The organism is Vibrio sp. 2033 (assembly GCF_033339735.1).
In genome coordinates, this window is the sequence record NZ_JAWOVC010000009.1 from 1 (window position 1) to 57,671 (window position 57,671).

Sequence of the window (57,671 nt, forward strand, 5' to 3'; positions counted from 1 at the left end):
CGTTCAAATACGCCAGCATCCCGCCACTCCTGAAATCGGCGATGAGCAGAGCTTGACGAGCATATACCGGTGGCATTCAGCGCATTCCACTGGCAACCCGTCCTGAGTACGAAGAAGATGGCGTTCATTGCAGCGCGATTATCAACCCGCTTGCGGTGCGTACCCAGAGGATGGTGAGTTTTATGCTCCGGGATGAGAGGAGCCATTTTCTCCCAGAGTTCATCACTGATTTGCCACTTGTTGCCTGCCATACGTTGCCCTCAGAAATTATCGTTATTCATTATATTATACGATAATTCCTTTTGGGATAGGCTCTTAACTTATAATTAATTTCTAGTTTATTCCAAGGCTTTTAACTTTTTATATAAAAGTAATCCTGACTTGAAGAACTCCAATCGTTAACCCTCGATGAATAACACTGTGTCTTCAAATTTTTAGTGCGATATAAACAGGTCTAAACCTGATCACCGTTGATAGGTAGGCCGGTTAGATACGAATGTAAGTAACATCCGTTTCCAAAATGGGGAAATAGTGTACTCAATTACGCTTTCTCCATATCACGATAACGGTATACTAGGTAGATATACTTGGTATATACAGATCCACATCCTCACAACGCTTTAGAACCACTTTTCAACGTCTACAGAGAAAACGATGCCATTTTCACTACACTTCGAAACTGGAAAAGTCACCAGCCAACAACTTTACTCCGAGATATACCAAGGGATATTAGAAGGCAGATTACGATCAAATGAGAGATTACCGTCAACCCGCATGCTGTCGAAAAAGTTAGGCATAGCAAGAAACACTGTCATTTCGGTGTATGAGCGACTTCAGTTCGAGGGGTGGATAGTAAAAAAGGCAGGATCTGGCACGTACGTAAGTAATGCTCTAGAACAAACGGTGAATCAAGATAAGAGACCAATAAAACACTACCAACTAGGGGTGTTTGGCACTAACGCATCGAAGAAGCCAGAGATCATCGCACCAAAGAATCTAGACTATGACTTCACTTTAGGCGTTCCTGATCATCAGAGAATAGCAAAGCATATTTGGCGACACTCAAGACTGAGTAGGCTCAATGCATTAACTCCAGAGTTTGCACATGGCGGTGATTTACAAGGGTTAGCTTGTTTACGAGAGTCTATCTGCGAGTATGTGAGACACTCGAGAGGCGTAATCTGTGACCCTGAAGACATCATCATTACTCAAGGGTGCCAGCAGGCAATAATGACGACTCTCCTTACATTACTCTCTCCCGGGGATCTCGTGTCGACGGAAGATCCAGGATATCCTGTTTTTCGAAATCAAGCTCGATTACTTGGCGCGCAAATAGGCTCCGTGCCGATGGACAACCAAGGTGTTGTCGTTGAATCAATCGCTTCTAATGCCAAAATTATTTATACAACGCCTAGTCATCAGTTCCCTTTAGGCTTTAGCTACTCAGCTGACAGGAAGTTAGAACTGCTGAGATGGGCAGAAGTTAATAACGCAATCATTATCGAAGATGATTATGATTCGGAATATCACTATCTCAATACCAGTAAGAAAGCTCTCAAGTCACAAGACAAAAATGACTGCGTCGTTATGATAGGCAGTTTCTCTAAAATACTATTTCCCGGCATACGCATTGGCTATATGATTCCGCCAAAGTCTTTAATAGAGCCAATTTCAAATATGTTATGGCACTTGGGAAGAAGTACATCTGTAGTGTCTCAAATCCTACTTGACGAATTCATGCGTGACGGTCATTTCTCTCACCATTTACTCAATATGAATAAAATCTACAGCGAAAGATATAATAAGCTAACTCAATTAATTGACAACATAGATTGCTTACAACGTATTCCAAGCCAAGGTGGATTGCATATAGCAGCTGAAGTATCGGGATGCGCGACACAAATGATGAATAAATTTGCTTCATCAAATGTAGCGGTTTACCCATCATCGCATTTTTCTATCAACAATCATTCTAATGCCCTCTTATTTGGATTTGGCATTATTCCTACCCAAAAAATAGAAAAAGCATTTGATATTATTCAATCAATATTGGATTAAAACAGATATAAAATTATCGTTTTGCTCGGTATCAATTTATCGTCGCAGTTATCAGCATCAGGGCGACAGCCAGCGTGGAACGCTTTTCAACCCAATAAGGGTTCAATACGAACTGTGTCGCTCTGACACGCTTGGTTTGGCTTCAGCCCCAACACTATATTTCTTCGACTGTAAACGTACTAGGTTCAAAGTAAAGCGACGTATCACGCTGACATTTGCAGCACTACCAACAACCCTATTGCGTAAATCATCTTCTTTTAAGTTAAGTTCACATCGAGCATTCAATGAACCTTATTTTTCTAATATCGAACCGTAAGTTCTGTTTAACACTCTATCAAAACACTATCTTTCGCTAGATGTTAAAGAAGAAAAGACTTCAAGGTAATTAAGGATTTGTTATAGACTATTGACCTACATAATAAAGAGCACAATCACGACATTAATCTCCAGTGATTTACCATACCGCTTCATGAGCAATTGGGATATAAATTATCGAAAAATACCAAACCATAAGTTAATACGCTGCTAACGGCTCAAAAAAATAACGAAGTTGTAGCGCAATTATATCAACATCATTTTCATGTAAAAAATAACGAGCGCCTTGGACACCGATCTCCCAATTATCTGAGAGGTTGTAGCCAACTTCTGCACCAATATATCCATCAAAACCATCCACTTCCGTCGTTATCTTGCTGCCTTGATACGTACTTTCAATATCGGTATCCCAGAACAAGCCCCCCAAACTCAGTTTTGCGGACCATGAATTGTATTGCCAGAACTTATAACCGATGTCGAAGCCCATGCCCTTAACAAGGAGTGGGGCTATAGATGCGACATTGGCGTGATAGTCTTCTGGTGAAGTAGTAGCACTACGCAATGTAGCACTACCTTCACCCATATCAATATAACGAATAGTTCCAGACCATTGATCAGAAAAAGTATATCCCAACCCGACAGAGCGATAGAACCCGGTGTTGTCAGTAGAGATTACGTTATCACCTTTAACAGCATCACGCTCATCTGCATGGCTTGACCCCATTTGAACATCAACATACCAGCCCGCTTGACTACTAAAACTAAACACAGCAATTAGTGCTAGAGCACTGTTTCTTCCATAACGTTGCATGGCTCCTAACAAAATCAAAAGCATCAACACCATGCCACCCAATGATCCTGCTGAAGTATTTTCAACCTTTACATCTCTTACCAACTTAACGGTCACTATAACTTTCCCCGCGTCTTGCAGGCCTTGGCTATCCTGAATGATATATGTCAACACATCATTGCCTTCAAACCCTGAGGTAGGGGTATAGGTCACGCTCTGATCTGCATTCATGACCGCCTGCCCATACTGCGCTTGGACTGAAACCAACTTCAATGTGTCGTTATCCGGATCGGTATCGTTAGCAAGGACATAAACCGTGACAGGGGTACGATCATCGGTGGTAATATTATCGTCCACCGCATTCGGATTCTGACTGTTTACCACATTTACCGTCACCTTCGCCGATCCCGTTCCACCATTACCATCCGTTACGCTATAAGTGATCAAAGCTTCCCCGTAGTACTGTGGTTGAGTGACATAACTTAGTTTGTTATCAACCACACTAACACTACCAATATCTACAGAAGCGCGACTTACCTTCAGCCCATCACCATCAGCATCAGCATCATTGCTCAATACATCGATCGTCACCGTACCATTGAGACTAACAAACGCATTGTCGTCAATCGCTTGAGGGAGTGTATTATTGCTTACACGAGCGGCAACGACGCCAGGGTCAACGACACTGCCATTAGCCAATCCGTCATCATCGTTCGGACCACCGTCTTCAATGGTAAGTTGTACACACCAGTCACCTTCAGTCAGACCCTGTGACCATGAACTGTGCCCTGGTGGCGGACAATAACCAGCCTCGCCAGCACTAGAAGAAACCGTGTTTTGAGCATCCTCAATAAAGTCTATCCACCCCTGTTCAGCGTTATACTTTCGGTACACTGCATTTGCTGGAACAGGTAAACGCTGAGGCAAAACTAATTGATAGCTTTGGCCGGGCAGCGGCAAATTAGTTACTACAAAATCAAAGATTCCCCCTATGCTCTTCATGTTGATATCTTTAGGAAGCTCCTCATCCAGCAATAAAGCTCCTCCTGTTGCGTTAGTCAGAATGGTTATTCCTTTGCGTAAACAGACACCTGGCTGCCCCTCAATGAGGAAGCGATCTTTTTCTGACACAACCTGTTGAATTACGTTACAGTCAGAAATTGCATCAAGATAATCAGGGATACCATCACCATCACTATCATTATGACCTTCTTGATCATCCGGGATTAAGTCGCCATCACTGTCTTCACTCCCGAGCTCCGCCAATGTTTGTACCACTTCTAAATAGACATTCCGTGTCACTGATAATGGTGGAGTGCCATTGTCAGTAACTGTCAATTGCAAATTGTAAATCGCTGAACTCAGTAATTGCGGAGAGAAAGTCAATGTTTCGCTGTACATCTGCCCCGCAATCGCTTGGTTAAGTACATCGCTATCACTACTCCATCTGAAACTGTGTATATCGGACATATTGGCATCACTAACACTGCTCGTGATTGTGACCGGTTCAACACCATTTTCAATTTGGCTCCGCTGCTCCCCCGCCTGAGATACACTTACCGTGACCTTCGGAGCCACATTCTCTTCAAAGATTGTCAAGGTGTAACGACGCTTACTACCTAGATTAAGGGTGCTGTCCAGATCAATCACTAAGGTTTCAACGCCCTCATTTTGTCCATCATTAAGTAGTTCGAACGAAAGTTTGCCTTCGGTACCACTAGGTATCACCACTTCACCAGAGGTGAGCGTGTGGTCATCACTGTCCGTGCTTCCTGAAACCGTATAAGGTATGATTACTGGGTAGCTCGGCGAAGGACCGTTAAGGTGTATCGATACGCTATGATTGGTGCCTTCCGTGGTTTGCGCATCTTTGGAGATACTTATCAGTGGATACACTGTTACCGTTTGACTAGCTTCAGCGACGTTTCCATCAGAGTCTTGAGTGCGCCAATAGACCGTATTAGTTCCAGGTCGGAAAAAGGTCGTGCTGTCGACCAATGAAACAGGTAATAGCTTGCCTGTACTATCTCGTGCCACAGCAGAGCCTAATGCAACTTTAGTAAAGAGCGAAGTTGCGTTCACTTCGATATCTGAAGGTGCGGCTATTGTTGGTGCGTCCAATTTCGCACTTTTAATTGTCACGATTGCTTTCGCGGTGGCCTTTCCACCGTTACCATCTTTCACACTGTATTGCACTGCCACTGTACCAATTGAGGTCGTTACCAATTGGATTTGACTGCCCACAATCGTTGCCGTTCCAGATGTAGGTTTAACCCATTCCAGTTGTAATGTATCTAGATCAACATCGCTGTCGTTGCTGAGTACATCCAATAAGTAGCTACCATCGTTACTCTCGGTAAAGACATAGGTATCATTAACCGCCACTGGCTCATCATTAACGTTGATTACCGTGATGCTAAACGCTGCTAAAGATGTGCTTAGCTCACCGTCTGAGACACTAATAACAATATTATTGGTGCTGCCAACATGCTCATTTTCCGGCGTACCACTTAGCAACCCAGTTGCTCTATCAAAGGTTGCCCATGATGGTTTATTGCGGATTGAAAAGCTCAAGCTACTACTATCAACATCCGATGCCTGCAGCGCAAAGCGGTACGTACTGCCTTCGTTGACGGTAAGAGCAGGAGTGCCACTGATCACTGGCGCGTCATTGACATTGTTAACCACAATACTGAATCTATTGAGCATTGTGGTCGTGAGACCATCAGAAACCGAGATAACAATGCCCTGATATTTGCCAACATCACCATTATCTGGTGTACCACTAAGCGTGCCTGTTGATGCATCAAAGCTAGCCCAAGATGGCTTGTTCACGATACTGAAGGTGAAGGCTTGGCTGTCAACATCTGACACTTGTGGCGTGAACAGATAGGTGCTGTCTTCATTCACTTGTGTTGCTGGTGAACCAGAGATAACGGGTGCATCGTTAACGTTATTCACAGTAATCGAAAAAGCTGACAATGAGGAAGAAATAGAGCCATCGGATACGCTAATCACGATACCTGGATAAGTCCCCACATAACGGTTACTTGGCGTGCCAGAAAGCGCTCCTGTTGTCTTGTCAAATGTAGCCCAAGGTGGCTTGTTAGCTATCAAGTAGGTCAGAGTATCCGCTGGGTCATTGTCCAATGCCGCGGGCACAAACTGATACACACTATCTTCATCAACTTGCGCCGATGGGGTACCCGTAATCACTGGCGCGTCATTAACGTTATTCACCGTGATGGTCACTAACGCCACTCCAGAGGTAAGTTCTCCGTCACTTACGCTGTAAGTGAAACTGTCCTGACCAAAGAAGTTACTGTTACCCGTATAAACCGCGTGATTGCCTGTGACGGTAACATTACCGTTGACTGGCGATTTTACAATTTGATAGCTCAAAGATGAGCCTTCTGCATCGTTACCATTTAAAGTAATGGTCAGCGGTATTTCTTCCTCTCCCGTAGCACTGATATCGGTCGCGGTTGGTGTATCGTTGACTGCATTAACCGTCAAATCGACACGAACCTCTGTCGAGTCGAGATCACCGTCGTTGACCTTGAACAAGAAGAAGTCGGAGCCATTGAAGTCCGCTTCTGGTGTATAGCGCCAACTATTATTGGTCAACTGCTCTAGCACGCCATGACTGACTTGCTCAGTGATAAGATACTGCAGAGTGTCATCATCGTTATCAATATCTGAACCAACCAGCGTGATCACCAAACTATTGTCTTCATCAAGCGTTTGTGACTGTGCTTGCGCCATTGGTGCGTCGTTGACTGGTGTTACTGTCATGGTCACTGTTGCGGCGTTAGATACAGCACCTGCTAAGTCTGCCACCGTATAGGTGAAGCTATCTTCACCGAAGTAGTTCTCATTGGGGTTGTAAACAATCGCTCCTGACGCCGTCACGTTCACACTGCCATGTGCTGGCGTATCGACGACTGTGACACTAGTGAGTTCAAAACTGTCTCCAACATCGGCATCACTATCATTGCCTAATACATTGACCTCGAAGGAGCCTCCCTCTAGTAGTTGTGCACTGTTATCAACAGCAACGGGGGCATCATTCACTGGCGTAATATTGAGCGTGACGGTTGCAGGCACTGAGACTGCTTGACCACTATCGGTTAGCATGTAGGTAAAGCTATGTTGACCATTAACGTTCGCTGTTGGCACAATCTTTAAGGTCCCATCGACATTGACACTGACCGTGGCAAAACTGTATACCCCCTCTCCTTGACCAAGATCTTGCAGGGTAATACTACTCGGGGTGAATGACCCATCTTCAATATCACTGTCGTTACTTAAAATATCGAGTGTCGATGTGATATCTTCATCAAAAGTAAAACTGTCTTCCTCCGCTACTGGTGAGTCATTGACGGAACCGATATTGACGCTGACCGTGGCCGCAAGAGAAACGCCGCCTTCACTGTCTGCGATCGTGTAAGTAAAGCTATCGCTACCATTTTCATTCGGATTCGGCGTATATACAAAAGTGCCTACAGTTTGATCAATGGCTACTTGTCCTTTTTGAGGCAAACTAACTAACGATAAATCACCCGTTGGGATGCCATCTTCAACATCCTCCGCTTGACTACGCGCGCTGACTGCTGCGCTTGCGGTATCTTCGTCGGTGTTGATGGTCAGCGCTTTAGCGACTGGCGCATCATTTATAGCCATGATAGTGACGGTCACTGTCGCCTCTTGCGACTCCTGCAGCAGGGCATCTTTCACGGTATAGGTAAAGCTATCTGTGCCTGTCTCATTATTATTTGGCGTATAGGTAACAACGCCGTTGCTGATCGACACCTGACCTTTAATTGGTTGCGTTTTAATCGTTGTAGAAGAAGCGACCATGTCATCATTAACATCGGAATCGTTGGCTAACAGATTAAATTGTTTCGCCGTATCTTCCTCAGTCGAGAAGCTATCATCAACTACCGTTGGCGCGACATCGTAGCGTTTGGTCACAGTATCCGTCACTGCATCAGATGCGTTGCCTGCGGCATCGGTTACCACCACGCTTACTGTCAACGTCCCCTCTTGCAAAATAGTGACGTCAATGCCCGTTACTTGCATGGTCTCCGAAGAAATTGTTTGACTAGCGCCGTCAATGGTCGTGGTACCGTCGGTCACGCTATAAGTGAACATCGCGTTCACTTCAGCTGCTGCGAAGGTAAAGCTCATCGCCTGTTCGTTGGTTTTGTTAATGCTCTCCTGATCAATGCTGATGCTATGTCCAGTCGGGATCCCCGTATCCACTGAGATCAACAACTGAGTCGCTGCTGTATTGAGGTTGCCAGCTGCGTCGCTAAATTTCTCGGCTGCAACATCAATAGTTGCATCCTCAGTGCTTTCTTCTGCAGGTGTAAAGGTAGCCGTGTAACTGGCGCTACTGCCCGCAAAGTTAGAAAGAGTTCCTCCAGCCACGGTCACATCGGCTTCGGAAAAATCAGTTGCGGCTTCACTCAAGGTAAACGTGAGTGTTGCCGTTTCACCCGCTTTCAACGCAGCGCTGGAGCTAGTGATACTAACGGTTGGAAGCACAGTATCGACGCTGATGGAAAGTGGTGTAGCTGCACTATTGGTGTTACCAGAGGCATCGGTAAATGTGCCTGTGGCAACTTCAATAGTACCGCTCGTCGTACTCTCTTCCGTTGGTGTAAAGGTCGCAGTGTAGCTGCTACCACTGCCAGCAAAACCAGACAAAGTACCGCCACTAACCGTGATATCCGCCTCGGTAAAATCGCTCGACGCTTCACTTAAGGTAAAGGTAATGGTCGCCGTTTCGTCCGCTTTCAGCGCCAATTTATCACTGGAGATAGTCACACTCGGCACTAAACTATCAACGGTTATAGACAGTTGAGGCGCAGCAGTGTTGCTATTCCCGGCAGCATCGGTAAAGAAATCTGCCGCCACGTTAATCGTCGCTGTACTTGTACTGTCTCTATCCGGCGTAAAGGTGGCCGTGTAATTGTCACCGCTGCCCGCAAAGTTAGACAAACTGCCGCCAGTGACGGTGACATCTGACTCAGTAAAGTCACTTGAGGACTCACTTAAGGTGAACGTGATACTCGCCGTTTCGCCAGAGATCAAATCAAGGTCTGAGCTGCTCAAAGAAACAGTTGGCCTCACGTTATCTAACGTAATTGTTGTGCTATCTATACTGGAGGTGTTGCCCGCCGCATCGCTCTGGCTCGCCGCGACCGTCAGGGTGCCGTTGTTAAACGCACTTACATCAAACTCACTGCCAATAGTCGTCCAAGCCCCGGTATTGTCGGCCGTCACCGTACGACTGACTGAGTTGTTATTGTCCGTGATGGTCACGGTCACACTATTGCCAGCCTCCGCGCCGGAGCCAGCAATCAGCACATCATTGTCTTCTGCCGCATTGACGATACCGTCGATTGCAATCGGCGTGGAAATGGTAACAGCGGATGGCGCTGCGTTATCTAGGGTTACGCTCTGGGTGGCTACGGTGGAGATATTACCTGCTATATCAGCTTGGGTTGCAGACACAGTCAGGGTGCCATTGCTCAAGCCACTGATATCCAGCTCGCTGCCGCTCAACGTCCAGTTGCCTGAGTTGTCGGTCGTCACCGTACGACTGACAGAGCTGTTGTTATCCGTGATAGTCACGGTCACGCTGTTGCCTGCTTCCGCGCCGGAGCCAGCAATCAACACATCGTTATCTTCCACTGCATTAACAATACCATCGGTTTCAATCGGTGTAGTGATGGTCACAGCTGATGGTGCGGCGTTATCTAAGGTAATGCTCTGGGTGGTCACTCTGGAGGTATTACCCGCCGTATCCGATTGCGTCACAGCAACTATGAGTGTGCCGTTGTTCAGGCCACTGACATCAAGCTCACTGCCGCTCAACGTCCAGCTGCCTGAGTTGTCGGCCGTCACCGTACGGCTGACAGAGCTGTTATTGTCCGTGATAGTCACGGTCACGCTATTGCCTGCTTCCGCACTGAAGCCAGCGATCAGTACGTCGTTGTCTTCTGCCGCATTGACGACCCCATCAGTTTCAATCGGCGTATTGATGATTACAGCAGATGGGTCTGCATTGTCCAGAGTAATACTCTGGGTGGCTGCGGTAGAAGTATTACCTGCTATATCTGCTTGGGTTGCAGACACAGTCAGGGTGCCGTTGTTAAACGCACTTACATCAAGCTCACTGCCGCTCAACGTCCAATTGCCTGAGTTATCGGCCGTCACCGTACGACTGACAGAACTGTTATTGTCCGTGATAGTCACGGTCACGCTGTTGCCTACTTCCGCGCCGGAGCCAGCAATCAGTACGTCGTTGTCTTCTGCCGCATTGACAATACCATCGGTTTCAATCGGCGTGGTGATGGTCACTGCTGATGGGGCTGCATTGTCTAGGGTAACACTCTGGCTAGCTGCGGTGGAGATATTACCTGCTATATCTGCTTGGGTTGCAGACACCGTCAGGGTGCCATTGTTCAGGCCACTGACATCCAGCTCGCTGCCGCTCAGCGTCCAGTTGCCTGAGTTGTCGGCCGTCACCGTACGACTGACAGAGCTGTTATTGTCTGTGATAGTCACGGTCACGCTGTTGCCTGCTTCCGCGCCGGAGCCAGCGATCAACACATCGTTGTCTTCTGCAGCGTTGACGATACTGTCAGCCTCAATCGGCGTGGTAATGCTCACTACGGATGGTGCTATTGTATCAATGGTGACACTTAACGCGTTGGATGCCGAGCTAACATTATCATCGCTATCAGATGCTTTAGCACTTATTGCATGTGTAATACCAGACGCCAACTCATTGGTTGTTATCTGCCAGTTTCCTCCAGTAGCAGTGCCTGTGCCAATAACCGTTGCACCTCCACCGACTTGATCACTGTATAAAGTAACGATCGATCCACTCTCAGAAGTCCCACTAAACGTTGGTGTAGTGTCACTGGTAATATTATCAGTATTTAATGGCCCGGTATCCGAACTAGCATCTAAATCGGGTGTAGATGGCGCATTTGGCGTGGTATCGACTGTCGTAAAGTTAAATGTGGCATCATCGCTGATCCCAGCGAAGCTATTATTTGCGCTGTCAGCCACGGCACTGGATTCAATATGAATGGCGTAGGTCCGGTTCCCTGCCAGATCACTGGTTGGGTTTAAGTAAACTTTATTGTTGGTAACACTGATGCGACCAGCGCCTGGTGATGTTGTTGTGCCATCGCTTTCGGTGGCAACATTAAATACTTCAAAGTCGCGACTGTCGGTAACATTACGAATGGTAATATTGCCGCTCTTCAGCTCAATATTTTCATCGAAGGCAATCTCGATGTTGTTGCTAACAGAAACATTGGTTGCATCATCAGTGGGAGTTGAGCTCGCACTGACAAAAGTAGGCGCGGTAGAGTCTGAAACCGCAGCGTCATCAATCTTGATACTTCTGATAAGATAACGAGAGTCAGCACCCGGACTTCGGGTAAACGCCATAGTCACTGTATCAACGTCCTGCCATGCAGAATCAGTAAAGTCTGTACCACGGGTCAGGGTAAACAAATCCTGTAACCCTGAGTTTGCTTCACCACCTTTTGGCAAGGTGACAGTTTCGGTCACTGTTTGAGTATTATTAGAGAAGCCAGTTAACACAAGTTGATACGTTTTATCTGAGTCTCGGGCCGACCCCTGCATAAAGGTAATTTCGTCGAAACTGAAGTTAGTACTTGATCTCTCAAAAAAGCGGAAGCCACGATTGTTGAACTCATTAATCATGGTATTTGAGAAAAAAACACCAGCTACAAACCCGAGGTCATTTAGGCCAGTAAACGGAGTGCTATCAGTGCTATTGCCGGCATCTAATACCATAGACACAGCACCTGCATTGGTAAGAGTGACCGAGGGCATACCCCCAGTGACGCCTGTCTCCACCTCACTAAAACTGGAACCTGAACCATTAGAGTAGTTAATCGTTTGCTGTGCAGCCCAGGCTTCACCGGAAAAAAACGCTGAGGACACCCATGCTGTTGTAATTGCGATCGCTACCTGACGACGTAATCTCATTTTCCTCTCCTGAAGATGACGGCCTTATCAACATAGCCGGGTTATCATAATCAACTTAAATGTTTAATTTTTTTATAGGAAAGGATTAGCGAAAGTTTCAGCCAATTCTTTCTTGGTTGATTAGCTGCGTGGTGGGTATACTCCCGCAGTGGCAATTAACCAATTAATCGGCAATACCGGGCTCAAAATATTAAGTGGCATTGAACCGCCTGTTTCAGTCACAGTTACAGTACCTCCGCCCGAGCCACCACCAGACACACTTAAGCCTTCGATCTCGGTCAAATCTGGTTGCTGAAACGTCGGTTTATAGAACCCGGGGGTAGAGTTTTGCGCTATATACGAATTACTATCGGGTACCTGTGTATTTGCAGCATTGGTAGCAACCTGCATCCTGCCTGTTACAGGTGCAGAAGTGCCAAGAGGGGTAAAAATTGCCGTATGTAAGTGTGCTGGCATTTGAGTTATATCAATAGTTACCAGTTCAGTACCCAATCTTTCTCCCTGATGATAATCCATCCCCCCAGGTCGTGTGCCTACACCAACTGGACTGCGGCCACGCAAATCAGGTAAACCAAAGGTAGTTCGGGCGTCACCTCCGTATAGAGTGCTAACTAGAGAGAAGAGCGCTGGATTATCTTCAATTGCCTGCATTTGCCCCGAGCACATTGCCCAATTTCTAATTGCAAAATTGCCACCAAATGCGGTTAGTGTCCCAAGATACGGTTCTGTAGCCATACTGTTCTTCCTTTCAACGTATACACTTAAGTTAAAACCAGCCCATAACGAAATTGGTGTGGTTGGTTAAAATTTTCCAATCTCGCATTACTAAATACCGTTACGGGCTTCATCACTGCCGCAAAGAGCCGTATTGAGATATTTATTTACTCACAAGCAGAAGCGTGCTGGAGCAATGACATCCCAGCATCTAGCCCAGCCATTTGCGCATAGCGATAACCCGAAAACACGCCTTGCGGTGTAGCAATAACATCTATTGATATGGCGCTATCTAACGTTTTCACTTGTAACCCATGTTGTGGGCTGATCTCGAGAATTCTCCCCGCCTCAACACCGACTAAAGAAGTCTCCATTGCGCTTGCTTGCAAAACATTGGCGACACCACTTGGCAAGCTCAACATCGCACCACCGAAGTCATGATTGCCTGCTCGCACTAAGTTGACGATTTCGCGACTCGTTTGCACGTTCCAACGAAGGTGCAGATCATGTTGGTTTACTGCTCGTGCCACTTCGTTGGGGTTTGATACTTGTTCACGCCAAACCAGCCCTTGCTTTTGTTGCGCGATGAGGAAGTCATACATCAGCTTAGCCGTCATTTGTGACGCTTTTTGCTGAGCACTGGTTAAGGTCTCAAACGGGTGAAATGGTACCTCTAACTCCATTCCTATAGCGCCGGAATCAGCCGATGCCTCAAGACGATGCAGGGTGAGGCTAAAGGTGTCTAAACCCTCTCTTAATTGCCAATAGAGAGGCATCGGGCCTCGATACTCGGGCAGCTTTCCCGGATGAATGTTGTACAAGTTTCCGTTGAAAAACTGACACAGCGAGGAATGAACTATGTGCCTGAACAAATAGATAACGCCATCCGTGACTCGCCAAACATCGAGTTGCGCTATCAAAGCACTGCTGTCATTGGCGGTATACTGAGCAATATGAATCGATTGAGCGCTCAGATAGCTCTGTAGCTGCTGTAAGTCAGGATTTAGTTCTCCTTCCGGTACTACCACGCCCGCCAATTTATGCTGTTGTGCCAACAACTGAATGATGGGCAAGGCGTAACAACTTCCTGTAAAAACGACGTATTTTTGCTGCATATCGAAATCATCCATGGGTGGCGACAAAACCTGGCAATCCGGTTAACTGATAATAGAAACTGACCTTATCCCCTCCCTTCGCTTCAAAGTAATGGTGTTCAACAGCTTTGGGCTTGGCATCCACATAAAAAGTCATGTCGGGTTTAGGATGGGTAATACCAGAGTCGTATTGTCCGACCATCGCATCTCCGTAAGTATCGATATGGCTGTAAATGGCGAGGATACGTTTTGCCATATCTGGCACATCTTTCGGCAGCTCAATGGTGTTGCCTTGCAGCATTTTTATTCCACCATCTAGCTCAAAAATCTCGCTTCTGAGCAACATGGCTTTATTGACGTTAAGAATTTCTCCCAGATCAATTCGATCATCGATCGCTTCCGGCTGGCAATGGTTGGAATGTGCATACTCTGCTTTTTCCCATTGTTGATTAAATTCCGTCTCCCCGATGACCATCATGGCGCGCACAGATACCTGATTGGGGATCATTTCGCCTTGAATATGTAAATATTGAACCAAATGTTTCGCGATGCTGAGGAACCCTTCCCGACTAAAGCCATGCTGCATCGCTTCAAGTATCAGGAGATCAAACGTTTGAGTTGGCGAAAATTGGGTAGCATCTTCTTCCACTAAGGCTTCAATGTAGTCTGCGATATCGAGATCCGCGATCAATTGATTGAGTGCTTTAATGGCTCCGGGGTGAATATCTACTAGTGTCACCTGAAGCTGCTCTGCGCTAATTCGATCACTTTGTTTGTAGTGAGCAAGTAAAGGCAGCAGCAATGGTGCAAAGGGGCCGCAAGCTGGATAAAGCACTTTAACCTGTGACTTGTTGGCAAGCATATGTTGGATAGCTTTGTTTATACCACACGCAAAGCCTTTAATTCGGTACACATCTTTGATGGTGTGTTTACAGTTAAGTGGGGACATCACCAGCCCAGACGTGGAAATGTACTGTCGGGTCAGTTCCTCTTGAGTGAGTTTAGCCAGAGAAAGAGATTGGCAAGCGTTGCCATACATGCTCTGAAAGGCTTGCACCAGTGTTCGGTGCTCAACTTTCGTCTCCTTCAATACGAGCTCAACTGCCGCAGCGAAACTCTCTTTCAGTTGCCGTTGGCGTTCAGCCGTGCTGAGTTGGTTTTGGAGCATAGCCTCAAGTTGAGTCCGTAATGAGTACTTAAGCAGCTCATCCATTTCGGGTTCAGCAAAACCAAACTGTTGAGTTTGTTGCTGCACTTCTTCAACACCGACCGTCTCACGAGATTGAGGACGTTGCTGGTAGAATTCTATAGATGAGCCTTTTTGCATAATTCATGAACCTCACTTGCCGCTGTAGCAGTAGTTAATGATGTAACACACCTGTACTTGAGAAAAACATATGCCAGAGGTCCGCGTTACAATATCTCAGCTCCCGGCTCTAACTTCATAAACCGTACTGACAAAATTGGGCAGAAAAATTGAGATAAAAACAGTTCTAATCCTGTAAATTCAGAGAGTAGTAAATAGTTAGGGTAATAGGCCTTTCGATGTGATTCTTCTAAAGCAAGCGCTTGCCAATCCCCTAGATGGCAAGATCGTTTGACATATGGCAGCCACGCAGTCTCCTTAGTAGAGGTAAGCGCGGCACTCAAGTGTGGTGTAATATGAAAGCCTTTTAACAGGCAGAAAAAGCCAATATCCATAGTATAAAGCCAACTATTTATAATATTGAAATTAAAATAATTTTTTCGGCAGTTATTTTGAAATTGCCGATATTTGATTTATAGACTAGAAAAAATCAGTTAGCCAGAATAGAGATCAAAAAAAACACTAAAAATAAGATTGTCAATTTATATCTCTAAAATTAAAGAATTTAATTTTTAAAGTTTAATGAAGTCCAATATAAGTTTAAGGTGTGCAATCTTTTAAAAGATATAAGTTTAAAGATATTTCAAAAAACTTATTAAGAAAAACATGAACTCACAAAAATAAATATCAAAATTATTAATAAAAAAACACCACTAATATAACAATAAATTAAGGTGGTTTGAAGATTAAAATGCCCATTTCATTTTCGTATATAACATTTTAACTACTAGTATTATATATGTGGTGAAATAAGATAAATTTATTCACTCAACATATCCAATCGATTCAGCTTTACTGGGAAAAGCTATACGTTACAACGGAGTGAAATATGGCAAATAGGGATGGAAGAATTCCACTCAACGTATTACGACTCAAAGAACTGAGAAAGAAATTAGGACTGAGCCAAGAAAAACTGGCGGAAGAATGCTTTCAACAGGGTTTTGTCGTATCTATTGCTTCTATAAAGCGAGCAGAGTCTGGGGCGAATGTGCTGTATCGTACCGCATCCAATCTCGCGGAATACTTTTCTGTCCCCGTAGAGGACCTTTTAATAGATCGGGCCTCAGAACCATTATTTACAAATGTATCTTCATCACCACCATATTTTTTTATTTTTGCAATCGAAGCAAAGTGTGATTTGACCGCAAAGGCTCTGCAAACCTTACTTCTCAGCCAAAACACTACACCCATAATACAAAACCGAACGTTTGTTCTTACTTGGTCTTTACAGGAATCGGACGAATATATTTTTGAGCGAATTCGACAACTAGCCCTTCAATTAAAGGTTGCTCTTTCGGCTTCGATTCGGTCTTTTATCAATGTGAAATACATGCATCGAATCACTGAGCTATCGGAACATCCGAATGCGATAACCCCAATCAATGAAATCCTAGTTAAAATCCCTTGGGGAGAAATAGCTGCTTGTCCTTGCTTTATCTCGTCCAATTGTGCCAGACCAATAAAACCTTTTCTAACAGGAGAGCCAGACTTCAACAACTGGCATTTTGTATCCTTACACCAAAACCATACTGACTGTTTCGTAGGGCGTAAACTTGAACTAGAAACATTGAATAGCGGAATCAAGCGATGGCAAAAACAAGAAGCAGGCCAAACGTATTGTATTACTGGTACCGCAGGGATAGGAAAGACCAGCCTACTCAACCAGGTCATTTCGTCTTTGAGTCGTTCTTCGTGTTTAACCACAGAGATTCAAATCCTGAATCATGGCAGTGCTGATCTCTTGTCCCCTCAAAATATATTCACTCGGGCAATTTGTTCATTTACTCGTGAAGATACCGATGATTCTATTCGTCAGCAGACTGTCGAGTCATCAATTCCCTCTTCTTTCCATCTCTGCCTTTATTGGTTAATGGGGGTAACACTCAACGAATCAGAAAAACAGCTGCTGAACTTAATGGAGTTCCAAACGCTGAAACAAACGATAGAGCAATCTATCCCTTTCTTAATTCAACAACGGCAGACCAGCAAACCGCATTTGATTATTGTTGAAGATGTCCATTGGGCCGACGAGGTAATGTTGGCATTTCTTGAGACACTGCTACCTTATATTACAAACACCAATATTTTACTCTTTCTGACGTTTAGGCAGCAAAAACGACTTAGTTCCAAACAATCTTGGTTTGCCAACGTGAATCTAATCGAACTTAGGGAGTTATCATCTGAAGAGTCTTACGAGTTAGCTTGCTCAATCACATGCCAACAGAATAAACATATCAATGACTGTATAAAGCTTGCGAAAGGCCATCCTCTATACTTACGCCAAACACTACTTTGTTCTCAGTTTGATAAAGACGTTCCGGAGTCATTGGAACATTTAGTTTCGATACAATTAGCTCAACTTCCAGCCCAAGATCGCCAAGCACTCTGTACTGCATCTGTGTTAGGGCAGTACTTTCAACTGGAGCAACTGCGTGAAATCACTCGAATTCCCGGCTACGTACCAGATAAGTTAGTCGACGCTGGCTTAGTAAAACTCAATGGCGATCAATACCTTTTCCATCATGATTTGATTTGTAATGCTGTTTTCCGTCAAATAGACAAGTCACAGTGTTCAAAAATACACATGGCCTGCGCAAAATGGTATGAGAACCGAGATCGGTTCTTATATGCAGTCCATATCAATCATGCCAAGGGCGAAGGTGTATTTACTGTTCTTGACCAGACCGCCAAACATTACCTGAGCAATTATCAATTTGAAAAAGCACTGACTCTTATTGAATACGCTATTAAAGAGTCACCTAAAGCACAGATGGCGTATGCACTAAATATGAAAGGAAACTGCCTGTATTCGATGGGACGCATCAAAGAGAGTATTGAGGTCCTTGAGCAAGCGATTCATCACACAGAAAATGATTCTGAACGTGTTCAATACTATTTAGACCTCATTAACCCCTACCGTTTAACCGACAACTTTGTACAAGCGATGTCGATTTTAGACCAAGCCCAAGCCCTGTGCGAAAAGCTGACGTTAAATAAATCTTTGTGTGAAATTCACTCGATGAGAGGTAATATGCTGTTCCCCACTGGGCAGCTAGACGAATGTGAGAAAGAACATTTACTTGCATTAGATTACAGTCAACGAGCAAACTGTTTTCGCGCGAAAGCAAAATCGCTTGGCGGCCTCGGTGATTGTGCCTACGCACAAGGAAAAATGGCTCGCTCATACGAGCACTTAACCGAGTGTTTGCAACTGTGTGAAGAGCATCAGTTGCTTTCGATTGAAACTGCCAATCGCTACATGCTGGCAACAGTGATGATCTATCAACTGCAATCTGACGAAGCACTAAAACAGGCTCAGCATGCCTCGAATCTTGCCTATCTCACGGCAAACCGCCGAGCAGAAATTGTTTCTAGGCTTACGGCTGCATGGATCTTTCTCGACCGTAATGTCTTGGTGCAAGCTGAAAACGAAATCTCGACCGCTCTACAACTTTCAAAACAGCTTAATGCTCATCGATTTGTCGCTTTTCTTTTGGAGTCCAGTGCAAGATTGCACTGGTATCAGGGAAAAGAGGAGAAAGCCCTTTCGGACATCGACACGGCTCTAGATCTTGTTCATATCAATAAGCTACACAATTTTATTGGTCCTTGGCTCGTATCTACCAAGGCACTTATTTGTGGCGATGAATCAACGGCCCTCTCCGCTTTGCGCACTGGTGAGGCTTGGCTAGAATCTACCTGTGTTGGTCATAACTATTTACGCTTTTACCAACAAGGAATCCAAGTAGCGTGGCAGTATAAGCAGCCTACGCTACTTCGAAAATATCGCGATAAGCTGTCTAACTTCACCCAAGAAGATCCGCATCCATGGGGTGATTTTTATATTGAACAAGCGAATCTGATGCTTGCCTTACTCGACCAGTCCAGCTCCGTCTCTGAGTTGTTAAACTTCAATCAGGCCGCGCGTAAGCATCAACTGAATCAGGCTCAAATAAGTGTTGATGAGCTCGACCATTGGCTCTCCACATCTACTCAACCATGAAATATTCAATAAACGAAGAAAGTCGATTAATTGCACCGTCAAGTCATCGTGTTTACTCGATTTACCTCGTCAAACACAGATATTCGAAACCATCGAATATCTGTGTTTTGGCACAGTGTCATCGCTGATGAGATTTATGCTGGCGCAAGATCATTTTGCTCCACCTTAAAGTTCTCGATGCTAGGAACATGCTCAGGCAAAAGTAGAGTAACGCGTTGATTTGCTGCTTCAATCCATTTACCTGAACTATTTTTATATCGATAGAATGCCACGCCTGACTTCCAATCATCATTAAGTAGGAGGTTGAGCGTTACGTTATGAAGATCAGCTCCTAAAGGAGCAATGCCTAGATAAGGCTGGTAGCCCTGCAACGTCACCATGATATGACAATCACGCATCGTGCATTGATAGTTGAAACTACCATTGAGATCAGACACCACATTTAACGGTGGGTTAACGGCCTGAAAGATATGTCCTTTACCCACTATTGATTTGTCTTCGCTGGCCACGAGTAGATTAACATCGAAGCTCACTCCTCCAGGTAAGCCGTTACCAATTTGATAATGAGCAGTAAAAATTGCTTGTGATTCTTTTGAGTCCATTTTCATTGTGTTCTCCAACTGAATTTATTGTCGTTAGTGACCCATTCAATGTAGATAACACGTCATTCTGGTTCAGTATCAATTTAGGCTCAGATCTACTTGACTACATAAATTATCCACGGTCACGCAGATGCCGATCGTTCTTTTCATCAACCAGATATTGTTGCTCTCTCGCTGATGCTTTTGGCGATTTGTACAGAACAACTGATACCAAACTGATATGGTGAATTTATGCATTTGGTTTAATATTTGAACAACTATTCAATACATAAGCCAAATGGAAAAAATAATGGAACATGAATGGATGCAGGGAACTAAAGAAAACCAAGTGGTAGAACAGCACCCTAACCCTCAAATACAACGCCTCGCTGTACTTAGCGCGTACTCAATCTCAGTCAATAATGCCAAACTGTTTATTCAGAAAATGGATAAGTGCGGTTTTCCTAAAGAACGATTACTGACACCTCTTGAAAACACGGTTTCACCGGTTCCCGGTTTGAACCAATATCAAGTCGAGTCACTCATCTTCAATACTCGCTATCAACACCAACCCTTTGTCATTGTCATGTGCGAAAGTACGCAAGAAGTTCAGCAAGCCTATCTAACAGCAACCCAATTCAATCTCCCGATTCGTGTTCGCTCAGGAGGGCATGATCACGCAGGTGAATGCAGTGGTGACAACGTCATTTTGATTGACGTGAGCAGAATTAAGACCTTCCAATTGTGTGACAATATTGCCACCATTGGTGCTGGCTATCGCTTCTATCAACTGACACCAAAACTTGCAGAGCATGATCGAATGATTGCACATGGAACCTGTGCCACAGTTGGGTTGACTGGCTATATTCAAGGCGGAGGATGGGGCCCTTGGACGCGAAAATACGGCATGTGTTGTGAGCACCTAGTGAGTGCAACCGTGGTATTGGGTGATGGTACGATCACAGAAGTCTCAGCAGAGTCCAACCCTCACCTATTTTGGGCACTAAGAGGCGGCGGAGGCATGAGCTATGGCATTGTTACCGAGCTACGCGTAAAAACATTCCCTTTACCCAAAGAGATCCACCGCTTCGAGCTTCAGTGGAACCTCTATCCAAAAATCAACGGTATGCTTCAGCCAATACCAACGCACCCTACCATAGATGTGCTAAAAAATTGGGAGCAGGCTATAAAAAGCCTCGATACGCCTAAACTTCTTGGCACCAACTTGCAAATTGATGCTCTGCCTGAATCATCTAACCACTGTGATATTGAAACCATCAGCCATCACTGCGCCATGTATGGCTACTGGGAAGGAACAGAACAAGATCTTCACCAATTTATAGCCGTTCAATTTGGCGCTTGCTTCCCTGATTTAGTTCAAGTCTATGAAGCACATGGCACTGACTTTGACGGGAAGAAATACGATCACTCCCTGATGAGCACATGGGGGCGCGATTCTTTGTGTCAAAACGGTTCTCCTTTCCCTCCCGATTATGACGCCCCAGCACCTCACAAAATCACTTCGCGATTGGTGTCAGAGCGAGGTCTTAAACCAGAAGGCTATACTGCACTTTTGCAAAGCTTAACTTCACCTTTGATAAAGCCAGAAAACCGCGATCAAGGGCTATTTAGTTACGTAACCTTAGGGGCGATCACTGGCAGTTTTTATCATCACTCAGACGACCTTGAAGACATATCTTTCCCCTACCGCCAGTGTCAATATACAGTCCAATACCAAACCTGGTGGAATGAAGAGATAAAGCAAAAACTAGAACTACAAAATAACCCAGTACTTGTTGATGTAAACAGAGCCATGGACTGGATTGATAAAGCCAGAGAAGCTGATATACCGGGAACCTATGGTGCCTTCATCAGCTTTAAAGATCCGGCAATTCCGACAAGCGTTTATTTTGATCGAAGCTACCGCGACTTAATCGGTATAAAAGAAAAATACGCTAAGGATAAGTTTAATCACCTTAGAACTAATAAGACCATCATTTAACATCAATATGCATCTTAAAAAGCATATATTAACAGAACGTCATTTGGCCGTTCTATCACGTATAGAAATTAAAAAAGAGGAAAAATTATGACAACTAAGGGTTCATTTTACGTTAAAAATAACTCCAACGATAAAATCACCGGATATGTGAGATTTAAAGACTCTCCGGAAATGGAGGTTCATTTCGACTTGAATATTGGCGAACAATCTGAATCTGCTAGTTTTGAATCCGGTGCCGCTACCCATGACTCCTGGTATTACAGTTTCAAAAAGGCAGGTAAAACCTATACTGGGGACAAGTCCTGTGCATACTATGCAAAAGATGAAAATAAAGGCCCCGTCGTTGTAGAAATCTTTAATGATAATTTAAAAATATCTCCACCACTTAGCGGTTCTTGTGAGAAAACTTTATAGCTGCTCACCTGATTCATCACTTCGCCCGAGACAGTTGCACAACTTCTCGGGCAGTTTCATTTCTCGGTATTTGGATTGAAGACTCTCCCCATTTTCAATCACAATCTGAAATTGTTAACTTTATGTTCTCACTTTATATCACCACTGCAAGATAATCGAATAAATACAAATCACTTTTAAAATAAACTTTAAATCTAGAGTAACCAAGATTGAAAAAATAAATATATTATTAATTTCTAAGATCAAAGAGTTTTACTTAATACATCACTTTTTATTTTAACTCTATCAACTGATACTAAACTGCTACTGACGTTTTTTGATTGAATGCTTAACTTAATAGCATGCGCTTATCTCAATGGCTAAAACCATTACTAAAGCGCAATTCATCTATATCCACGTAATCTCTAAGCATTTGATTCAGAGGGTTTCTTGGATATTCATCATTCAAGATAAACAACGGAAAGCATGGCTATGTGTACAGATGTTAATATCAATTATGGTTGCAACAACCAAACCTTATCCGCTAGAACCATGGAGTTTGCAGTTAACCTTCAGACCGAGATTTGGTTTAGAGCCCAACAAACTTACCAAATTACGACCTTTACTTCCGACGGAAAAGCCGACCGTGTTTTCAATGGTCAGCCGCCAAAACGTCACAGTAAAGAATGTGAGTTTCGAGCAAATTGGCAGGGAGAGTTGAGCTTCATACACTGCAACGCCATTACCCGGTATAATAACCCTCTTTTAACAGCTGATGGCATTAATGAATCTGGCCTTTCTGTTGGGTCACTGTACTTGCCCATTCTCAATCAAAATGTATCGACCTCTCACATCCCTGATGATGCCTTTGCATTAGGCAGCGGCCTATTTGGTACTTTTATCTTGTCTACGTTTAATACTGTGGACGAGATGGTGACGTACTTCACTACTCACCCCGTTTACGTGTTTAACTCGACTATTTCAACTGGTGAAACAGAGAGTGACAACATGACGTTGGACCAGCATTTCGTTATTCACGATGCAAATAATGACGGTGCTGTCATTGAATTTCTTAACGGTAATATGCATATCTATCGAGCATTTAAAGAAAGCGACATGTTCAGCAAAGAGGAAAATCAGCAAGCACGCTATCAATGTACCGAATATGACTTTGATGATTATAAAGTGGTTGTGGACCACTCCTACGTAGGAATAATGACTAACTGCCCAAATTACCATTGGCATGTCAATCACCTCTCATATTTTTCCAATTTGCGCAACTACAACCCAGAACCGAACAATGAAGTAACCATGCAACGTCATGTCCAAGTGCCTGGCCCACTTCAATCAATCAATGGCGCTGGCTTGATGGGCCTACCCGCCGACCCAACACCGCCGTCTCGATTTGTACAAACCTATGCAATTAAGCAATTAAGCGAACAACCAACTAACTTCGACGAAGCCTTCTCACTCGGACAAAAGCTACTTAATCGCGTTGATATACCTTTGGGCATCATGGCGAATGAGCTTGAGACATCCGATAACCCTGAAGTCTTTTTTAGTGATATCACCCAATGGAGCGTTATTAGACATAACAGTCATCAATCACCCGCGTTCTATCTGCGTACTTACGGAGACATGACTTGGCGAGTCGCTAATGTCAAAGACTATATTGGATTAAATAGAGACTGTCAGATTTCAAGCGTTTTACAGCTCATGCCAGTTACAACATCATTACCGTTTGAACAAGTCGAATCTCGACCAACTATTAAAATCGCTTAGAGTTAATTTTGAAGCGCAAACAAATGAGAAGCAAAAAGCCCCGCTTTCTAAGCGAGGCTTTTAAAAGACAAAACTGCTAAATTCACTATTCTTAAATTATCTTGAACTAAACAAGATGATCGCTATAAAGCTAATAAAAAAGCCAGAGTAAGAAATCAATCTCACTCTGGCTCATAGCTGCATATAGTATAGTTTTATCTGCTATAGATATAACGTATGGTTGCTTTTACACTTTTTACATTCAGTCGATTTACTCTTTACCGAACACGTTGTTCTCTTGTTCTTGAACACGGATGAATGTAGTACGCTTGGTTAGCTCTTTAAGCTTTGCTGCACCTACGTATGTACATGTTGAGCGAACGCCGCCAAGGATGTCTTGAATAGTGCCGTGAACACTACCACGGTATGGCAATAATACGGTTTTACCTTCGGCCGCACGGTAGCCAGCGACACCACCTGAGTGCTTGTCCATCGCGCTCTTCGACGACATGCCATAGAATTTCATGAACTTCTCGCCGTCTTTCTCGATCACTTCGCCGCCTGACTCTTCGTGACCCGCTAGCATCCCACCTAGCATTACGAAATCCGCGCCACCACCGAATGCTTTCGCTACGTCACCCGCACAAGAACAACCACCGTCACCGACGATCATGCCACCAAGGCCGTGCGCTGCATCGCCACACTCGATGATTGCAGAAAGCTGCGGGTAACCAACACCCGTTTTTACACGAGTTGTACAAACTGAGCCTGGGCCGATACCCACTTTAACGATGTCTGCACCAGCTAGGATTAGCTCTTCACACATATCACCAGTAACCACGTTGCCTGCAGAAATGACCTTGTCTGGGAACTCTGCTCGCACGCGTTCAACATACTCGACCAAATGCTCTGAGTAACCATTTGCAATGTCGATACAAATGAAAATAAATTCATCTGAAAGTGCCATGATGTCTTTGGTTTTTTGGAAGTCTGCGTCAGATGTCCCAGTAGACACCATAACGTTATTCATGGTTACTTTATCTGCTGATTTAGCAAACTCAGCCCAATCTTCTACCGTGTAATGTTTGTGAACAGCGGTCATTACACCATGCTCAGCTAGGGCTTTAGCCATTGCAAAGCTACCAACCGAATCCATGTTTGCTGCGATTACTGGCACACCAGACCATTGACGACCACTATGCTTGAATGTAAAATCGCGGGTTAAATTTACTTGAGAACGGCTCTTAAGGGTAGAACGTTTCGGGCGAAACAGTACATCTTTAAAACCTAACTTAAGTTCTTGTTCGATACGCATTGTGTAATTCCTTGATTCATATGTATATGTGTCATTTCAGAGTGCGTAGTGATTTCGTTGGCAGACGAGTTCACTGTTGTTCGGACACAAAAAAACCGGAGCGTTGGCAGACGCTCCGGTTTTCAGCATTATAGGCTGTGATTTATTTCCTACAAGTCTGATATTTGAATTTTTTTTGTGATACCATCTTGAAAATCGCATATCAAAAACGCTCCCCAAGTCACCAAAACCTCTTATTATTTATAACTATCAACAACTTGAGAAAGCACTTAAGTTAACCCATTGCGCAAACCTTTGCGTCATATCTTAAAAATTAAAACGCATCACCTCTCAAATCTGCCTAAAACTCAATCAGCTAATACTAAGATGCCCTGCTAATTCGAAAAAAAAGTACTCAAAAAATCGACCAATTTTCTCAGCAATGCATGAAATCTAATTAATTTCGATAGAGCTCTTGGGTGATAGCGGTACGAAGAGTGCTAACGACATCACTTGCCAAAAGACCAATTTGACCATTCTGACTCACGTTTATATCAGCAGCATGACTGTGAAGTACCACACCTAAACGTGCGGCAACAGAAATTGGTAAACCTTTGGCTAGTAATGCACCAATGACTCCAGATAACACATCTCCCATTCCCCCCGTCGCCATTCCGGCGTTACCCGCTAGACAGACGTACATTCTCGTTCCATCGTAAATAAGCGTCCCCGCGCCTTTTAAAACCACTACACCGCCATAACGCTCTTGCAGTTGTCTTGCAGCAGAGTATCGGTCACTTTCTATTTGTTGAACGGTTACATTTAGTAGTCGAGCTGCCTCTCCAGGATGCGGCGTGATCACTCGATGGTTGTCGCACACCAGAGTGCCATCGCATCGCTGGCTCAGCATCGCTAGAATATTGAGGCCATCAGCATCAACAACTTTAGGTTTCTGCTCTTGAGCGAGATATTGATAGGCTTGATAAGCCCACTCATCATCTCCAAAGCCAGGACCAAACACTAATACGTCAGCCCAGCGAATGCGTTTAGTTAAGTCGTTCTCAGTATCCCTGAGTAAGTCAGCGGTGATGCTCTGGCTCATTACTTCTGGGCAACCAACCTGCAGTGGAATAAGGCTACTCGTGTGAGTAATTGCGGCAGTTAAACCCGCTCCGGCTCTAATCGCAGCGGAGGAACATAAACGAATCGCCCCAGACATCCCTTGGTTGCCACCAACACAAAGCAACTTCCCGTTGTCACCTTTATGGACCGTTGGATTTGGCTTGGGCATTAATCTTGAAACAACCTGATGATCAATACCTAATGCACTTTCTACTTCGATAGTATCAAACTTAGTATTGACGCCTAAACCACAAAAGTAGAGCTCGCCAACTCGATCTCTCGCTTGTCCAGTGCATAAGCCTTGCTTAACCCCAATGAAGGTTACAGTATGCTCGGCACGAATAGCATCACCTAAAACTGCACCTGTATTAGCACACAGACCAGAAGGAACGTCGACTGCAATCACAGGGGTATGAATTTGATTAATTTGGTCAATATAGCGACGATGCTCCGAACGAACCTCACCGCTTAAACCAGTGCCTAACATGGCATCGATGATCACATCTGCTTCTAGCAATGCGGTATTCCATTCATCCCAATCATTGTTAACACCGTCGATTGACTGCCAGTCTTGGTATGCGCGCAAAGCATCACCTTTTAGCACAGATACATCACCAATTTGGAAAACATGTACATTGAGTTGAGCTTGTTTCGCAAGAGATGCAAATACGTAACCATCGCCACCGTTATTCCCTTTACCGCAAATCACTAAGATATTTTTTGATTTAGGATACAGATGTAAAAAGCGCTCATACACGGCCATACCAGCGCGTTGCATTAAGCTATACATAGAAACACCAGCCATTTGCGCAGCCAGCGTTTCACCGTTTTTTACTTGCTCTGCGGTGTAGAGTTTTAGGGCGAGATTAAAGTCCATATTCACGTTCTACGCATTGGGAAACACAATTATAAGTATACAAAAAAGCCAAGGCGGACCTTGGCTTTTGAGAAAGTTTTTTATCGCTATTGATTCTGAGACATCAGAGCTTCAGCCGTCGCGTCTTGTATAGACAAAAACAACGAGTTGATTTTTCCAGTCGGTGTGCGCATTGGGTTCAACGTAACATTCTGGTACATAAACTCCGCTTGCTGCGTAACTGGTCGAACATTGCGACAGCAGAATAAGTAAGGTCGTTGTCGCCATGTGATGAAGCTGCGACAGCCTAGGTCATACACTGGTTTTGTTTTTAATTTAAACCACTCCTGTGGGATTTCAGGGAAGATATCAAATATAGAACGACCTATCGCATCATGAGACTGCAAACCACTGTGATGAGTCATAAACCCATTCCAGACCTGTACATTGTAATCTCGATCAATGACCACTAAGCCCATGTCAACGTTTTGTACCATATCCACCATCCAATGGAATTGTTCAAACTCTGCTGGCATATTCAACATTAGAACTCCTCCATTAGATAAGACAGTTTGTTATCAAGCAGCGGCAAGGATTCATCCACAAACATAAACAACAAGTCACAACGAATCGACGTTCCTTCAATGTTGTAGCTCACTTCGAATGTCATCGTGCGGCTGAATGCTCCAGTTGTAGATTCAATGATCGAGTCAATTGAGATATGCTGACCAAGGAGTACTGGTGGACTTTGGAAGAATCGGACTTCAGACTGCTCGCCTAAACCATTTAAGAACGACCCCACCAAAATATTAGAAATATCCATTAGCAGCTCAAGCTCTTCTAGCTCTTCGCTGTCTGCTGGTACTTTCATCAACTTTTTGAGATCAGATACGCTTGAATCACTCAAAATCACTAGCGCTTCGCCAGCAATACCTTCGCCACAAAATCCCTGACAAACACCCGATACGTTGTCATGCGACGCCAAGTCGCGTAGGGCCATGTGAAGTTCGCTCACTTCAAAGATATTGACGTTCGGCAGAGGTAGTTGCACAAACACATCAAAGTGACGCGCCAATGCATCGGCTGCTCGACCAATTGAAACGTTAGCCACTTCCATGTAAATATCGCGACGACGTAAAATCGGTAACTCAATAGAGACAGGCGTGATAATTTGAGGACGAGGTTCTGGCTCGACCAACTCTTTAAGCGCCTTCTTGAGTTCATCTTTGGCGATCGGTTTTTGAATAAACGCTTTTGCACCCAGTGCGAACACGCGCTCTTTCGCTTTAGGTTGGATATCCCCCGACACAACAACCACCGGAGTTTTATCCCCCAACCGTTGCATGTGCTCTAGTGTTTCAAAGCCATCCATTTCTGGCATGGTCAAATCAAGAAACATCAATTTAAACTCGTTTTTTTCGAGTTCTTCTAGCGCGTTTTTTCCGTGGATAGCAAACGTAATATCGGCATTCAATGTGGCTGGTAGTGATCTCGCCATCTGTTTGCGTGCTAACGCTGAATCATCACAGATGAGTACGGGAAAAGACATTCAATCACCTTTTTATATTCCACAATCTGCGCCGGAGTCTAACAGATTGTTACAGCATGTAATACGAGAAAACTGACGAGTTTTTTATTTCTTTATTATTCAATAAGCATACGCAATATGAATGAATGAGTGAACAAAATGACTAAAAAGCAAGCATCACATTCGCTGTTTAGTGACATAAAACAAACATGGGTAAAACTCCTCCACCCAAAGTAAGCAAAAAGTTGCAGCTAACATCCAAAGCCCATTTTTGCTCGAATTTCATTCTTTCCATTTCCATAATGGGTAAACAGTAACGCGCTAAAACTAAAAAGGCACCCTGCTAGAGGATGCCTTTAATAACAATTTCATCGATAAGATATCAATTCTATGGCACACCATGACCTTTAGAAGCCACCCATACGCGATACCATTGCTCTCGAGTAAGTTCGATGTTCAATGCATTAACTGCAGTTTGCACACGCTCGATTTTACCAGAGCCAATGATTGGAATAGGGTTAGATGGCAAACGACGTACCCAGGCATAAATTACTTGATCAATACTCGCTGCGCCCACTTCTTCACGAATTGCTTCTAATTCGTTACGGACACGAACAGCTTGCTCACTGTCACCACTAAAAATTGAACCACCACCGAGGCAAGACCAAGCCATTGGTCGCGTGCGGAACATTTGCATTTGATCAAGCGTTCCATCGTGAGCAACCTCAAAGTTAAGTGGGTTGATTTCCACTTGGTTAGTAACCAACGGCTTACCTAAGCGAGATTGCAGCAGTTCAAACTGGCGTGGAGTGAAGTTAGACACGCCAAAGTGCTTCACTTTGCCGACTTTGTGAAGCTCAGAAAATGCTTCTGCAACCTCGTCTGCATCCATTAACACGTCAGGACGATGAATTAAAAGTACGTCGATTTCATCCACATTCAAACGTTCTAGCGAGTTATTCACCGATTGGTAGATATGTGCTGAGCTCGTGTCGTAGTGATTGATCTTACGCTCTGGCGTTTTATCGCCACACAAATTGATGTCGCATTTCGTCACGATCTGAATTTGCTCACGAACACTCTTGTCTAAAGCTAGCGCTTCACCAAACAACGCCTCACACTCGTAATTGCCGTAGATGTCGGCGTGATCGACCGTCGTAATGCCTAACTCAATGTGTTGCTTAAGAAATGACAAACGCTCTTGAGCCGTCATTCCCCACTCAACTGCACGCCAATATCCTTGAACCAGCTCTGAGAACTCTGGGCCTTTTGGTGCAGTTACTACTTTTGCAACCATGGGTTTTCTCCTTCAATTGATCTGCATTCATCGTAGTCTTGTTTTCGTACCGGCTCAACGGGTAAACTTTCGCAATTCGAACTGGAGTACGAAATATGTCTTTTGCCCAACGCCTAGCCACCCTGATCGGAGAAGAAAGCATCAGCGGGTTCGCTCGACGCGTCGATGTGTCTGAAGCTTTAATACGCAAATACCTTAAAGGCAGTGAACCTAGCCTAACTAAAGCAAATCAAATTGCAATGCGCGCCAATTGCTCTCTTGAATGGTTAGCAACGGGATGTGGTTATTTATATCGCCGTGCTGAAGTCGTGGATATGGATGCGTACAAACTTGCCTTTCAACACGTTATGAATCAGCCGTTGTCAGACGATGCAGAAGAGATACACCGCAAGCTAATCGCAGGCTATCAATACCTGCGCGCTCACAAAAAATCGGATGGTTTTTTGGATGAGTCTGCAATGGCGACCTTCCTATCTCTCCATAAAGAATCTAAAAACGAGTCACTTTGACCTCGATAATTTCGCCATCACTGCGCAATTGCACATTTAAGGACGGTGATGGCGTCAGAAACTCGTCCGGTTTTACCCAAAGCAAACTTCGAATCGCTTCTTGCGGATAGCGGTTCATCAACAAAATAACTTCTTTATCGACAAGTTCGGAAGATTTCTTTTCCAGAGCTTCAACGACATCATAGTGTTCTTGTCCGATAGTAACTCTACGTAAAACTAACCCATCCTTTCTTAAGTTGAGAAGTAAGTCATTCAGACGCTGCCACTCGTATTCAGTGAGAAACGAGAACTGAGCACTTTCTCTTCTCAAAATCACTTCACCATACAAGTGCTGGTGGTAGTACGAAAAATCATCCAAACAAAATGCGCTGATAAACGTTGAGTTGTCTAGCAGCTGCACTTCGCAACCATACCAGCTCCCACTTTTTTCTATACGTTCTTTTAGATTGGAATATGGCAATGCTGACAACGTGTCTTGCCACCAGCTCGGCGTTGAAAGTGCCGGAAACGTTACCGAACAACATAAAGAAAGTAAGAGTCGAAGATAAAAGCGCATGCACTGCTCTAGTTGGTTGACATCGAACCAAGACATTACTAACTGCAAGAAAATGTTCAAGAGAAAAATAGTGGCAGGTGGCGATGAAAGTTATGGTGATGAAAGTTATAACGCAGAAATTAAGAAGGCGCACATGTGCGTGCGCCTCTACCTCGTTACTCAATCGTGAGTGTGCGAATCGGCGATGTCTATTGATGCATCCCGAACATAAAACGAGGACTTACCGTAGGGTTTGAATCCATCCAAATTGTGTGTAAAACCTCACATCCCTCCTTCTGAAGCAGTCATGTTGCTTTACATTTAAAGCATGGTTCATTTTTCTCAAAAAACAAGTTTTTTATCCTAAATTATGAGAGCAATAGCACAATCTGAGTGAATGAATAATATCGCGACACTTCGAACACTCAATAGTGAAAAGCTAAATTGCATCTTTATTGATTAGGTCTAGACTCTGCGAAGCGTATACTTTCTTTCGTCCCTTCCCCCAGCAACAGGAGAGCTTGTTAATGACCAAACGCGAGAGAATTGTGAAATCTGTGTTGGCGCACGTACCGAAAGATGCGATTAACCAGTTTGTCTCTCGAGGGTCAACACCATTTTCTGTTCTCATTATGGCCGCCATTGTGGGTACGTTGGCTGGTTTTGTCGGTACGTATTTCGAGCTTGCCGTTCATTTCGTTTCTGAAACACGAACAGAATGGTTAAGAAGCGAAATTGGTAATGTTCTACCATTGTGGCTGGCAGCGGTTCTCATTAGCGCACTTTTAGCTTTTATTGGCTATTTTCTTGTGCACCGCTTTGCGCCAGAAGCGGCAGGCTCTGGTATTCCTGAAATCGAAGGGGCAATGGATAATATTCGTCCAGTGCGCTGGTGGCGCGTGCTACCAGTAAAATTCTTCGGCGGCATGGGCGCACTTGGCTCTGGTATGGTGCTTGGTCGTGAAGGCCCAACCGTTCAAATGGGTGGTGCTGTAGGTCGAATGGTGACCGATATATTCCGGGTAAAGGATGACGATACCCGCCACTCCCTGCTCGCTTCTGGTGCTGCTGGCGGTTTGGCTGCGGCCTTTAATGCCCCACTCGCAGGCATTATGTTCGTTGTGGAGGAAATGCGACCTCAGTTTCGCTACTCTTTGATCTCAATTCGCGCAGTGATCATTTCTGCCATTATGGCGAACATAGTGTTTCGCGCCATCAACGGGCAAGACGCCGTTATCACTATGCCGCAATACCAGTCGCCAGAGCTTCAAACCCTATGGCTGTTTTTATTGCTTGGCGCATTGTTTGGCGTGTTTGGCGTGATCTTCAATAAACTGATTACCGTGGCACAAGACAGTTTTGTCGCAATTCACAAAAACGATCGTAAGCGCTACTTGATTGTAGGTTCGTTACTGGGAGGCGTGTTTGGCTTGCTTCTTTTGTACGTACCCCAACTAACCGGTGGTGGTATCGGCCTTATTCCTGACATTACTAACGGTAACTACTCGGTATCTATTTTAGTTTTGCTTTTCTTTGGTCGTGTAATTACAACCCTGCTCTGTTTTGGTTCTGGTGCGCCGGGAGGCATCTTTGCACCTATGCTTGCTCTGGGAACCTTATTTGGCTACGCGTTCGGAGCAAGTGCTGATGTCTTGCTCCCTGCGCTTGATATCGAGCCTGGTGTATTTGCGATTGCGGGCATGGGTGCCCTGTTTGCTGCAACGGTACGTGCACCGATTACTGGTATTCTGTTAGTGATTGAAATGACGAATAACTACTACTTAATCCTGCCATTGATCATTACTTGTTTGGGCGCTGTGATTATTGCTCAATTGTTGGGTGGACAACCTATTTACAGCCAGTTGCTGCATCGCACAATCAAAAACGAAAAGTTACGCCAACAGGATCTACCGGAGAATCAATCAACATAACATTCTCTTTGTTATCACTTCGCTCCAGACTATCGAAGGGTTTGGAGCGATAAACTCTGCATTTTTACATCTTTTCCCAAATATTCGATACCAAACTCACAAAATTATCATTCTCTGATATTTGCTCACCACCTTTCATGAGAAACCCCTCTCCATACTTGTTAGTATTCGCTACTTAAATAGAGCATTTCATCCAAATCGTCATGTTTCGTTTCATTCAGGCAAAAATCAAATGGAGTAGATTTGAACTGGAGAAGACTTGTGCAGTTTTATAGTGTCCCGCCGTCTCAAGCCGCGTTGGCACTAGGTATGATAGGTTTAGGGCAAGCTTGGGCACTCTATGTTCCTGAGATTGGTGAACCGATACGCCCATTTTTGGCGTCACTCGGCGCACTTTTACTCGCCCCTGTACTCATAAAATATGCCGCGAATCCACGATTATTCATGGTCGACATTCGTCACCCACTGAGTGGTAGTTTAATGGCACCAATGAGTATGGCGTTACTGATCCTTGCAGATTATCTTGCCGCTGTAGCACCTATCATCGCTTATCCACTTTGGTTTATGGCGCTTTTGCTGCATTTTACTATGATGGTGCTGTTTTTTAGCTTTCAGCTAATGAACTTCAAAATGTCCAATATCGTACCGAGTTGGTTTCTTTATCCGGTGGGGCTAATCAGTAGTTCACTAGCCGGTTCTCAACTAGGTCACAACTTATTCTCCGAAACATTAGCGATGATGTGCATCGGCATTTATTTCTTCATGCTGCCACTCGTGTTGTATCGTTTAGTGTTTTTCGGCTCTCTACCAAGGCGAGCAAGACCGACCCTCGCAATTATGGCCGCGCCGGTAAACTTGTCATTAGCAGCATACTTGGTGAACTTTCCCTTACCTGATCCGATACTGACAGGCGCATTGGCCGGGATCGCCATCACTATGACGTTATTGATCTACTTATGTTACTTCCGCTTACTTCGCTTGAAGTTTCAACCTTCTATCGCGGCAGTAACCTTTCCTTCCGTGATCAGCGCCATCGCAATGCATCGCTTGACCTCTTTTTTCGCCGAATCGCACCCTCACTGGCACTGGCTACACGACTTTGGTTTTCTAGAGCTCAGTATCGCGACTGTATTGGTTGTTTGGGTATCGGCAGGTTACGTCAAAATGTATTGGCCAGAAATCATGAAGTCATTTTCTAAACAAGCATAAAAAAAGGATGGCGTTTGCCATCCTCTTAGAATAGTGCTTGGTTACCTAACGTAAACCGTGCAGAAACTCGGCACGCGTTGCTGGGTTGCTTTTGAAGATACCGCCCAATGCTGTTGTCGTGGTTTCACTGGTTGCATCCATCACACCGCGAGATTTCACGCAGTAGTGTGTTGCGTCAATCGTCACTGCCACATCATCGGACTCAAGCAACGTTTGAAGTGCAACAAGAATTTGCTGAGTCATACGCTCTTGAACTTGTGGACGCTGGGCAAAGAAGCGAACGATACGGTTGATCTTTGACAGGCCAATGATCTTGCCACGTGGAATGTAAGCCACAGCCGCCTTGCCATCAATGGTCACAAGGTGGTGTTCACAAGTACTGGTCACTGTAATGTCCTTCACGCGAACCATCTCGCTCACGTTCATCTTGTTTTCAATCACCGTGATTTTTGGGAAGTTGGAGTAATCCAGACCAGAGAAGATTTCGTCAACGTACATCTTAGCAATGCGGTGAGGGGTTTCTTCTAGGCTATCGTCGGTAAGGTCAAGTTGAAGCAGACCTAAGATCTCACGCATGTGGTGTTCGATCTTCTCTTTCTTCTCTTCACGACTTACGTTGTTTGGACGCATTGGCGTTTCCAAACCGCGTTGCTCTAGCGCTTCTTTTACTAACTTCGCTGACTCGCTAAGACCTGACATTCCACTTCCTCTTTTGTTTTACTTCAGCCTTCGTACAAACCCAATCAAAATTGCATTCATACTTTTCGCTTTGAGTTGCTCAGTTCGTGTCTTTACACCAAGTCACATCAGATGAAGGTACTGAGCTGATTTTCTTGAGCTCCGCAGGTTTTTTACCCCTTTTGGATGGCTGACAAGGATACTCGGATTTTTGAATAATTACACCCATATTTTATAGGTGGACATTCTTACTCAGTCCCCTTTTATGGTAAAGTTGCCACAAAACAAAAGAACACAGGATTTTCTCAATGGGCTGCTGCGACGCACCTGGCTTGATGCCAATTGAAGAAGCGATGGACAAAATGCTATCGCGAATCAAACCTATCCAAACAACGCTTTCTCTTCCACTTGCTGACGCACTCGGTTTTGTACTGGCAGAAGACATTTTGTCTCCTATTCACGTACCACCATTTGATAACTCAGCAATGGATGGCTACGCTATTCGCATTCAAGATCTTGAGTCATCTTCTGTATTGCCTCTGGCAGGTAAATCATTTGCAGGACAACCTTTTGAAGGTGAATGGCCTCAAGGTACCTGTGTTCGCATCATGACTGGCGCAAAAATCCCACAGGGTTGTGATGCCGTTATCATGCAAGAAAACACTGAAGTAACAGATGCTGGCATTCAGTTCAACCAAACCGACGTGAAGCCACAAAACAACATCCGCCCAACAGGTGACGACATCAAACAAGGCGACATCGTACTGGCAAAAGGTGCACGTTTGACACCTCGCGATATTCCGATGATTGCGTCGCTTGGTGTTAGCCATGTGACAGTAGTACGTAAGCCAAAAGTTGCTTTCTTCTCTACTGGTGATGAACTTAAACCACTGGGCGAACCGCTAGACGAAGGTCAGATCTACGACAGCAACCGTTACGGTATTAAACCACTTATCGAGAACTTCGGTTGTGAAGCCGTTGATCTTGGTATCATTCCAGATTGCCCAGAGACTCTGAAAGCAACCTTTGAACAAGCGCAAACATTGGCAGATGTGGTTGTGACCTCAGGCGGTGTTAGTGTGGGCGAAGCGGATTACACCAAAGACATTCTTGAAGAGCTTGGTGAAATCGGTTTCTGGAAGTTAGCAATCAAGCCGGGTAAACCTTTCGCATTTGGTAAGCTAAGTACAGCTTGGTTCTGTGGGCTGCCGGGTAACCCTGTTTCTGCAGTTCTTACTATGTACGTGCTTGTTCAACCAATGCTGGCAAAACTTGCAGGCCATACAGAATGGAAAGCACCCGAATCTATTCCAGCAACAACCAAAACCGCCTTTAAGAAAGCGCCAGGTCGTACCGATTACCAACGTGGTATCTATACATTGGAAGATGGCAAGTTTGTCGTTGAAACAACCGGTAACCAAAGCTCTGGTGCATTCCGCTCAATGAGCCTAGCGAACTGTTTTGTTGTCTTGGAACGTGAACGCGGCCGAGTTGAAGTGGGCGAAACGGTTCAGATTCAACTATTCAACTCAACCCTTTACTAGGAAGACGTTGTGGATATTCTTTCCGATCAGGAAATGTTGCGTTACAACCGCCAAATCATTCTTCGTCAGTTTGACTTTGAAGGACAAGAAGCACTCAAACAAGCATCGGTATTGATGCTTGGTGCTGGCGGTTTAGGCTGCGCATCAAGCCAATATTTGGCGACTGCTGGTGTCGGTAAAATCACGCTGATTGATGATGATATCGTCGAGTTGTCTAACCTTCAGCGCCAAGTGCTGCACCACGATGCGGATATTGGTCGTAAGAAGGTAGACTCGGCGGCCAATGCACTACGTGAACTTAATCCGCACATTGTCGTAGATACCATCGCAAAACGTCTTGATGATACCGCGTTAGAGAGCCTGATTAAGCAACACACTATTGTTGTCGATGCATCAGATAACGTCGATACGCGCAATCAACTTAACCGCCTATGTTTTGCGACTAAAACACCGCTAATTTCAGGCGCGGCTATTCGTATGGAAGGCCAAGTGAGTGTGTTTACTTACGACGACCCAACTCAACCATGTTACCAGTGCTTAAGTGCCCTCTTCGGCAGCGGTGCGTTAAGTTGTGTCGAAGCCGGAGTCATGGCTCCTGTTGTGGGTATTGTTGGCGCAGTACAAGCGATGGAGACGATCAAAGTGATTGCTGATTACGGCCAACCAAAGAAAGGCAAAATTCTGATTTTGGACGCGCTCAGCATGTCTTGGCGAGAAATGAATCTGATGAAAATGCCAACCTGTCCGGTTTGTAGTTAGTTCTAAACCTCTAATCATTCCCAAAAAGCCCAACTCGATGTTGGGCTTTTTTCTCATTTTGACAATCAGATTTAAAACCCTTCTTCTTACAAATTTTAACTTCATAAAATTCAACAATTTAAAAGTTGGCACATTCCTTTCATTGCATATATCACGAACCAATGAGAGGGCGAATTATGAAAAGGACATCACTACTACTTGGGTCTCTAATAGTTAGCGCTTATGCACAAGCGGCGCCATTTGATACGTGCCCAAGCCAAGCATACCTATTCCAATCAACCCCGGTTCAAATCTATGGCGTCAATTTGGTTACAGGCTCTACGACTCTTTTAGAGGACGACACAGGTTTGGCTTCGGGCATCAACGGTGTAGGCTTTAACTTCACTGACCGTTATATCTACGGCTACGACACCACAAACAAAAAGATTGTTCGTCTTGGTCAAGACTTCCAAGCAGAGACACTTGATGTTTCGGGTCTTCCTACCGACCACACGTTTTACGTAGGTGACGTTTACAACCACGTCTACTACTTGTACCGCAAAGGCAAAGGACTTTTCTCCATTGACCTTTCTCCGCTCGATTCTGATCCAAATGCGACATTGAGCATCGTGAAAATCAGCTCAACAACGACTGTGAACCTAACCGACTTTGCATTTCATCCAGGTGATGGCTCCCTTTACGGCATCGACAACAACTCTGGTGTGCTATATCAGTTCAACCCATCAAATGGTAGCGCAACTGCGATAGGTGACACAGGTGAGAAAGGCACATTTGGTGCTGGCTACTTCGATGTAAACGGCAACTACTACGTGTCACGTAACCAAGATGGCAAAATCTATCGCGTTGACCTTTCGGAAGGTAACGCAGCCAATATCGCAGCAGGTATCGTTCCTGCGGTTGAGTTTGTATCCAACGGTCCAAGCTCAAGCCAAAATGATGGCGCACGTTGTGCAAATGCTCCGGTGATTAACGAAGACGAGCCAATTGATTTCGGTGATGCTCCAGACAGCTACCACACAACACTTGCGTCAAACGGTCCTCGCCACGAAGTCGACGGTGTAACTTGGCTTGGTTCAGTCGCTCCTGATGGTGATGCCGACGGTCAAGCAAACGACAACTCTGTGGGCACAGCCGATGAAGATGGTGTTGGTTTTGTATCCGCACTTGACCCAGGCTTAAGCTCAATTGTGAATGTGACTGCTTCTACTTCTGGTTACCTATCAGCATGGTTTGACTGGAACCGCGATGGTGACTTTAATGATGAAGGCGAACAAGTCTTTACTGACCAACTACTGTCTGCGGGTAATAATCCCCTACCGTTTGTCGTTTCAACCGCTGCAACGGAAGGGTCTAGCTGGAGCCGATTCCGCTTTAGCCAACAAACCGGATTAAACTACGATGGTGGTTCGACATCTGGTGAGGTGGAAGATTACCCAATTACCATTACTGGTAATGGCTACTCAGTGGAATATTTCCCGAGTGCAGAAGATTACGCCACCGTCGCTTACGAAGATAACTGGCCATACACCGCAGACTACGATATGAACGATGTGGTCGTGAAATTCCGCATCACTGAAACCAGTCTTGCTGGTCATGTTGAGAATATTCAAATTACTGGTGACCTAGCGGCTTACGGCGCAAGTTACAAAAATGGCTTCGCAATCCGACTACCGGGTGTTTTGAGAAGCTCGATTGAAAATGGATTAACGACGCTATCCTTCAATGGTGTAGAACAAGCATCTAATGGCTTGGAAAGTATTTCTGATGAAGCCATTTTCATCATCAGTGAAGACTTAAGCACACACGCGGCGAGCAGCTGTAGCTACTTCCGTACCGAGTCTGGCTGTGATGATAACGTTTCACTCACCTTTACCTTGAATGTGTACTTCACTGAAGGCTCTGACCGTTCAGCAATTCAAGCCATGCCATACGACCCGTTCATCTTTGCAACACCGGGCACTTACCATGGCGATGGTATTACTTTCCAACCAGGGCGTAAGTGGGAAGTTCACTTAGCAGACCAAGCACCAACAGAACAGTTTGATGACCAAAACCTCTTCGGTGTCGGCGTCGATGCAAGTGACCCTGCGCAAGGTGTGTACTTCAAAACAGCAAACAACTTACCTTGGGCACTGTTGATAGTAGAAGATTGGGATTGGCCGCTAGAGCGTGTAGACATGGTCGATGCATACCCTCAATTCCAAACTTGGGCTGAGTCTGGTGGCGAACGAAGCACAGATTGGCACACCGCTCCAACACCTAACAAATGCTACATTCCATAGGGAGATAACATTATGAAAGCACTTATCACAATCATCATGGGATTAGCACTAACGGCTTGTGGCGGTGGCGGCGGAGGTGGTAACAGTACACCACCTTCACCAACCCAAACCACCGTTGCAGAGGAAGACACAACCCAACAGGAAGAAACAACCGTAGAAGAGACTACCGTAACTGTAGAAAATGCAACCATGCAGGGCCTAGTAGTACCGGATGGCTTTAGCTACAACCCAGTGACGGAGGGTACGCTCAATGTAAACATCAGTGGTTTCTCTTCACAACGTGCACACCTAAGCGTGTACAAAGAGTTTGTCGAGAACAGTTCAGGTAACTACGATGCAAAATATCCAAGCAAAGTCGCATCGGTTCCACTCAACAACGGTACAGCAAACGTCGACTTTAATGTTTCTGATAGCCAAGGTAGCCTACTTGTTGAAATTTGGTTCTATGACGGCAGTGACCCAATTCAGAAAGTGATTACTTCTGGAGACAACACTTGGACCATGTAACTAGATAGATTGAAGGCATGGCGAAAGCGACCTTTCATCATAAATCTTCAATCTCAAGCTTAAAAATCGCATCGTTCTTTTGAACATGCGATTTTTTTGTTGTAAAACAGTAAGATTATCCACCTAGCAAACTAAAGACAATGCAAGCACTGATTAGTACTGATGAACTCAATAGCCTTCTCGGCCAACCTAACGTCAAGCTCCTCGACGCTAGTATTGCGTTTCAAATCCCTTCTGAAGGCAAAAAGATTCAAGATAAGTGGATTCCAAATACTTTACGCTTCGATTACGACAATGACTTTTGCTTACCCGGTTCTTCCCTGCCGCATATGATGCCAACAGAAGAAGGCTTCAACCAAAGTGCGCAACAACTCGGTTTGAACAACGAAGATTTGATTGTGGTTTACGACAACTCTGGCACTTTAGCCGCGCCAAGAGCTTGGTGGATGTTCAAAGCTATGGGACATGATAATGTTCGAGTCTTAAACGGCGGCCTTCCCGCTTGGGTTGAAGCCGGATTCCCTGTTGAAAGTACCCTATCGCAACCAAGCGAAGAAGGTAACTTTGCAGGTAAGCTCAACCAAAATGCCTTTTTGAGTGCACAAGATGTTCTTGCTCATTCAACCAATAAAAGTGCCAACATCATCGATGCCAGAGCCAAAGCACGATTCCTTGGTGAAGTGCCTGAGCCACGAGAAGGTCTACGTAGTGGGCACATTCCAAATTCGGTTTGCTTACCGTTTCAAGAACTCTTGACCAACGGTCACATTAAACCAAACTCAGAGTTGCAACAGATATTTAGCGCACTAACGATAGATAGTGACAATTCGATTATTTTTAGTTGCGGTTCCGGTGTAACCGCATGCATTTTATTACTCGCGGCGTATCAAATTGGTCTAGACAATCTGTCGGTGTACGACGGTTCTTGGACCGAATGGGGTGCTGACCACTCTCTACCTATCGAGCGTTAAGACAAGTGTCTGTTTAACAAAGTATCTTACGTTTATCTAAAGATGATGTGTTCCAATAAACTAAACGCAGCTTCTAAACCAAACTTGTCATTTCGAAATAGAAACTGGCTATGAGTGATTTGTCCCTCCTCATAGCCTGACTACATCAAAAGCCGACTATTTCCGTTAGCGTTCAGATGTCGCGTTACCGTGCATTTGCTCATCTAAGTTGAGCACGGTTAATGCGTTACTAACGCTCGTGGCGATCACGTCTATCGCTCCAGTTCTTAATGCTCCGAGTAGAGCGAGTGGCTTGCTGTTCTCAGCTGCGATCGCAATGACTTCCGAGATCGGCCGAAACTCTTCAATACCAAGTCCAATTACTCGGTCACTCATTACCGTGTTCGCTACATTACCGTGAATATCAAAGAAGTCATAACCTGCAAAATCCCCTACCACACCTTGTTGAAGTCTCGACTGAACCACTTCATCAGGCGTAAACCAACCTAAGTCGACCATGTAACTGTTTTCGCTCATGTCACCAATACCAACCAAAGCAACATCGGCTTTACGTGCTAGGTCGAGCGTTTGTTTCACGGTTGCATTTTGCATGAAGGCCAACTTCTGTTCTCTATTTTCTGCGTATGCCGGCGCATAAAGGGTTTCAGAGGTTCCCCCATATTTCTTCGCCAACTGACGACAAATATGGTCGGCGTTATACATACCGCCACGCGGGTGAATACCACCAATGCCACACACAAATTTACAGTCACGCGGCGTAATAACACCAATATGGTGAGCGACAGACGACACGTTGCGCCCTTGTCCGACCGTCACCACCATGCCGTTTTTGAGCGTGCTAGTGAGATAATTGGACACCAATCCCGATACCTGTAGTCGTTGCGCTTCTTCATTCGGTTGATCAAGAGCAACAAGCGCGCGCTTAACGCCGAATCGCTCGATCAAACGTTGTTCAATCTTGGCGCTGAACACCGGATGGTATTTAACGGTAATTTCAACAATGCCTTCATCACGTGCCTGCTTGAGCATTCGCCCGACCTTTGCGCGTGATATGGCAAATTTTCTCGATATCTCTTCCTGAGTCGCACCGTCTTGATAATACGCGACGGAAATCTCTGTCAACAAATCCGTGTTTTCAATGGAAATATCTTGATTAGAACTGCTCATGGTTTCTCTCGCCCTTTAAGAGGATCGATATTGTATGCAATAAGTGAACATATGCTCATTGACTTAGCATATGTTCTTTATCAATTTAAACGCTACATTTGCTCATCGCAATAACATTTTCTCACTACAATTTTTTACCCTCTTGGACAACGCTCAAGCTTTGAACAATAAGGGCAAACGTTTATTTGGGTTAACCACTAAACACACAGTAAAAAAACGTTGATGAAGTTCACTATAAGTCCATTTCAGCGATTGACTTTCAGCATAGATAGGATAAATATGGACACATCATTTACTCAGCTATCGATCAAATGTTCATAGCATTTGTTCGGTAACGAAATTTTCCGTAGTTGGCTGAGCAGATGTCTCATTAAATGCGATGAGACGGTTAGCTAACTCGCTTGCAAATGCACAAGCTGTGATAACAAAAATCACGCTTAAGCCCATTTAAATAGGATGATCGATTATGAGCAACAAGTTAGAGCAACTTCGTAAACTAACGACTGTAGTAGCAGACACTGGCGAGATTGATGCAATTAAAAAGTATCAGCCAGAAGACGCAACAACTAACCCTTCTCTTATCCTTAAAGCCGCTCAAATCGCAGAGTACGCACCTCTAATCGATGCTTCAATCGAATACGCTAAAGCACAGAGCAACGACAAAGCTCAACAAGTTCAAGATACTTGTGACATGCTTGCAGTAAACATCGGTAAAGAAATCCTAAAAACTATCCCAGGTCGTATCTCTACAGAAGTAGACGCTCGTCTATCTTACGATATGGAAGGCAGCGTAGCGAAAGCTCGTCAACTAGTGAAAATGTACAACGATGCTGGCATCACTAACGACCGTATCCTTATCAAACTGGCTTCAACTTGGGAAGGCATTCGCGCAGCTGAGATCCTAGAAAAAGAAGGCATCAACTGTAACCTAACGCTTCTATTCTCGTTCGCTCAAGCACGTGCTTGTGCAGAAGCGGGCGTATTCCTAATCTCGCCATTCGTTGGTCGTATCATGGACTGGTACAAAGCGAAAGAAGGCCGTGACTTCGAAGCTCAAGAAGATCCAGGCGTACTATCTGTAACTAAGATCTACAACTACTACAAAGAATACGGCTACAAAACTGTAGTTATGGGCGCAAGCTTCCGTAATATCGGTGAGATCTTAGAACTAGCTGGTTGTGACCGTCTAACTATCGCTCCTGCTCTACTTGCAGAACTAGAAGCAGCTGAAGGTGAAGTAGTTGAGAAACTAGTTGATTCTAAAGGCGCAGCTGAGCGTCCAGCACCAATGACTCACGCTGAATTCCTATGGGAACATAACCAAGACCCAATGGCTGTTGAGAAGCTGGCTGAAGGTATCCGCAACTTCGCCGTTGACCAAGGCAAACTAGAAGCGATGATCGAAGCTAAGCTATAATTGCTTACCAAAAGCGAGTAGCCCGTCTACTCGCTTTTACCATCAGCACTATTTTCAAAAAATTCTATTTGAACTTGTTTCGGCGAGTTCCCTCTATTTAAATCAAATATCGAGAAGTAATCACTATGGATCGTAAACATCTAGCAAATGCAATCCGTGCGCTAAGCATGGATGGTGTTCAACAAGCTAACTCTGGTCACCCAGGTGCACCTATGGGTATGGCTGACATCGCTGAAGTTCTTTGGCGCTCTCATCTAAACCACAACCCATCAAACCCTGAGTGGGCAGACCGCGACCGTTTCGTGCTGTCTAACGGCCACGGCTCAATGCTGATTTACTCTCTACTGCACCTTGCAGGTTACGAGTTGTCTATCGACGATCTGAAAAACTTCCGTCAGCTTCACTCTAAAACTCCTGGTCACCCAGAGTACGGTTACGCGCCAGGTATCGAGACCACAACGGGTCCGCTAGGTCAAGGCATCACTAACGCGGTTGGTATGGCTCTAGCTGAAAAAGCGCTAGCAGCGCAATTCAACAAAGAAGGCCACGACATCGTTGACCACTTCACTTACGTGTTCATGGGCGACGGCTGTCTGATGGAAGGTATTTCGCACGAGGCATGTTCTCTTGCAGGTACTCTAGGTCTAGGCAAGCTGATCGCGTTCTGGGATGACAACGGCATCTCTATCGACGGTCACGTTGAAGGTTGGTTCTCTGACGACACACCTAAGCGTTTCGAAGCTTACGGTTGGCACGTAATCCCTGCAGTCGATGGTCACGATGCTGACGCAATCAACGCAGCAATTGAAGCAGCGAAAGCGGATCCACGTCCTACACTTATCTGTACTAAGACTATCATCGGTTTTGGTTCACCAAACAAATCTGGTTCACACGATTGTCACGGTGCGCCACTAGGTGCAGAAGAAATCGCAGCAACACGCAAAGAACTAGGTTGGGAGCACGGTCCTTTTGAAATTCCGCAAGAAGTCTACGCAGAATGGTCAGCGAAAGAAACAGGCGCAGCTAAGGAAGCAGCGTGGAACGAGAAATTTGCAGCTTATGAAGCAGCGTACCCTGAGCTGGCAGCTGAATTTAAACGCCGCGTAAACGGTGAGCTTCCTGCACAGTGGGAAGAGAAAGCAAGCCAAATCATTGCTGATCTTCAAGCTAACCCAGCAAACATTGCATCACGTAAAGCGTCTCAAAATGCTCTAGAAGCATTTGGTGCTCTACTACCAGAGTTCATGGGTGGCTCTGCTGACCTAGCACCTTCTAACCTAACCATGTGGTCTGGTTCTAAGTCTCTAGAAGCAAGCGACTTCTCTGGTAACTACATCCACTACGGCGTACGTGAATTCGGTATGACAGCGATCATGAACGGTATCGCGCTACACGGTGGTTTCGTTCCTTACGGCGCAACATTCCTAATGTTCATGGAGTACGCACGTAACGCAATGCGTATGGCTGCGCTGATGAAAATTCAGAACATCCAAGTGTACACGCATGACTCTATCGGTCTTGGCGAAGATGGTCCAACTCACCAACCAGTTGAGCAAATGGCATCGCTACGCCTAACACCAAACATGAGCACATGGCGTCCATGTGACCAAGTTGAGTCCGCTGTAGCTTGGAAACTAGCGATTGAACGTAAAGATGCACCGACAGCACTTATCTTCTCTCGTCAAAACCTTGCGCAACAAGAGCGCACAGCAGAACAAGTAGCAGACATCGCGAAAGGTGCTTACATTCTGAAAGATTGCGAAGGCAAGCCAGAGCTAATCCTTATCGCAACAGGTTCTGAAGTTGAACTAGCAGTAGAAGCAGCAGCACAGCTAACTGCTGAAGGTAAGAAAGTACGCGTTGTTTCAATGCCATCAACAGACGCATTCGACAAACAAGACGCCGCTTACCGTGAAGCTGTACTGCCATCAGACGTAACAGCACGTATCGCAATTGAAGCAGGTATTGCTGACTTCTGGTACAAGTACGTAGGCTTCGACGGTCGCATCATCGGTATGACTTCATTCGGTGAATCTGCACCAGCTGGCGAACTATTCAAAATGTTTGGTTTCACGACTGAAAACGTAGTGAACACAGCAAAAGAGCTACTCGCGTAATTGCAGTAAAAAGATAGTCAGTTTTCTCTATTGCGAATGTGAAAACTGAAAAGCCCCACCAGCAATGGCGGGGCTTTCTTTTATCTGGCTCCTATTCGCATAAACGCAGCCAGGACATAAACATCACAACTTTCGTTACGACTATTTGTCTTCAAATCGAAGTGCGAGCTGATAGAAATCTTGTACTTGGTCTTTCAACTGTCGGCTGTTTTGTTCAACTGAATGTGTTGCTGCCAAGTTTTGTTCTGCGGTCGAAGCGATAGAATGAATGTGCTGGTTTACATCACTAGATAGCTTTAACTGGTTATTCGCCGCTTCTGCTACATCAACCATCAGCCCACTCATGGTTTGCATCATCTGTTCAACTTCAGACAAACGCAACGCGCTTTGTTCTGCTACTTGAGAACAGGCATCGGTTTGCTCTTTGTTTGCCAGAATATCTTTCTGCCAACTTTGAATCGTTGCCAACATAGTGGAGATAGAAGCTTGGATTTGTTCAGTTGCATTGGATGTACGCCCAGAAAGCGCGCGGACCTCATCAGCTACAACAGCAAAACCACGACCTTGCTCCCCTGCCCTTGCTGCTTCAATCGCCGCGTTAAGTGCCAGTAAATTGGTTTGCTCTGCGATCCCACCAATCTCTTCCATCAAATGGTTCACCTTCTGCGCCTGATCACTCAGTTGATACGTCGTTTCCGTCGCTTTTTCAGCTTGAAGACTTAATTGCGCTAGATTGGTGTGCGTTTGATCGATGGTCTCCTTCGCCATCAAGCATGACTTCAATGTATCATCAATCAACATATGGGCATCATTGGTACTCGAAGAAACCGAATTTGCCGACAACTCCACCTCTTGGGTAGCATCTCGCACACGATGAATATCGGTATTTTGCTGATTTAATGCAGCCGAGACTTCTGCCGTTGTTTGACTAAGCTCTTCGGCGCAATGCTGCAAAGGCAATGCGGAGTCAGTCATTCTTCCTAACACGGTTCGAATTCTTGCGGATAGCATTTTGATATGGAAATCGGCAATCGAAAATGCCGTGTTACCGGAATAGATCAAGCGACTTACGCTGTCATATTGCTTTTGTAACTTTTTAAGTTGCTGAGGTGTATCAATTAACTCTTGGCGGAATAACAGAGCCAGAACACTTGCAGGTAACGCACTTGCAAGCCAAGCCAACGGCCCTTCAACAGCCAACGCGTATGCGGTTGCAGGTGCGGTTAGTGCACCAAGTAGAATCGCATAGCGAATGGTTTCATTGATTTTCAACGACCAAGTTCGACCAGACTTCTCTGCAGTACGCATGCTTTTGTAGGCTTTTGTCGCAATATCAACCCACTCTCGCTTTGGTTTCACGCGCACTGATTGATACCCAACAACATGGTTGTCTTCGTAGATAGGGGTGACATAAGCATCAACCCAATAGTAACCGCCAGACTTAGTGGCATTCTTAACCATTCCACGCCAGGCTTTACCTTGTTTAAGGCGTGCCCACATGTCACCGAAAGCGGCTTTAGGCATATCATTATGACGAACTATATTGTGGTTCTGACCGACAAGTTCTTCGTGAGTGTATTCAGCAACGCGGCAAAAGGCTTCATTACAATATGTAATAACGCCTTGTAAGTTCGTTGTTGAGACGAGTTCCTCAGACTCCCTCACGAGAGTTTCTTGAGCTTTATGAGAAATATTGGCTGACATAGACGAAACTTCTTTAGTTTTTATTGATTTTCGGCAAGATATATACAGGATTTTTATTTTTATTACAAAAAGTTAGATAAAAAGTCTTATCAAATCGACATTTTTATTGTGGGAATTCACATTATCGATAAAAACATAAAGAGGAGATTGTTGATTTGAGCTAATAAACAAACCCGACACGATAGGCCGGGTTATATATTAAGACTTAATTAAGCGGTTTGTGATTCTGGCTTTTTATTCGTTTTTAACGCAAACATCGCGATAACGAGTAACACAAATGGAAGAACATACAAATTAAGATTCTGCCAACCTACGGTAGACTCAAGCCAACCAGATAGTAATGCGGTGATGGTGACACAACTGAACACGAAGAATTCATTAAACGCTTGAGCCTTGCTTCTGTTTTTCGCTTCATAGCTTTGACTAAACAGCCCGGTTGCTGCGATAAACATAAAGTTCCACCCTATTCCTAACAGGATTAAAGCAAGACTAAAATGCCAGATAGACACTCCATGTATATTAATTCCAATACAAGCAACAAATAGCAATCCACCCGCCAAAATCATATTCTTAGCGCCAAACCGCTCTATCAGACGGCCCGTGACAAACGCAGGTGCAAACATACCCAACACGTGCCATTCGATCACTCCCGCCGCTTTATCAAAATCAAAGCCACAACCAATCATCGCTAAAGGAGTTGCTGTCATTAAAATGTTCATCACCGCGTACGCAACCATTGCCGCGATAACTGCCAGCATGAAATTAGGTCGACGAATAATCAGTCTCAGCTTATCCGCCTTAGCGTGTAGCGCCTGCGTGTGTGCAGGTGGAAAACGAATGGTTTGTAGCACAACCAACGCGGTTATATAAAGCACGACAAGCACAGCAAATGCACTAATGTATAAGCCATCATCTGACCACTGCTGCGAGTACACGGCCAGATTAGGCCCAAGGATCGCCGCTAACACCCCACCCGCCATAGATATCGAAATCGCCCTATGCCTTGCCGACTCTTCACACACTTCAATGGCAGCAAACCTGTATAGAGTACCGAAACCTATACCAACACCAAGCAAAAACGTAGACATGCAGAACAGATAGAAGTTTTGTTGACTTAATGCATACGTCGCTAGACTAGCACCCAAAATGCCAATGACATTACCAAGGCTAAAACCAAGGCGACGCCCCAACTTGCCCATAATTAGCGACGCAGGAATTGTCGCGGCCATCAGTCCCAAAAACTGCAGTGCAACTGGTAATGTGATAAAACTTGATGACGGCGCAAGTGTTTTGCCAATAAGGGCAATAACAGATATGAGTAAAATATTCCCTGTCATTAATAAGGCTTGGCAGAGGGATAGAAGCCATACATTACGATTCAATTCCAAATTCCTTTTGGTTACAACGTATACAGATAACATATAGGAAAGCAGAAACAATAGAAAGATATGAGAGTAATTCTCAACAAAAAGAGCCAGAGGCATAGTACCTCTGGCTCTTCACTATTCACTTTTCGCTTTTATAAAGTTTTTCTGTTGAGCTTACTTGTTGCGGCGCGCTTTTACTGCATCAGAAAGCTGACGAAGTACCGTTTCCGTGTCTTCCCAGCCAATACATGCATCAGTGATCGACTGACCATAAGTGGCTGCTTTACCATCCACTAAGTCTTGGCGACCTTCAACTAAATGAGACTCGATCATCACTCCAAAAATGGCTTCTTCGCCACCAGAGATTTGCTCGGATACATCATCAGACACCAGCATTTGACGCTTGAACTGCTTCGAGCTGTTAGCATGGCTAAAATCAATCATCACTTTTTTCGGCAGACCTGCAGTGTCCAGCTCATCTTTAATTTGAGCTACATGTGCTGCACTGTAGTTTGGTTCTTTACCGCCACGTAGAATAATATGGCAGTCTGGATTACCAGCGGTTTCTACGATCGCGGAATGACCGTATTTTGTTACTGAAAGGAAGTGATGGGAAGCGCTTGCAGAACGAATCGCGTCGCTCGCTATTTTAATATTCCCGTCAGTACCGTTTTTGAAACCTACAGGACAAGAAAGACCAGAAGCTAGCTCGCGGTGAACCTGAGATTCTGTCGTACGAGCACCGATAGCGCCCCAACTGATCAAATCCGCCACGTACTGAGGTGTGATCATATCTAAGAATTCACTTGCCGTTGGCAAGCCCATATCGGTTAGATCAAGAAGAAGTTTACGTCCGATACGTAGACCATCATTTAGCTTATAGGTGTCATTTAAGTAAGGGTCATTGATAAGGCCTTTCCAACCAACGGTTGTACGCGGCTTTTCAAAATAAACTCGCATAACAACCTCAAGCTGCTCGCCCAGTTCATCACGTAGTACTTTTAGCTTTTTACCGTACTCAACCGCGGCAGCCGGATCGTGAATAGAACACGGGCCAACGATCACGAGTAATCGATCGTCTTTTCCTTCAAGAATATTGTGAATGGCGTTACGGCAATCAAAAGTGGTCGAAGAAGCGGTTTCAGTCGCTGGGAACTTCTCTAATACTGCAACAGGTGGCAATAACTCTTTTACTCTATTTATTCTTACATCATCAGTTTGAAACATTACTTCTACTTCCTGGTTTTATTTCCGACCCCATTTTTACCAACTGAACTCATTGCAACATTGTTCACAAAGCGAGCAGCATCAAGGGCTGTGGTCATTTTCTGTCTAGCGTCTAAGTAACTTATCGGCTTAGGCGTAGACTTGCAATCAGTTTTTGCAAATAAATGCAAATAAAAACCACCTGTTAACCACCGCGCACAATGTAAAGTAAAGTTTACGAAAAAAAGTTCAAAATAATCATCAATTTTCTTATGCACCAAAAAATCTTTACTACAATGTAAGAAATATCAGAAGTTTGTGAGGTATTTTTGGGTAGTAAATGTTGATCAAGTTCAAATATATTGTTGCTTGATATGAAATGATTAGAATATTAAACTAATTTCTTATAAACGCTGGTTTTTTCTAATTTTTTGATAAAACGAAGTAGAAGTTAATATGCAATCAATACAAGGAAACATTATGAACAAAGTAGCAATTGCAGTAGCAGCAGTGGTAGCTGGTAGTAGCGCGCTTTTAAACTCTGCTCAAGCTGAAATGTACATCGGGGGCAAAGTGGGCATGACTACACTTGACGACGCTTGCTATCTAAATAGCCCTTGTGATGATGAAGCGTTCGGTGCAGGACTACATATCGGTTATGACTTTACCGATATCATTGGGCTAGAGTACGGCGTAGACTTCTTAGGCGACTACAAAGCTAACTCGATGTCAGGGGCTAACACGGTTAATACGATTGACGGCAATCTAACGGCTTTAACACTTGCACCTAAATTCAACTGGCACTTAAACGACTCTTGGAATCTGTTTGCTAAGATCGGTGGTGCTTACATGATGTCTGATGACGAAACAGACTTTGTCCCAACAGGTTCTTTGGGGGCTGAATACTCGATCGATAGAAACTGGAGTGTTCGCGCTGAATACCAACGCTACCAAGACATGTCTGACGACGTGTGGGACGACATGGATGCTAACTTCTTTGGTATCGGTGTTAACTACAAATTTGCAGCAGCTCCAGTTGTTGCAGCAGTTGTAACGGAAGAAGTGATCGAGCCAGATCCAGAACCAGTGATGATGAGCAAGGTGCACAAAGAAGAGTACGGTACAGGTACGTTTGAATTCGATAGTGCTAAGTTAACAGAGTCCGTTTCTGAACGTCTGGACAACTTTGTTTCATTCTTGAACGAATATCCTCAAGCTCAAGTAGAGATTACTGGTTACACGGATAGCTCAGGCCCTGCGGCATACAACCAAAAACTGTCTGAGCGTCGTGCTCAATCTGTTGCTGATTACCTAACCGCAGCTGGCATTGGTTCAGATCGTTTGACAGTTAAAGGTATGGGTGAAGAAAACCCAGTTGCTGACAACAGCACTCGCGAAGGTCGTGAGAAAAACCGTCGCGTAGAAGTTGTGGTACCTTCATTTGAATACCAAGAGCTAGTTCAACCAGAATAAGCATCTATGATTCATGATCGATGATGTGGTAAAAATTAATGGGGTGCATTTGCACCCCATTTTGATCTCATATTAAGGGATATTGCCACTATGGTTTTGGGAAAAAGATCAACTCATTATCTTGCACCATAACGCAATCCATACCAGCTGCATGCGCCGCTCGCTTCCCCAACTCAGTATCCTCGAACACAAGACACTGTGACGCCTCCAAGTCGAGTTGTTCCGCGGCCACCAAAAAGGTATCTGGAAAGGGTTTATGGTTCTCTACATCACTCGCGGTTACTACAACATCCAACTTGTCTAATAAACCTGCATGACTTAATAAGCGCATGGCACTTTCTCGTTGGCTGCCAGTCCCGACTGCAATTTTCTTATGGCCTAAATATTCCTCTAACACGATGTTCGTGCAAGGAATAACGTCACCATGAAGCTCCATAGCAGCGAATGTTTCCATTTTAAATGTCGCGACAGTTTTAGGATCTAACGAAAGCTCATGCACACGATTTAGTTCCTCAACAATTTTAAAGCTCGGCATCCCTCCCAAACTGTGAAACCATTCCTGGCAAAACGGAAAATCAAAACGCTCAGCAGTTGCTTGCCAAGCTGCCAAGTGGGCTGGCATGGTATCGATTAGAGTACCATCCATATCAAATATGAATCCCTCATAGGGTCTAAAATCAATCGTGCTCATGTCTTTTCTTCTATTTGTGCATCTGTAATGTTAATTTATCAGCTCTTTCAATCGTCCTTACCGGCATTTACTTATCATGCTCAAAATTTCGAACTCCGTCACAATTCAAGAGTGGGAAATTCAATTATCCCCAATTAGAGCTCAAGGAAATGGTGGCCAGAACGTTAACAAGGTAGCGTCCGCTATACACCTGCGCTTTGATATCCGGAATTCCAGCTTACCTGACTTTTACAAAGAGCGATTACTTGCACTTTCTGATAGTCGTATAAGTAAAGATGGCGTGATCATCATCAAAGCGCAACAATTTCGGACACAAGAACAAAATAAGGAAGACGCCCTAAATCGGCTTCAAGCATTGATAAAAGCTGCCGCTTTACAGGAGAAGAAGCGTATTAAAACGAAACCAACCCGCGCTTCTCAACGCCGACGACTTGATACAAAAAACAAGCACGGAGCGAAAAAACAGCAACGTAAAAAAGTGCTGTATTAGTGCATGTCGTTTTCTCGACATGTTAGTTGAACAACGTTTGCTAGCCCTTGGAAATCTCATTGGATTTCTCTTTTTAGTTACTTATTCAGGAAACAACAATATGACTATTAGGCAAAAACTCTACTTCCTCGGAGTTATCGCCATTTTAGGCATCGTGGCCCTTTTGGGTACGTCATCCCATTTTGAAAATAAGAGCAATGACCTTAATCACGCCATCAAACTCGTTGGTGATCTAGAAATACGCTTACTCAACTTACGCAGAAATGAAAAAGATTTCCTACTACGTAGTAATGACAAATATCTAAATAAGTTTGACGCCAATGTTGACAAGTTTACAGACACAGAAAAAGAGCTTGCGAATATACTCAAGAGTAATGAATTACCTTCCAGTCAACAATTTAAGCAAGACTTGCTCGCATACCAAAGGGGCTTTCAGAATCTGGTCAGCGCTTACCAACGATACGGGCTTGATTCAAAGAGTGGGCTTCTCGCTGGTTACGAACAAGCACTATTAGAAGCAAAACAACGTTCAGACCACCAGCAGTTATTGGCATTAGTCCGTTTTGACTCTGCGGTAAAAGCAGGACTATTCAATAGTGACTTGCTTGAGGGGCAATATGCTCCTGAGCTTATCAAAACAGGTAAGCAATTGGCGGCCCAAAAGCAAGTTGTTGGGGTTGCTTATGACAAAGGCCTACTCGGTGAAACTCGCGCATTATCTCATGCCGTAGAAGAGCAATTTGAAACCTTTTCCACAGCCCTTAGCTCTGCTGCCGCACAACGTGATGAACAAATGTCGACCATCAAGCAGGTCATTACAGCTCTGATCTTAGTCGTTATTTTCGCATTGATTTGGCAAATTTCACGTTCAATCAATACGCGAGTGAATAGCTTACTTGGCACCATTCGAAGTATCAGCGAAACGAACAATATGGGACTTCGATCTGATTTGAAAGGTCAAGACGAGCTATTTGATATCAGTCATCACCTCAATGACCTATTGGATAAGCTTGAGCATCTAATTAGTAGTACCCAAGAAAAATCGGCGCAACTCACTGCAAGTACCGATAATATGCATCGTGAGTTAGAAGGCGTTATGGAGCAATTCCACACTCAAACTGACCACACTGCATCAATGGCGACGGCAGTTCAGCAAATGGTTGCCACAATAGGTGAAATCTCTGAAAGCACATCAGTTGCGGTAGAAGGCGTACATCAGGCAGCGAATAATGCCGAACAAGGTCGAGGAGTTGTTGAGGCGACGGTAACCAACATCGGTCAACTAACCACGATTTTATCAAACAGCCAGCAGTCGATTGGCTCGCTGAATCAGCATGTAGATAAAATTGGTGGTGCCGTGAACATCATCCAAGAAATTGCAGAGCAAACCAACCTACTAGCTCTCAACGCAGCAATTGAAGCCGCGCGAGCAGGCGAACAAGGCCGCGGGTTTGCAGTTGTCGCCGATGAAGTACGCGCCCTAGCTAGCCGAACTCATCAATCCACTGAGGAAATCACGCGGGTCGTTGCAGATATTCAAACTCAAATGTCTACAGTTGTTGCTGATATTGATCAATGTAACGCTCAAGGGCAACAAACACTTAATGCTTCTGAAAAACTGGATTCTAGCCTACAGCAGATCATCACTGACATGCATTCAATTCAAGGTAATTCGGAGCGCATAGCTTCAGCAATTGAAGAACAAGGTATCGTTATGAACCAAGTTAGCGGTTCAATCACCGAGCTAAACGCAATATCTGAGAATAACATGCAATCCGCTCAGGAATGCTTGCATGAAGTGAACTCTGTCTCTGCTCAAGCTCATGATATGGATGAAGCCGTTGCACAATTCAAAACTGCGCTAAAATAACCCTTTTCAAAATAGAAAGCCCGAGGCAATCATTGCTTCGGGCTTTTTTTCAATTGTCACTTCGTGCTTACTGCGCACTTCGGATGTGATTATTCATCATCAAGAGGAACCAGCTTGGTGTTGCCGCCATGAACTTTCTCACGCTGTCTTTGCACCAGAGCGTAGAAGCCTGGGATCAAGAATGTACCTGCTAGAAGCACACACAATAGACCACCAATCAGCGACACGCCGAGTGAGTTTTGACTCACGTGCCCCGCGCCAGCGGCAAAGATAAGCGGGAAGATACCCAGGATAAATGACCAAGATGTCATATTCACAGCGCGGAAACGTAACGTGCCTCCTTTAACCGCTGCACTATCGATATCAGCATCTTTTTCTTCACGCTCTTGCTTGGCGAACTCCACAATCAAAATTGCGTTTTTCGCCGCCAAGGCTATGAGCAAGACAAGACCAATTTGGGCATACAAGTTAAGCGGCGTGCCAGTTAGATTCAACGCAAGGAAGGAACCTAACGTTGCTACTGGGACCACCAAAATAATAGCCAGTGGAATACTCCAACTCTCATACTGAGCCACCATAAACAAGTAAATGAAGATCAAAGCCAGCGCAAACGCATAAATGGCTTGGTTACCCGCGAGCACTTCCTGATAAGCCATACCTGTCCATTCATACGTGTACCCTTGTGGAAGAACTTCAGCAGCAACGCGTTCCATTGCGGCAATCGCATCACCACTAGAGTAACCCGGTGCTGGTTGGCCTTGAATGATAGCACTGCGGTACATGTTGTAACGCCATGCCACATCAGGCTCAAACACTTGCTCGTAGCTCACTAGCGTACTTAACGGAACCATATCACCGTTCGAAGAACGAACATGGAAACGCTCTAGATCTTCCATGCTGCTACGGTGCTGGCTATCAGCTTGCATGGTTACGCGGAAGTTCTTACCAAACATGGTGAAGTCATTCACATAAAGCGAACCTAAGTTGCCTTGCAAGGTTTGGAAAATAGACGACAGCGAAATACCTAATTGCTGCGCTTTCTCACGATCGATATCAACGTAGTAGTGCGGAACATTCGCGCGGAACGTGCTAAACGTGTAGGCAATTTCAGGCGCTTGGTTAGCCGCTTGGATCATTTCTCCCATGACCATCGACAAGTCGGTACGACTTCGCCCTAGCGTGTCTTCAAGCACAAACTCAAAACCAGACGCAGCGCCCATACCTGGAACCGCCGGTGGTCCCATCGCAAAAACAACCGCTTGAGGTAACTCTGTCGCCGCTCGCCCGTTAATACGTGCCGCGATAGCATTAGCAGAGTGCTCTCCTTGCAGCGAGTTACGAGTATCCCAGTCATGCAATTTGATAAATACAGAAGCACCGTTTGATGCTGCTGCGCCTGTCATAAACGAGTAACCGTTCGCAACCGTCACACCATCCACACCAGGCTCTTCACCGATCATTTTCATTAAATCATTGGTGACTTCTTCAGTACGTGATAAAGAGGCTGAATCTGGTAGCTGTACGTTAACCAGCAAAATGCCTTTATCTTCTTGAGGAACAAACGCTGTAGAGGTGGTTTTCGCAAAGAAAGTGACCGCTGCGATAGCAACTATAAAGAACGTCACGAGCAGTAAAGACTTCTTCACCAAGAAACCAGCGATCTGGCCATAACGCGTAGTGATGCGCTCTAAGCCTCTGTTGAAAGCCTGGAACCAGTTAGCGGTATTGCCCCCACCCTGCTTCAATACCAGAGAACAAAGTGCTGGAGACAGCGTCAATGCATTGATGGATGAAATCACAACCGAAATACAGATGGTCAAAGCGAACTGGCGATACATGATACCGGTGATACCTGGCAGCATGGCGACGGGTATGAATACCGCAAGTAGAACCAAGGTCGACGTGATGATTGGGCCCGTTACTTCTTTCATCGCTAGCAACGTCGCTTTACGCGGTGAAATGCTTGGGTCTTTCGCCATGGTAGTATCGACGTTTTCGATAACCAGAATCGCATCGTCCACCACGATACCAATCGCAAGGATCAAGCCAAACAAAGTAACCGTATTAATGGTGAAGCCCGTTGCCTGCATGATGGCAAACGTACCAATCAGAGAAACGGGGATCGCGACAACAGGAATCAACGTTGCACGCGCACTACCCAAGAACAAGTAAGTTACAGCAATCACCAATAGAATCGCTTCAATCAGTGTTTTTACTACCCCTTTGATCGATTCAGATACGAACACGGTTGTATCGTAGCTGGTCTCGTATTCCATTCCCTCTGGGAAGTTTTTGCTCAAGCCTTCAAGGAGCTCCATGACGGCCTGACCACTTTCTAACGCATTCGCATCCGATTGAAGAGACAACGCAACGATTGACGCGTCCTGGCCACGGAACTTACCGTTACCATCGTAGAACTTTTTGCCTAGTTCAACGCGAGCAACATCTTTCAGATAAACCGTAGAGCCATTGGGATTAGCTCGAAGGACTACGTTCTCAAACTCACTCACGCTTTCCAAGCGACCTTTGGTCACAAGGTTAAACTGAACTTCTTGCGGATTGTTGTATGGTGCTGCACCTACACGCCCTGCCGCAACTTGAACGTTCTGTTCAGCCAAAGCGGCGTATACGTCTGACGTGGTTAGCTTAAGGTTGGCCATTTTTTCAGGATCTAACCAAACACGCATTGCGTATTCGCCACCACCAATCACGTTAACTTCACTGATACCTTTCGCACGAGCCAACTGATCTTTTACATTCAAGTTAATGTAGTTAATCAAGAACTGATCATCGTATTTGCCATCAGGTGAATAGAAGTTAAGTACCATCAGCAAGTCAGGTGAACGCTTTTTCACCGTCACACCAACCATGCGAACTTCTTGAGGCAGTTTTGACTCAATCTGTGACACGCGGTTTTGCACGTTAACTTGCGCCATATCTGGATCGGTGCCGACATCGAACGTGACGTTTAGGCTGTAAGAGCCATCGTTCGCGCTCTTTGAAGACATGTATATCATATCCTCAACGC

Annotated in this window: 37 protein-coding genes (1 of these 37 running past the window's edge); 18 read left to right on the top strand and 19 right to left on the bottom strand. The window is 44.8% G+C overall.

The genetic code is table 11. The features are described from left to right. Positions 1 to 251: transposase (locus R7P74_RS13305; protein WP_206937370.1), on the bottom strand; the 251-nt coding region annotated here is incomplete at its 3' end. Positions 252 to 654: 403 nt separating this feature from the next. On the opposite strand from R7P74_RS13305, the gene pdxR reads away from it, so the two are divergent. After that, positions 655 to 2,058 (top strand): MocR-like pyridoxine biosynthesis transcription factor PdxR, encoded by a 1,404-nt coding sequence (gene pdxR / locus R7P74_RS13310; protein WP_258460957.1) that lies wholly within the window; start codon positions 655 to 657, stop codon positions 2,056 to 2,058. 514 nt (positions 2,059 to 2,572) lie between these two features. On the opposite strand, the gene R7P74_RS13315 is transcribed toward pdxR, so the two are convergent. The 4 genes from R7P74_RS13315 to R7P74_RS13330 form a co-directional block, all read right to left on the bottom strand. Next, the gene (locus R7P74_RS13315) at positions 2,573 to 12,010 is read right to left on the bottom strand and encodes an Ig-like domain-containing protein (RefSeq protein ID WP_443292812.1); all 9,438 of its coding nucleotides are present in this window, start codon (positions 12,008 to 12,010) and stop codon (positions 2,573 to 2,575) included. A 315-nt stretch (positions 12,011 to 12,325) separates the two neighbouring features. Then, the gene (locus tag R7P74_RS13320) at positions 12,326 to 12,940 is read right to left on the bottom strand and encodes a phage tail protein (RefSeq protein WP_047008153.1); all 615 of its coding nucleotides are present in this window, start codon (positions 12,938 to 12,940) and stop codon (positions 12,326 to 12,328) included. A 146-nt stretch (positions 12,941 to 13,086) separates the two neighbouring features. After that, the gene (locus R7P74_RS13325) at positions 13,087 to 14,049 is read right to left on the bottom strand and encodes a formyltransferase family protein (protein WP_005373444.1); all 963 of its coding nucleotides are present in this window, start codon (positions 14,047 to 14,049) and stop codon (positions 13,087 to 13,089) included. Beyond that, positions 14,042 to 15,340, bottom strand: coding sequence for a hypothetical protein (locus R7P74_RS13330; RefSeq protein ID WP_053307255.1), 1,299 nt, complete (start codon positions 15,338 to 15,340; stop codon positions 14,042 to 14,044). Before R7P74_RS13330 ends, R7P74_RS13325 begins: the two co-directional genes overlap by 8 nt. Before the next feature lie 868 nt (positions 15,341 to 16,208). On the opposite strand from R7P74_RS13330, the gene R7P74_RS13335 reads away from it, so the two are divergent. Further along, entirely contained in the window at positions 16,209 to 19,382 is a 3,174-nt protein-coding gene (locus R7P74_RS13335; RefSeq protein ID WP_017819913.1) for an AAA family ATPase, read from the top strand. A gap of 134 nt (positions 19,383 to 19,516) precedes the next feature. Here R7P74_RS13335 and R7P74_RS13340 read toward each other — a convergent pair whose 3' ends face one another. Next, positions 19,517 to 19,990 carry a DUF1842 domain-containing protein gene (locus tag R7P74_RS13340; protein ID WP_005373450.1) on the bottom strand — a complete coding sequence of 158 codons (474 nt, stop codon included), beginning with the start codon at positions 19,988 to 19,990 and terminating at the stop codon, positions 19,517 to 19,519. 283 nt (positions 19,991 to 20,273) lie between these two features. On the opposite strand from R7P74_RS13340, the gene R7P74_RS13345 reads away from it, so the two are divergent. The 3 genes from R7P74_RS13345 to R7P74_RS13355 all read left to right on the top strand — a co-directional run bounded on the left by R7P74_RS13345 (position 20,274) and on the right by R7P74_RS13355 (position 24,140). Next, positions 20,274 to 21,965: an FAD-binding oxidoreductase gene (locus tag R7P74_RS13345; RefSeq protein ID WP_086047494.1), complete on the top strand. Its 1,692-nt coding sequence runs from the start codon at positions 20,274 to 20,276 to the stop codon at positions 21,963 to 21,965. 87 nt (positions 21,966 to 22,052) lie between these two features. Continuing rightward, complete coding sequence (locus R7P74_RS13350) at positions 22,053 to 22,379, top strand: hypothetical protein (protein WP_005373454.1); 327 nt, start codon at positions 22,053 to 22,055, stop codon at positions 22,377 to 22,379. A 471-nt stretch (positions 22,380 to 22,850) separates the two neighbouring features. Further along, on the top strand, positions 22,851 to 24,140 hold the full coding sequence (locus tag R7P74_RS13355; protein ID WP_176311465.1) for a linear amide C-N hydrolase: 1,290 nt from the start codon (positions 22,851 to 22,853) through the stop codon (positions 24,138 to 24,140). 250 nt (positions 24,141 to 24,390) lie between these two features. Here R7P74_RS13355 and R7P74_RS13360 read toward each other — a convergent pair whose 3' ends face one another. From R7P74_RS13360 to R7P74_RS13380, 5 genes are all read right to left on the bottom strand, one after another. Next, on the bottom strand, positions 24,391 to 25,434 hold the full coding sequence (locus tag R7P74_RS13360; protein WP_005373458.1) for a GMP reductase: 1,044 nt from the start codon (positions 25,432 to 25,434) through the stop codon (positions 24,391 to 24,393). A 436-nt stretch (positions 25,435 to 25,870) separates the two neighbouring features. After that, positions 25,871 to 27,412, bottom strand: a complete 1,542-nt coding sequence (locus R7P74_RS13365; protein ID WP_318122907.1) for an NAD(P)H-hydrate dehydratase — start codon at positions 27,410 to 27,412, stop codon at positions 25,871 to 25,873. Positions 27,413 to 27,498: 86 nt separating this feature from the next. Then, the gene (locus R7P74_RS13370; protein ID WP_005373463.1) at positions 27,499 to 27,936 is read right to left on the bottom strand and encodes a PAS domain-containing protein; all 438 of its coding nucleotides are present in this window, start codon (positions 27,934 to 27,936) and stop codon (positions 27,499 to 27,501) included. Beyond that, positions 27,936 to 28,940, bottom strand: coding sequence for a response regulator (locus tag R7P74_RS13375; protein ID WP_005373466.1), 1,005 nt, complete (start codon positions 28,938 to 28,940; stop codon positions 27,936 to 27,938). The genes R7P74_RS13370 and R7P74_RS13375 overlap by 1 nt, the downstream gene beginning before the upstream one ends. Before the next feature lie 367 nt (positions 28,941 to 29,307). Further along, a complete protein-coding gene (locus R7P74_RS13380) occupies positions 29,308 to 30,216 on the bottom strand; it encodes an aldo/keto reductase (protein WP_151515713.1) in 909 nt (302 codons plus the stop codon). Positions 30,217 to 30,311: 95 nt separating this feature from the next. On the opposite strand from R7P74_RS13380, the gene R7P74_RS13385 reads away from it, so the two are divergent. After that, positions 30,312 to 30,725 carry a helix-turn-helix domain-containing protein gene (locus R7P74_RS13385; RefSeq protein WP_005373470.1) on the top strand — a complete coding sequence of 138 codons (414 nt, stop codon included), beginning with the start codon at positions 30,312 to 30,314 and terminating at the stop codon, positions 30,723 to 30,725. Here the strand turns inward: R7P74_RS13385 and R7P74_RS13390 are convergent. After that, on the bottom strand, positions 30,706 to 31,317 hold the full coding sequence (locus R7P74_RS13390; protein ID WP_318122908.1) for a hypothetical protein: 612 nt from the start codon (positions 31,315 to 31,317) through the stop codon (positions 30,706 to 30,708). The genes R7P74_RS13385 and R7P74_RS13390 overlap by 20 nt on opposite strands. A gap of 470 nt (positions 31,318 to 31,787) precedes the next feature. Between R7P74_RS13390 and clcA the strand changes: the two genes are divergently transcribed. After that, entirely contained in the window at positions 31,788 to 33,191 is a 1,404-nt protein-coding gene (gene clcA / locus R7P74_RS13395) for a H(+)/Cl(-) exchange transporter ClcA (protein WP_005373473.1), read from the top strand. A gap of 261 nt (positions 33,192 to 33,452) precedes the next feature. Then, positions 33,453 to 34,400: a TDT family transporter gene (locus R7P74_RS13400; protein WP_005373475.1), complete on the top strand. Its 948-nt coding sequence runs from the start codon at positions 33,453 to 33,455 to the stop codon at positions 34,398 to 34,400. A 45-nt stretch (positions 34,401 to 34,445) separates the two neighbouring features. Here R7P74_RS13400 and folE read toward each other — a convergent pair whose 3' ends face one another. Then, on the bottom strand, positions 34,446 to 35,099 hold the full coding sequence (gene folE / locus R7P74_RS13405; RefSeq protein WP_005373478.1) for a GTP cyclohydrolase I FolE: 654 nt from the start codon (positions 35,097 to 35,099) through the stop codon (positions 34,446 to 34,448). Positions 35,100 to 35,386: 287 nt separating this feature from the next. On the opposite strand from folE, the gene moeA reads away from it, so the two are divergent. The 5 genes from moeA to R7P74_RS13430 all read left to right on the top strand — a co-directional run bounded on the left by moeA (position 35,387) and on the right by R7P74_RS13430 (position 41,141). Beyond that, entirely contained in the window at positions 35,387 to 36,622 is a 1,236-nt protein-coding gene (gene moeA / locus R7P74_RS13410; protein ID WP_039841169.1) for a molybdopterin molybdotransferase MoeA, read from the top strand. 9 nt (positions 36,623 to 36,631) lie between these two features. Next, a complete protein-coding gene (gene moeB / locus R7P74_RS13415; RefSeq protein WP_053349250.1) occupies positions 36,632 to 37,381 on the top strand; it encodes a molybdopterin-synthase adenylyltransferase MoeB in 750 nt (249 codons plus the stop codon). Positions 37,382 to 37,557: 176 nt separating this feature from the next. Beyond that, positions 37,558 to 39,663, top strand: a complete 2,106-nt coding sequence (locus R7P74_RS13420; RefSeq protein ID WP_318072316.1) for an LruC domain-containing protein — start codon at positions 37,558 to 37,560, stop codon at positions 39,661 to 39,663. 12 nt (positions 39,664 to 39,675) lie between these two features. After that, positions 39,676 to 40,170, top strand: a complete 495-nt coding sequence (locus R7P74_RS13425; protein ID WP_318072317.1) for a hypothetical protein — start codon at positions 39,676 to 39,678, stop codon at positions 40,168 to 40,170. Between the two features lie 140 nt (positions 40,171 to 40,310). Further along, positions 40,311 to 41,141: a sulfurtransferase gene (locus tag R7P74_RS13430; protein WP_017635204.1), complete on the top strand. Its 831-nt coding sequence runs from the start codon at positions 40,311 to 40,313 to the stop codon at positions 41,139 to 41,141. A 165-nt stretch (positions 41,142 to 41,306) separates the two neighbouring features. Here the strand turns inward: R7P74_RS13430 and R7P74_RS13435 are convergent, their stop codons facing one another. Continuing rightward, positions 41,307 to 42,308 carry a sugar-binding transcriptional regulator gene (locus R7P74_RS13435; RefSeq protein ID WP_005387670.1) on the bottom strand — a complete coding sequence of 334 codons (1,002 nt, stop codon included), beginning with the start codon at positions 42,306 to 42,308 and terminating at the stop codon, positions 41,307 to 41,309. Positions 42,309 to 42,774: 466 nt separating this feature from the next. Here R7P74_RS13435 and tal point away from each other — a divergent pair, with 466 nt between their 5' ends. Both tal and tkt read left to right on the top strand, forming a co-directional pair. Continuing rightward, entirely contained in the window at positions 42,775 to 43,725 is a 951-nt protein-coding gene (tal, locus tag R7P74_RS13440; protein ID WP_005373488.1) for a transaldolase, read from the top strand. A 125-nt stretch (positions 43,726 to 43,850) separates the two neighbouring features. Beyond that, positions 43,851 to 45,842: a transketolase gene (gene tkt, locus R7P74_RS13445; RefSeq protein ID WP_042522667.1), complete on the top strand. Its 1,992-nt coding sequence runs from the start codon at positions 43,851 to 43,853 to the stop codon at positions 45,840 to 45,842. 141 nt (positions 45,843 to 45,983) lie between these two features. Here the strand turns inward: tkt and R7P74_RS13450 are convergent, their stop codons facing one another. The 3 genes from R7P74_RS13450 to aroG form a co-directional block, all read right to left on the bottom strand. Further along, complete coding sequence (locus tag R7P74_RS13450) at positions 45,984 to 47,546, bottom strand: methyl-accepting chemotaxis protein (RefSeq protein WP_258494732.1); 1,563 nt, start codon at positions 47,544 to 47,546, stop codon at positions 45,984 to 45,986. Positions 47,547 to 47,755: 209 nt separating this feature from the next. Further along, the gene (locus R7P74_RS13455) at positions 47,756 to 48,928 is read right to left on the bottom strand and encodes an MFS transporter (RefSeq protein WP_021035943.1); all 1,173 of its coding nucleotides are present in this window, start codon (positions 48,926 to 48,928) and stop codon (positions 47,756 to 47,758) included. Between the two features lie 159 nt (positions 48,929 to 49,087). Further along, entirely contained in the window at positions 49,088 to 50,140 is a 1,053-nt protein-coding gene (gene aroG / locus R7P74_RS13460) for a 3-deoxy-7-phosphoheptulonate synthase AroG (protein ID WP_005389030.1), read from the bottom strand. A gap of 459 nt (positions 50,141 to 50,599) precedes the next feature. On the opposite strand from aroG, the gene R7P74_RS13465 reads away from it, so the two are divergent. Beyond that, on the top strand, positions 50,600 to 51,592 hold the full coding sequence (locus R7P74_RS13465; RefSeq protein WP_017819897.1) for an OmpA family protein: 993 nt from the start codon (positions 50,600 to 50,602) through the stop codon (positions 51,590 to 51,592). An 88-nt stretch (positions 51,593 to 51,680) separates the two neighbouring features. Here the strand turns inward: R7P74_RS13465 and R7P74_RS13470 are convergent, their stop codons facing one another. Then, positions 51,681 to 52,283, bottom strand: a complete 603-nt coding sequence (locus tag R7P74_RS13470) for a beta-phosphoglucomutase family hydrolase (RefSeq protein WP_017819896.1) — start codon at positions 52,281 to 52,283, stop codon at positions 51,681 to 51,683. Positions 52,284 to 52,359: 76 nt separating this feature from the next. On the opposite strand from R7P74_RS13470, the gene arfB reads away from it, so the two are divergent. Together arfB and R7P74_RS13480 are read left to right on the top strand one after the other, a co-directional pair. Further along, a complete protein-coding gene (gene arfB, locus R7P74_RS13475) occupies positions 52,360 to 52,773 on the top strand; it encodes an alternative ribosome rescue aminoacyl-tRNA hydrolase ArfB (protein WP_005389036.1) in 414 nt (137 codons plus the stop codon). 100 nt (positions 52,774 to 52,873) lie between these two features. Beyond that, positions 52,874 to 54,643: a methyl-accepting chemotaxis protein gene (locus R7P74_RS13480; RefSeq protein WP_017819895.1), complete on the top strand. Its 1,770-nt coding sequence runs from the start codon at positions 52,874 to 52,876 to the stop codon at positions 54,641 to 54,643. 89 nt (positions 54,644 to 54,732) lie between these two features. Here the strand turns inward: R7P74_RS13480 and vmeZ are convergent, their stop codons facing one another. After that, positions 54,733 to 57,671 carry the 3' portion of a multidrug efflux RND transporter permease subunit VmeZ gene (gene vmeZ, locus R7P74_RS13485; protein WP_005373507.1) on the bottom strand. Its footprint extends 214 nt past the window's final position, so 2,939 of the gene's 3,153 nt are visible here — the last part of the coding sequence; the start codon falls outside the window, past its right edge; the stop codon is at positions 54,733 to 54,735.

Coding starts and splice junctions, on each gene's coding strand:
- pdxR (WP_258460957.1), top strand. CDS start 655: ATGCCATTTTCACTACACTTCGAAACTGGAAAAGTCACCAGCCAACAA.
- R7P74_RS13315 (WP_443292812.1), bottom strand. CDS start 12,010: ATGGTATTAGATGCCGGCAATAGCACTGATAGCACTCCGTTTACTGGC.
- R7P74_RS13320 (WP_047008153.1), bottom strand. CDS start 12,940: ATGGCTACAGAACCGTATCTTGGGACACTAACCGCATTTGGTGGCAAT.
- R7P74_RS13325 (WP_005373444.1), bottom strand. CDS start 14,049: ATGGATGATTTCGATATGCAGCAAAAATACGTCGTTTTTACAGGAAGT.
- R7P74_RS13330 (WP_053307255.1), bottom strand. CDS start 15,340: ATGCAAAAAGGCTCATCTATAGAATTCTACCAGCAACGTCCTCAATCT.
- R7P74_RS13335 (WP_017819913.1), top strand. CDS start 16,209: ATGGCAAATAGGGATGGAAGAATTCCACTCAACGTATTACGACTCAAA.
- R7P74_RS13340 (WP_005373450.1), bottom strand. CDS start 19,990: ATGAAAATGGACTCAAAAGAATCACAAGCAATTTTTACTGCTCATTAT.
- R7P74_RS13345 (WP_086047494.1), top strand. CDS start 20,274: ATGGAACATGAATGGATGCAGGGAACTAAAGAAAACCAAGTGGTAGAA.
- R7P74_RS13350 (WP_005373454.1), top strand. CDS start 22,053: ATGACAACTAAGGGTTCATTTTACGTTAAAAATAACTCCAACGATAAA.
- R7P74_RS13355 (WP_176311465.1), top strand. CDS start 22,851: ATGTGTACAGATGTTAATATCAATTATGGTTGCAACAACCAAACCTTA.
- R7P74_RS13360 (WP_005373458.1), bottom strand. CDS start 25,434: ATGCGTATCGAACAAGAACTTAAGTTAGGTTTTAAAGATGTACTGTTT.
- R7P74_RS13365 (WP_318122907.1), bottom strand. CDS start 27,412: ATGGACTTTAATCTCGCCCTAAAACTCTACACCGCAGAGCAAGTAAAA.
- R7P74_RS13370 (WP_005373463.1), bottom strand. CDS start 27,936: ATGTTGAATATGCCAGCAGAGTTTGAACAATTCCATTGGATGGTGGAT.
- R7P74_RS13375 (WP_005373466.1), bottom strand. CDS start 28,940: ATGTCTTTTCCCGTACTCATCTGTGATGATTCAGCGTTAGCACGCAAA.
- R7P74_RS13380 (WP_151515713.1), bottom strand. CDS start 30,216: ATGGTTGCAAAAGTAGTAACTGCACCAAAAGGCCCAGAGTTCTCAGAG.
- R7P74_RS13385 (WP_005373470.1), top strand. CDS start 30,312: ATGTCTTTTGCCCAACGCCTAGCCACCCTGATCGGAGAAGAAAGCATC.
- R7P74_RS13390 (WP_318122908.1), bottom strand. CDS start 31,317: ATGTCTTGGTTCGATGTCAACCAACTAGAGCAGTGCATGCGCTTTTAT.
- clcA (WP_005373473.1), top strand. CDS start 31,788: ATGACCAAACGCGAGAGAATTGTGAAATCTGTGTTGGCGCACGTACCG.
- folE (WP_005373478.1), bottom strand. CDS start 35,099: ATGTCAGGTCTTAGCGAGTCAGCGAAGTTAGTAAAAGAAGCGCTAGAG.
- moeA (WP_039841169.1), top strand. CDS start 35,387: ATGGGCTGCTGCGACGCACCTGGCTTGATGCCAATTGAAGAAGCGATG.
- R7P74_RS13420 (WP_318072316.1), top strand. CDS start 37,558: ATGAAAAGGACATCACTACTACTTGGGTCTCTAATAGTTAGCGCTTAT.
- R7P74_RS13425 (WP_318072317.1), top strand. CDS start 39,676: ATGAAAGCACTTATCACAATCATCATGGGATTAGCACTAACGGCTTGT.
- R7P74_RS13430 (WP_017635204.1), top strand. CDS start 40,311: ATGCAAGCACTGATTAGTACTGATGAACTCAATAGCCTTCTCGGCCAA.
- R7P74_RS13435 (WP_005387670.1), bottom strand. CDS start 42,308: ATGAGCAGTTCTAATCAAGATATTTCCATTGAAAACACGGATTTGTTG.
- tal (WP_005373488.1), top strand. CDS start 42,775: ATGAGCAACAAGTTAGAGCAACTTCGTAAACTAACGACTGTAGTAGCA.
- tkt (WP_042522667.1), top strand. CDS start 43,851: ATGGATCGTAAACATCTAGCAAATGCAATCCGTGCGCTAAGCATGGAT.
- R7P74_RS13450 (WP_258494732.1), bottom strand. CDS start 47,546: ATGTCAGCCAATATTTCTCATAAAGCTCAAGAAACTCTCGTGAGGGAG.
- aroG (WP_005389030.1), bottom strand. CDS start 50,140: ATGTTTCAAACTGATGATGTAAGAATAAATAGAGTAAAAGAGTTATTG.
- R7P74_RS13465 (WP_017819897.1), top strand. CDS start 50,600: ATGAACAAAGTAGCAATTGCAGTAGCAGCAGTGGTAGCTGGTAGTAGC.
- R7P74_RS13470 (WP_017819896.1), bottom strand. CDS start 52,283: ATGAGCACGATTGATTTTAGACCCTATGAGGGATTCATATTTGATATG.
- arfB (WP_005389036.1), top strand. CDS start 52,360: ATGCTCAAAATTTCGAACTCCGTCACAATTCAAGAGTGGGAAATTCAA.
- R7P74_RS13480 (WP_017819895.1), top strand. CDS start 52,874: ATGACTATTAGGCAAAAACTCTACTTCCTCGGAGTTATCGCCATTTTA.